Raw genomic sequence first — 56859 nt, forward strand, 5'->3', positions numbered from 1 at the left:
GCAAATTACATTATGAATATAATGGAAAATGTTTTGATATGGATACAAATACGATGCAGCGTATGCATAGCCCGGATCAGTTTCCTTCCTTTATTTCCATAGAGAAGTAATGATGAGCTTATATGCAAGGAGATGTATCATTTCGGGGAGGACTTAAGGAAGCTTATCGCCGTTGAAAGCATTTATAATGATACACAGGTATGAAGAAAAAGATGTGCTTATGGAGGTGATCACCAATGAAGATGAAGGAAAGCGATATAGAAACGATCATGTTTGCCCCATGCGGTATGAACTGCAAGGTTTGTTATAAGCATTGCTATCATAAAAAACCATGTGATGGCTGCCTGAAAAGTGATAGGGGTAAACCTGAACACTGCCGTAGGTGTAAAATCAAGGACTGTGTTAAAGCCAGAGACTTATCCTATTGCTACGCCTGTTCGGATTATCCCTGTAAGCTCATAAAAAATCTTGAGAAAAGCTATAAAAAAAGATATCAGGCTAGTCTCATGGAAAACAGTGAGATTGTAAAAAAACAGGGAGTAGAGGTATTTATGGAGCAGCAGAAAAAGAAATATACCTGTTCTACCTGCGGCGGCGTAATTTCCATTCATGATAAAGAGTGCAGTGAATGTCAGGAAAAGGCATTCACTACGGAAAAAGGGTAGGTATAGAAGCTGATGGTGGGAATATGATGTTTCATGAAATCTGCATATATAAGCAAAGGTGAATAAGCAGGAGGAAATCGAAGCGCTGATGAAGAAAGTGGCTGAATTTTATTTGAAGCGGGAGGGTGTCCTTGCTGTACACTACATAAAACCTACACCCTGGCAAAAGAATTTCAATGCGGTCAAGGAAGGGGACTTGCCGATCCGTCTTAAAAGGAATGTGGGAAAGGAACCTATGTCCTGTGTTGGGAATTGGTGAATGAAGATGCGCATGCAAGTGTATCGAGGCTTGGACTGGAGAAATTTTATAAACGCTGGAATCGCTGTTTCATCACAATGCCTAAGATTATTTTGGGTGAGAATATTGTCTGACAGTTCTGCTTCCGTTGATCAATGAATGCTTGCGCCCTGTTTCTAAGCTTCGCAATGCTTGACAAGGGGTGTGTGCTATATAAAAAAGAGCCCGAAGCTTAACGGGTTCTTTTTGATGTTTAACAGCATCAGTATAGATCAATGGTTGCCTTACGCATGGCTGCACGCTCCAGGATACGAAACATCTGGTAGGTAGCGCCTGCATAGAACACCATACAAAGCACCTCCTGCAGCATCAGAAAAGTGATCAGCGTATTTTATGTTCCATGGATAAGCAGCTGCATTGCCTGCAGCCCATGTGGCAATGGCAGAACAGAGGCAAGCCATTGTAGGGGGAGTGTCACCACATAGAAAAAACAGCAGGGTGATAAATAAATTATATACAAAATTGATATCCGGCAGGATAATGCCAAAGGAGCCAAGCAAAAATCCGATGCTGATACAGGATGCACAACAGAGAATGATGCATACTATCATACCGCCCGTAAGGATGGAAAACGGCAGATCAAAGATTAGAAAACCGGTCACAATGATAATGCCGAAGGAAATCAGAGTAATCCAGCAATAGGAAAAAATGCGAGCATTCGCATTTTCTTATGGAATAGGTCTGCGCATACACACCCATTATGAATTGGAATTGCTTGCGGCTATTTATGAATCCAATGCAATATATTCTACTATATTGCAGGAATCAATGATCAACTGTATCAGGATTCATGATATGAGGATCAATGGAATTATGGGGCTCATGCATGGTATGCAGCCTTTGGGTGGCAGGACCCTTGATGATTTCTCCGGTATAGGAAAACCGTGATCCGTGACACGGGCAGTCCCAGGTCTTTTCATCTGCATTGAAGCGCAGTGTACAGCCAAGATGCGGGCAGAGGATATCAACGATATACAGCTCATCATTCTCATCACGATACACACCATAGCGGTGATCGTCCAGCTCCATAATGACTCCTTCTCCGATATGCGGATACGCCGTGGTGCTTTTTTGCAGCTTGCTTTTCAGAAAGGCGCCGACAACATTCAGATTCTCTTTGACAAACTGCAGCGAAAATATGCTGGAAAGACGCTGTGGAGAGAACATCATGCGATAGGGGGAGCCGCGATGCAGTGCGTAGGAGCATAACAGCTTGCCTGCGATACAGCTTGTGGTGTTGCCCCATTTGTTATAGCCGCTCGCAAACAATACGCGATCCTCATGCTTATCCAGCTTACCGATCAGAGGCAGCTGATCAAAAGTCATATAATCCTGTGAGCTCCATGCAGAGGTGATTTCCTGCACGATGAAATCCTCACGTAATGTATTTTCAAATTCCTGCAGATTCATAGCCTTATCCTGTCCGCTTTTATAGGTGTTGCCGGCATACAGCAGTGTATCCTCGCATGTGTTGTAGGACTGTACACGATCGTCTATGGACAGCATCATATCCTTTGGCAGTGGATTCTTTACACGGGCACTGATTATGCTTTCCTGATCACAATACATACGCGTAAAATAAAAGTGTCCCTGATCGATAAACGGAAACTGCGTTGCGAAGATTACGATATCCGCATGTACGCACGTACCATTGACTATCAGACGATAGCCCTGCTCCTCCTCCTGCATGTCTGTGACAGGAGAATGCTCATAAATATCAATGCCTCCCTCTCTGGCAATTTCGGCGAGCGCACAGCCGTAGGCATAGGGATCAAAGCGTGCCTGATACTGCATGCGCAGTCCTGCCTCCATGGGGAACGGTGCATCATTTTTTTCGATATAGGTACACGGGATATGCAGATCCAGATAGGCCTGGTATTCCTCCTGCAGTTTGGCTACCTGTACGGCATCACGGGTAAACAGCATGGAATCGCATCGTTCAAAGCTGCATGCTATATGGTGCTCCTGAATAATTGCTTCTATGGAATTCAACGCTTCCTCATTTGCTTCATAATACTGCCGGGCAAGGATACGGTCATAATGCTCAATCAGATTTGCATACAGCAGGCCGTGCTGCATGGTCAGCTTTCCGGTATTTCTTCCGCTGGCACCAAAGCATAGAGAATCAGCTTCGAGAAGAATGGCATCCTCCTCTGCCTGTGCGAGATAATAGGCTGTTGTTATACCGGTAAGACCGCCGCCGATAATGGCGATATGGACATCCGTCTCCTTTTGTAAAGTCGGATAGTTCGTCGTTTTTATGTTTCGTTTCATCCAGAATGATTCTGTCATGTTCTTCACCTCTTCTACAGACTACCCAGAAACCGGCATTTCTTTCTCATAAAATAGAAAGACCTGCAGAAAACTTTGTCGAACGTTGGGTCTATCACTCCACAAGCATCATATACTTGAAGGAGGAGGAACAACATGATTACCATTCAAAATATAAAAGTAAATGTTACACGCGCAGGGAATAACGAGTCTGCCGTGGTACTGTTGCACGGATGGGGACAGAATCAATACATGATGAAGTTTCTGCAGGACCATCTCTGCGACACCTTTACGGTTATCAATCTGGATCTGCCGGGGTTTGGAGAGAGTGAGGAGCCGCCGCGTGTCTGGAGTGTAGACGATTACGTGGATTTTCTGCAGGAGCTTCTGGACCATCTGCAGATTACTCATGTGAGCTTTATCGCTCATTCCTTCGGAGCACGCATTGCACTGCGCTATGCATACCGCTTTCCGGTGGAGAAAATGGTTCTGACCGGTGCTGCCGGCATTCAGGCAAAGCGCGGGCTGGGCTATCATATCCGCGTGAAAACATATAAGCTGCTGAAAAAACTGCATGCTGCCCCTGCCATGGGAAGCAGTGATTATCAGAGTGCTTCAGCAATCATGAAGGGGGTTCTCGTTGCCAGTGTTGAGGATGATCTTTCGGGAATACTGAAGGATATATCCACGGAGACGCTGTTGGTCTGGGGAGAAAAGGATACGGCTACACCGCTGTGGATGGGTCGTGTCATGGAGGAGGAACTGCCAAATGCCGCCCTGGTTGTTCTGCCGAAGGAGGATCATTTTGCCTACTTCCACCTCAGTATGCAGTTCTGCCGCATCGTGGATGCCTTTTTAAGACCATGATGCTGTTCTGTTTTCTGGCGGCGTATCTTTTTTTTCTTTATGTTCCTTTGAAGCAGTCTATGCATATGTTCCAGCAGAACCGTTACAACAAAGGGCGGTATCGGACATGGCTGGTGTCCTATATCCGCTTATCCTGGAAGCTGATTGTGAAAATACTGCTGACGCTGATGCTGAGCTACAGCCTTCTTTTGCTGCAGCCGACTTCCATGCAGGAGGTTCTGCTGCTGATGCTGGTTGCTATCTTTGCCTACATCAGCTGTAAAATGGAGGAGGAGCGCGTCTATCGCAAGCCGCTGGTGAAAACAGCGCGAATTCACCGCCTTGCGATCCTGCTGTATACGCTATACGGCATTTTGCTGTGCCTGCTGCATTGTTTCCTGTCTGCCGCAGCGCTCATTCTTGTGACACCGTTTCTTTTTCTGTCCGCATGGCTCATGGTGCTGCCTGCCGCATGGATTTCAGAGCCGCTGGAAATGGCGATTCGCAATCATTATGCAGCGGATGCCGCAAAGCTGTTAAGAAGCAACAGCGCGCTGTCCATCGTCGGCATCACCGGAAGCTATGGGAAAACGAGTGTGAAAACCATTCTGAATGAGCTCTTGTCAGATGTTTACTATACCCTGATGACGCCCGGCTCCTATAATAATCAGATGGGAATCACTCTCACCATACGCAATAAGCTGGAACGGCTGCATGAGGTGTTTTTATGTGAAATGGGAGCGGATCATGTGAAGGAAATTCATGATCTGATGCAGTTTGTAAAGCCGCAGTATGGTGTTGTGACCTCTGTCGGCGCACAGCATCTGGCAACGTTTGGCTCCATGGAAAATATACTCCATGAGAAAATGCAGATGATAGAATGTCTTCCTGCCGACGGTATCGGCTTCGTGAATCGGGACAATGCCTATATTCGTACCTACAGTATTCAAAACACCTGCCGAATCGTATGGTTCGGGATGAGCGAGGATGCGGATTATCGCTGCTGTGATATCCGTTACAGTGAGGAAGGCACGTCGTTTACGGTGATACAGGAGGGACAGTCTCACCGGTTTCACACAAAGCTTTTAGGAAAACACAATGTCGTGAACATCACCTGTGCCATCGCAGTTGCGCACACACTTGGTGTTTCCTGGGAAATAATGGCGTTAGCTGTCGAAAAGCTGCCCTATGTCGAGCATCGGCTGCAGGTACGGAAAAGCTTTTGCACCCTGCTGGATGACGCCTATAATTCCAATCCGGAAGGAGCGCGCTGTGCACTGGAGGTTTTAAAGCAGATGAAGCATCAGCGGTTTATCATCACACCCGGTTTTCTGGAGCTGGGAGAACAGCAGGAGGAAGAACAGTATAAGCTGGGTGAGGAGATTGCGGATAGTGTGGATACGGCGGTATTGGTAGGTGCTGTCCAGACGAAAAGCATCGCCGCAGGATTGGCGGACAGCGGATTTCCAAAAGAAAGGGTCCATGTTTGCGACAGCTTTCAGGAGGCACTGGCAATCGTACAAAAGCAGGCACAGCTGCAGGACTGCGTGCTGCTGGAAAACGATTTGCCGGATGCATTCAACCACTAGCAGCCCTACTCACATGAACACGTTTTAGGCATTCGCATACACTGATAATGTGTAAGGAAAGGAAGAATGCTATGAAACTTAAAATTGCCGTGGCATTTGGCGGCAGAAGTGTAGAACATGAAATCAGTGTCCTGTCGGCTCAGCAGGTAATGGCTGCTCTGGATGAGGAGCGCTATGAAATACTGCCGTTGTATATTGCCAAGGATGGCAGAATGTTTTGTGAGGAGGAATTACGGGAGCTGGAAACCTTTCAGCATATTGAAGAATTCATAGCGGATCATACCAGTGTAGCTCTGATTCGAAGAGATGCGCATACCTATTTGATTCCATCGCGTCGTAAATTATTTGCCAGGGATAAGGAGGTTGATCTGGTGTTCCCGGTTCTGCATGGAACCAACGGGGAAGACGGCACCTTTCAGGGATATCTGAAAACGATCGGAATACCCTATGTCGGCTGCAGTGTTCTGGCTGGGGCAATCGGGCAGGATAAGGTGATTATGAAGCAGGTATTGCAGGATAGCGGACTTTCGGTTGTACCGTGGTTTTTCTGGACATTGCATCAGCCGATGGAGCAGTCCTTTTTCAAAAAAGCACAGCGTCTTGGTTATCCGCTCATCATTAAGCCTGCGAATCTGGGCAGCAGTATCGGCATCGCCGTTGCCCACAATGATGTGGAGCTGCATAAAAGCATGATCGAGGCCTTTCAGTATGATCACAAGGTTGTGATTGAAAAGGTGATCGAACCGCTGCGGGAGATCAACGCCTCGGTATTGGGGGATGAGGACGGCTGTCGCTGCAGTACGCTGGAAGAAGTTGTCAAGCAGGATGAAATTCTGTCCTATGACAACAAGTACAGCGGCCAGGGAAAATCCAAGGGAATGCTCAGTACCAGCCGCAAGCTGCCGGCAGAGCTTAGTGATGAGCAGGCTGAGGAGGTTCGTACGATGGCGATGGATGCCTTCCGTGCGCTGAATGCGGCAGGGGTCGTGCGGATTGATTTTCTGATGCATGCAGACAGCTCAGCTCTGTATGTGAATGAAATCAATACGATTCCAGGCTCCCTGTCCTTCTATTTGTGGGAAAAGGAAGGTCTTTCCTTTCCTGCCCTGCTGGATGAGCTGATCTCGCTAGCACTTCAGCGGGTACGCAGGGAACAGAAGATGATTTTCAGCTATGACACAAATATTCTGCGGGATTATAAGGGCAGAGGAAAACTGATGAAGTAGAAAAATGCGGACAGTGCTTCGCATCTTTTCTTTTGCAGGAAGACAGAACGATGGAAGAAGGAGGAACGGTAAAGGACGCTGATGTATACTTTGAAGCATAAACAGAAAGAAATTTCGCTGCGGGATAAACATAGGCAGTCACAAGATGTTGCATCCGCTTTTCATACAGGAACGATTCAGCGGGGAAAGGATTTTTTTCATAACAGCATGAACTTCACCGTTGTATTTACTGCAGAATACATACGGTACGGTTCACTGGGGATAGCGTTCAATCAGACAGCGCAAGGACTGCACTTGCAGGTGTGGAAAATCGGCTTTTTGTTTCATGAGAATCATGCGTAAGAAGAATTTGATATTTCATAATCAGTCCGGTATAAAAAGAAGATGACGAGCATAAAGCATTGTCATCTTCGTATCATTCATTCATTTTCAGCTTTTCCGTTGCATATTCGTTCTTTACAGAGAAACAAGAAACACCTCATATGCAATCAAGGACTCCCTGCTTTCTTATTTGAATTTTGAAAGGATGTATGAATTTCAGCTTTCCGGCATAAGGGGGAGCGTACAGCTGCTTGGCATAAACACTGTAAACAGGGCTTCCTACGGTTTCTATCGTGCTATATCAAAGCATGAGCGGCTATGTGATGTCATTTGCGATGACCTTGCCACGATCACTGCTTTTGCGATAGGCATTCGGTGTCATCCCGCATGCTTTTTTAAAGACCTGTGAGAAATAAGACTGAGAGGAAAAGCCGCAGGAGTCGGAAATCTGTGCTATGGAATAATTTGTGGTTTCCAGCAGCTCCTTTGCCTGCTGTACACGCAGTCGGATGAGATAATTGATGGGGGAGACGCCCTTGTACTGCTTAAAGGCATGTACCAGATAAAATTTATTCATGTAGGTTTTTTCACTTAACAGCTCTAGCGTGATATCCTCCTGATAATGATTGTTGATATACTGCTCCACAAAATGACATTCCTTGGTTATTTTCTGAGACGGCGCTACAATCAGGTTCGCCTTTGTCCTGCGTACCATGTTAATGATCAGCACCTCCAGCAGATTCTGACATACCGCCTCGTAATCATCATCCTGCTGCGCCATTTCCTGCACCAGTGTTTTCAGATAAAACAGAATCTCATGCTTGAATTCATAATAGTTGTGGACACTGTAGTCCTCATATTCCATATGGTTGGTAAAGCTGGTAAACTGCAGACCTTCAATACCGAGAACGATATATTCCAAAGGGGATTCATCCCTGCTCATTTCCGTATGCGGGACATTGGGATTGACAATGATCAAATCATCCGCCTTTACATCGAAAACATCATCATTTACAAGAAAGCTTCCCTTGCCGCTGGATACATAAAATAATTCCGTACAGTGATGGGCATGCGGCGTGCTGTGCCAGTCACCCTCATAACGACTTGTTGAAATATAGAGAAGGTGGAAGCTCATCTTATCCAGCTTGCGATTCTTCAACTGATATCTTTGTATACTCATCATATCACATCCTTATATCTGCTTTTATTATAATAGACACCGCTGTCGTTGACAAGAATTATATTTATTGGCAAAAAGTGAAAGTAGCCAATATCTCTAAAAAATGAAATACAATGCTTGTGTTTATCGAATAAATAAGAAATACCGGATTCGCTTTTTTAGATATCTTGCCTGTTTTTTTGCAGATCGACGTGTCCGGACGGTTTGACAAGCGCTTCATAAGCCCATAAAATGAAGATAAAGATGATCAGGAGGAGTTTGACATGAATACGAAAAAGGGGCGCGTAACTGTGCCGAGTGATGTTGATGTAATTGAGGAAACCTTAAACATCATAGAACGATGGGGGGCGGATGCGATCCGGGACTGTGACGGCACCAGCATGCCCGAGCAGCTGCGTGAGCTGGATGTGAAGCAGTATGCGACCTATTATACGACGAGAAAGGATAATGCATGGGCAAGTGCAAATCCGCAGGAGATACAGCAGATGTATCTGATGAGCGATATGGTGACGGCAAGTGCACAGACCCTGACCATACCGTTGATGAAGCATTATTATAAGGAACAGCTGAAGGTCAATACACTGGATGATATAAAGCGGTGGTGGGAGGTGATCGACCGTACGAGCGGTGATGTGGTTGCAGAGGACAAGTGGGAATATGACGCGGAAAAGGAAGCGGTTGTCGTGTTGGAATGTGTGCCGTTTCATGCGTATACAGTAAGCTTTCTGGCATTTGTGATCTGGGATCCGGTGCATATGTACAATGCCCTGACCAATGAATGGAAGCATGAGGAGCATCAGATGACCTATGATGTACGGCAGCCAAAGACCCAGGCATATGTTCTGGATAAGCTGCGCCGCTGGATTGCTGAGCATCCAAAGGTCGATGTTATTCGCTTCACGACATTCTTTCATCAGTTTACGCTCATGTTCGATGAGCAGGCGCGTGAGAAATTTGTAGACTGGTTCGGTTACAGTGCCAGTGTGTCCCCCTATATTCTTGAACAGTTCGAGCAGGAGGTCGGATACCGGTTTCGTCCTGAGTATATCATCAATCAGGGATATCATAATTCCACCTTCTGTGTTCCTACGAAGGAATATCGTGATTTCATGGATTTCCAGATGCGTGAGGTTGCGAAGCTGGTGAAGAAATTTGTGGATATTACACATGAAGCCGGCAAGGAAGCGATGATGTTTCTGGGAGACCACTGGATTGGGACAGAGCCGTTTGGTCCTTACTTTCAGGAGCTTGGACTGGATGCCGTAGTGGGCTCTGTCGGGGATGGACGTACCTTGCGTCTGATTTCCGATATCAGAGGAGTGAAGTATACCGAGGGACGGTTTCTGCCGTATTTCTTCCCCGATGTATTTCATGAGGGCGGTGACCCCGTTCAGGAGGCGAAGGTAAACTGGGTGAGCGCAAGGCGTGCAATCCTTCGCTCACCACTGGACCGTATCGGATATGGCGGGTATCTGAAGCTAGCATTGAAATTTCCGGATTTTGTTGATTATATTGAAGAGGTATGCAATGAATTTCGTGAGCTGTACGAGCATGTACACTCTGCACAGCCGATGTGCATGCCGTTTAAGGTAACGATTCTAAACAGCTGGGGAGCACTTCGTGGCTGGGGAGCGGAAATGGTCGCTCATGCGCTGTGGTATAAGCAGATTTATTCCTATTCCGGCGTTCTGGAGGCTTTGAGCGGCATGCCGTTTGATGTGCAGTTTATCAGCTTTGACGATATACTGGAAAATCCGAAGGTACTGGATGATGCCGGTGTGATTATCAATGCAGGGGATGCCTATACAGCCTTCAGCGGCGGAGATTACTGGAAGGATGCACGCATTGTGAGCGCCCTTCGCAAATTTGTATACGAGGGGGGCGGCTTTATCGGCGTTGGAGAACCGAGCGCAGCACAAAAGGAGGGGCATTTCTTCCAGCTGTATGATGTGCTGGGCGTGGATAAGGAGGTTGGCTTTTCCCTGTCACAGGATAAATATAACTGGGAGGAACAGCCGCATTTCCTGAAGGAGGAGCTACCTGAAGCTTTACAGCTTGGAGAAGAAATACGCAATATCTATGCATTGCCGGATACGACGGTTTTGATCAATGAACATCAGAATATCCGTTTTGCGGCCAATACGTATGGGAAAGGGAAAAGTGTCTATCTGAGCGGTCTGCCATTCAGCTTTGAAAATGCACGTCTGCTGTATCGCTGCCTGTTCTATGCGGCAGGAAAAGAAACCGAAATGAAAAAATGGTACAGCGAAAACTGCAATGTGGAGGTCAATGTTTATCCGAATACAAACAGCTACTGTGTGGTGAACAATACGTATGAGGTGCAGGATACGCGGATTTATACGGACCATGATGTCTTTGATATCCGTTTACAGGCAAATGAAATTCGCTGGTTTTCCATCAGCGGGGAAGAATAAGAATTGTGCGGCATGAATGCCGCATTTTTCCATGCGGTAAATGGACGTAGGAGTGTACAGCGTATGAGATAGAATTTTCATGGTTTCAGTCCTTTCAGGCAGTATTATGAACTCATATCGTGGTTTTCGATACTGTAAAACAGCATTAAGAAATCAGCATATCCAAGTCTTTCAGGTTTGAGATTGAAAACACAGGGATTGGACAATCAGTAAGTAATTGCTTCATGTTCTTTTATACTGTCCTGCAGGGGATTCACAAGAGAAATGTGGTAGCCGATTTCAAGATATAAACGGCCTGCACAATTCTTACATAGAACAAATGTTACACTGCTTTTCCATATTAAAAAATAATTTTTGCTTTTCTGCAACCATTTTCTTTCTTCAGAGGTATTAAGGGTGAACAGAGAAAAAGAGGCAGTTCAAATAGAACTGACGGAGTGTTTTGCGGTATTTGCCGGAATGGACTCATTCTCTGATGATATCGCATTGCGTATTCGGGTACGAAAACGATGGAGATAAACGAAGCTGCTGTATTCGAAAGAAAAGCAATGGGTTCAGGACAGTATGAGGGAGGGTTTCATATGCTGAAGCTGTCAAAATGGAAGAAATGAAAAGGAGAGCTGTATGAAAATCAGAAATTACGGATTGGTGCTGCTGGCATGCGGCATGCTGTTTGCCGGCGGTTGTTCAAAAGAGAAAGCGAAGAAAAAAGCAGAAGACTTGAAGCTTGAAAATCTCACGATCGTACTGCATGATGAGAATATCACCATTTACCAGCCGCTGGGGGATCTTCTGGATACCTGGGAGCTGGATCAGGCGCCGGAGCATATCGAAGCGCTGGGACATGATATGGTATTTTTAACATATAAGGATAATGACCGGGAATCGATGATTCTCCGTGTCTTCAATCCGAAGGATGAAGAAATCAGTGTGAACGATGCGCTGATTCAGCATGTAGTCTTTTCAGACAGAAATACAGAAAATGTGAAGGAATACAAGCTTCCTCACAATTTTAAAATCGGAAGTACTACTGAGCAGGATGTAATCAAAGCACTGGGAACGCCTTATGAGTATAGGATTTCCAACGATGACAGCAATATGGATTATGTCACAGGTACCTCGTATGAAACCTCTGAGCTGGCAGAGTTTTCATTTGAAAAAGGAAAACTGAGCAAGGTTGCATTGTCAGGAAGTGAAAAACGCAAGGAAAAGAAAGAGAATATCAGCTTTGATACGGCTAAGGCAGTTGGGTATTCTGTATATGATATCCCCCTTGCGAAGGGAAGTGCTGCGGATGAATTTGCGAAGGGAAGCATACAGTTCGATGGTGTGAGCATAAACAAAACGACACCTGCGAAGGCACTTATAGAAAAAGGGTGGAAATCCAAATATCTGGATGAATATAATAAAAAAGAGACTACCATCAGTGCAGAAAAAAGTGATATGCGTATTGATTTGCGAGTGGATGGAACGATTTCTTCCACAGATCAGCTGACCGAAAAGCATGTGATTCAGGAAATATTTGCAGCGGATGAGTCTCTGGAAGCTTTGACATTCGCATCTGGTGTTAACGGTACATCAACACTTCAGGATGTGTATCAGATACTGGGAAAACCGATGAGTGTGTGGTATAGCAAAAACGGTGTTCGCGTTCGGTATAGGACAGAAAGCAATACTGCCGTTTCCATGTCCTTTAAGACCTCCGGAGCAATGGAATACTGCAGTGTGAAATTTGATTCCGAATGGGAATAGACGGTGCGACAGATAAAGGATTGAGCCGGGTGCTCTTTTCTTTTGCATTGTTTGTTGAGAAGTAACCTTTGACCTCGCATAAGTAGAAGCTTATCCTTTATGCTTGATACGTGTTGTCCGGAAAAATATGCAACGGTTTTTTCATACGGCGAAAGCCTGTGAAGGAAACAATTCGTATTCTGTTTTTTTGAATACTTTCTATGTGTCCGACAAGTATGCTCAACAGTACCAATTCATTTGTTTAAACATTTAATAAGTGCTTCAGATATGAAAAAGGAACATCTGAATGACCGTGTGGAGAACTCTGTCCGCTGGACTGTCATACGCTCAAAAAAAGGATTCTCGGCTGAGAATCCTCCTTTGTTAAGCCTCCATGGAATCAATGATGCTGTCAACCAGATTATCCATTTCAGATTTATTATTATCATTCAGGGCACTGATCATGGATACTTCAGAATTCAGAATACTCATCTGCTTCATCTGATTATCCAGGAAGTCCTTCATGAGGGAACCGGATTTCGGTGCCCAGGACCCGTTTTCAATGATTCCCACCGTACGCTTCTGCATATTGAGTGCCTTCATATGCATGAGGAAATCATGCATAACAGGATAGATTCCCAGGTTATAGGTTACCGAAGCCAGTACGATATGGCTGTATTTAAACGTATCACTGATCAGGTAGGATACATGGGTATTGGAAACATCATGCACCACAACATTTTTGACACCCTTTTCCACCAGCTTGGCAGCCAGTACCTGCGCGGCGGATTCCGTATTTCCATACATGGAGGCATAGGCAATCAGGACACCGGTTTCCTCCGGCTCATAACGGCTCCATTTGTCATATTTATCCAGCAGATAACCGAAATCATTTCTCCATACCGGTCCATGCAGCGGACAGATGACCTTGATATCAATGGTTCCCGCCTTTTTCAGCAGTGCCTGTACGTGCGGTCCGTATTTTCCTACGATATTGGTATAGTAACGGCGGGCATCATCCAGCCAGTCGCGGTCAAAATCAACCTCATCGTTAAACAGCTTGCCATCCAGTGCGCCAAAGCTTCCAAAGGCATCAGCGGAAAACAGAACGCCGTTTGTTACATCAAAGCTGACCATTGCTTCCGGCCAGTGCACCATCGGAGCCTCTACAAAGGTGATGGTGTGCTTACCGAAGCATCTGGTATCGCCTTCCTTGACCTCCTCTGTGCGCCCGTCAACGTTAAAGCCGAACTGATGCATCAGCAGGAAGCTTTTTTCGGTTGATATGATTTTCACCTTTGGATAGCGAAGAAGAATTTCCTCAATGCTGGCACCGTGATCAGGCTCCATATGATTGATTACCAGATAATCCAGGTCACGCCCGTTCAGAACATGCTCTACATTTTCCAGAAACTGACGGCAGGCATCCCAGTCCACCGTATCAAACAATACCGTTTTCTTATCCAGCAGCAAATAGGAATTATAGGATACGCCATTCGGAATCGGGTGAATATTTTCAAACAGGGCAAGACGGTGATCATTTCCTCCCACCCAGTACAGATCGTCAACTACTTTTCTTACACAGTACATACTACATCCTCCTTCTCTTTATTTAATCCAATGTCTCGATGAACTGATCCTTTGCTTCTCCGCATTCCGGACAGATCCATTCCTCAGGCAGCTTTTCAAACGGCGTACCCGGAGCAATATCATTTTCCGGATCTCCCAGCATCTGATCATATTCATAGCCGCAGCCATTGCAGACATGACGCATATAGGAAGGAGCTTCCTTTTTGATAAACGGACGTTTCATTTTCTTCATTGGCGGAGCCGGTTTCTTTTCTCCGGTATCCAGAGCCTTGCTTAACAGCGGCAGTATTTCCATAACATCACCGACAATCCCGTAGTCGGCATTTTTAAAGATCGGAGCATTGGCATTCGTATTGATGGCAACGATGGTGGTGGCATCCTTGATTCCCTTCAAATGCTGTCCCGCACCGGAGATACCGCATGCGATATACAGATTGCCGGTAAATTTCTGACCGGACATACCGACATAGCGGTTGATCGGTACATATTTCAGAGTTTCTGCGACTGGACGGGAGCTTCCGATTGCGGCCCCTGCACTTCTTGCCAGATCCTCAATCAGCTTCATGTTCTTCTTTTCTCCGATACCCTTGCCGGCTGATACCACACGCTCCGCATTCATAATCGGGGTATCCATCGGGATACCGACCGTGAAATCATAGCCATCCTTCTGTAAGGCTTCCACCAGGGCATTGACACGTTCCTGTGCATCGCCTTCCTTGAATATCTGTTTCTTACGTTCTCCTGTGATTGCACCTTTTTTCTTACGGACACCGCCGTCCTTTGGCGCTTTTCCTATGATATGAGAGGCAATAACGACCCTCTGAATTTCATTGGTTCCTTCATAGATGGTTGTGATTTTTGCATCACGATACGCACGTTCCACTTCCATACCCTTCAGATAACCGCTTCCGCCGAAGATCTGTAAGGCATCGTTGCAGATTTCCAGCGCAACATCACTTGCATACTGCTTCGCCATTGCGGATTCCATGCCATATGGTTCGTGGTGTTCCTTCAGCTCCGCAGAGGAGTAAATCAGCATTCTTGCACAACGCAGCTTGGTTGCCATATCGGCAAGCTTGAAGCTGATGACCTGCTGCTGTGCAATCGGTTTGCCGAACTGCACACGCTCCTTTGCGTATTCCAGCGCATTCTCATACGCACCCTGTGCGATTCCCAGTGCCTGTGCGGCGATACCGATACGACCGCCATCCAGTGTGGCCATTGCAATCTTAAAGCCCTGACCAAGCTTACCAAGCAGGTTTTCCTTAGGTACCTTTACATCATTGAAAATCAGCTCTGCTGTTGAGGATGAACGGATGCCCATCTTGTCGTAATGATCACCGAAGGTAAAGCCGTCCCAGCCCTTCTCTACGATAAATGCGGAGATTCCTCTGGTTCCCATTTCCGGATTTGTGGATGCAAAGACGACATACGTATCTGCCTTATCAGCATTTGTAATAAAGATCTTGCCACCGTTCAGAATGTAGTAATCACCCTCCAGAACAGCCGTTGTTTCGGTACCTGCCGCATCACTTCCGGCATTTACCTCCGTTAATCCAAATGCGCCGATTTTTTCACCGCTTGCCAGCGGTACCAGATATTTCTGCTTCTGTTCCTCGGTACCAAACGCAAAAATAGGGTAGCTTCCCAGTGAGACATGTGCGGACAGAATAACACCTGTACCACCGTCTACACGGGATAATTCTTCTACAGCAATGGCATAGCTGATTACATCCAGACCGGCCCCTCCATATTCCTTTGGATAGGGAATACCCATCAGACCCATCTTTCCAAACTTCGCAATCGCCTCACTCGGGAACTCATTTTCCTTATCGAGCATAAAGGCAATCGGTTTGATTTCGGTTTCCGCAAATTCCCGAACTGTCTTGCGGATTTCCTCCTGCTGCTGTGTCGTTGTAAATAGCATAGTTTACGTCCTCCTCACTTATCTCTATGATATTCCTTCTGCTTTCATGATTTTTCTTAATATGAGAATCATTTTAAGAATGTAAATCACTTTACACTCTGATAATATCATAGCGCTTACAATAAGTCTAAAGATATGCTCACAGAATTTTCCTTTTTTGGATTCGTTTTAAGAAGTACCTGAAAAACGGCGCCAGCGCTTTTGGAATTTCCTGAATTAGGTCCCACAGGTGTAAGATAAGCAGATGCTGGTGCGCAGATGATTTGTAACGTTCTGCGTAAGAGAATACGGCTTCATTTTCAAACAGGTATACCGGCTGTACACTCATTCAGCCTTTGAATTTCCTTCACCTATACGATTTATGGTTTCGCATATACATACAGGTATGAAAGAATGTGTGTTTGTCCCTTCCTACCTCTTTCTGCAAATTACAAATCGATAAGATTCTCTTTTAACATGCGGACTTTTACTTCTCAGCCTGCGGACTTATGGTCTGCCGTATGCTATACTGTACTTAGCGGAAAACAATTGGAAGGAGGAGCTGTATGTCGGAAAAGAAAAAGGCGGAGGAAGGGTTTCTGTATAATGCGAATTACAACGCAGCACTGCTGGATGAGCGTGCCTGGTGTAAGGATCAGTGTCATCTGTGCAATCAGCTGCGTCCAAGCGATACGGAAAAGCGCTATCAGATTTATCACAGCTTATTCAAGCAGATGGGAAAGCATGTATCCATAGAACCACCATTCTGGTGTGATTATGGCTATCATATCAGCATCGGAAATGAATTTTTTATGAACCATAACGGTGTCATACTCGACGGAGCAGAGGTAACCTTTGGTGATTATGTCTATATCGCACCAAACTGCGGCTTTTATACGGCAGGGCATCCGTTGGATGTGGAACAGCGTAAGCAGGGGCTGGAGTATGCCTTTCCCATTCATGTGAAAAGCAATGTATGGATCGGAGCAGGCGTTCAGGTGCTGGCGGGCGTTACCATTGGGGAAGGCTCGGTGATTGGGGCAGGCAGTGTTGTGAACAGAGACATTCCTGATCATGTTCTTGCGGCAGGTGTTCCCTGCAGGGTGATTCGCCGCATTACAGAGGAGGATCGAAAGAAGTACCGTATTCAAATGGAGGAAAGTTGATGGGAAGCAGGTGAAACCCGTAAACAGCGCACCTGTATAGGCAGTAAAGGTCTTTTTGGATACGCCGTAAGCGATCGCCTAGTCGTCTGTGAGGCTGTATTTGCAGTCTGATGGCGATAGGGAATACGGAAGAAAACGGATATGCATATGACTGATAAGCTATGCGAAAGCTGTCCCTGCGAAAAAGAAATGTCGAGGAGAGTCTCCCTTTTTAAAGAAGTTATTTGCATGTCCTCACTTGCGGCGGTATGGCTATGATATAATAAGGATAAGCAGGAGGTATGAAACCATGTTTTATGAACAAGTAGAAGAATCCGTGCAATATATTCGTAAGCACGTGAAAACAGAGCCACTTATTGGCATCATTTTAGGAAGCGGACTGGGCTCGCTGGTGGAGATGATGGAGGATAAAGAAGTGCTCTCCTATCAGGATATTCCACATTTTCCGCAATCCAGAGTGGCAGGTCATGCGGGAAATCTGGTCTTTGGCAGAATTGGAAATCAGCGTCTGATCGTTATGCAGGGGAGGTTTCATTATTATGAAGGCTTTTCGATGAAGGAGGTCACCTATCCGATTTATGTGATGAAGCTGCTCGGTGTTCGGGATTTGATCGTGACCAATGCCTGTGGCGGTATCAATCCGGAATTTACACCGGGGGATTTGATGATTATTGATGATTTTATCAATTCGCTGGATGTAAATCCTTTGATTGGAGATAATGATGAGCGCTTCGGACCACGCTTTCCGGATATGTCAGAGCCTTATTCCATCCAGCTGCGTGAAAAGGCAGAACAGGTGGCGGATCAGTTGGCAATTCCTTACCGCCATGGTGTATACACCCTTTTTCAGGGACCGTATTATGAAACAGCGGCGGAAATCCGTATGTATGCCAGAGCAGGCAGTGATGCCATTGGAATGTCCACTGTGCCGGAGACTATAGCGGCAAATTATCTCGGTATCCGTGTGCTGGGAATTGCATGTATCACCAACATGGCAACCGGTATTGCGAAGGAAAAGCATTCACATGAAGAGGTTGTGAAAATGGCAAATAAGAGCAGTGCCCGGCTTTGTACATGGATGGAAGCACTGTTAAAGGAGTGGTAAGAAGGAGGGGGATGCTTCATGGAACAGAATTCGCTGTTTCAAAATGATGTACAGAAGGATCCTCTTGCCGCCCGACTGCGTCCGGCTTCGCTGCAGGATTACGTAGGGCAGAAGCATCTGCTTGGAAAAGGGAAGATACTGTATAACCTGATAGAAAAGGATATGGTTTCCTCCATGATCTTCTGGGGACCGCCGGGTGTTGGAAAAACGACGCTTGCCAGAATCATCGCCAGGCAGACACAGGCACATTTTATCAATTTCAGTGCCGTCACAAGCGGAATCCGTGAAATTAAGGCCGTGATGAAGGAAGCGGAGGACGCGCGTCTGTATGGCAGAAAGACGATTGTGTTTGTTGATGAAATACATCGTTTCAATAAAGCCCAGCAGGATGCCTTTCTGCCGTATGTGGAAAAGGGCAGTATTATTTTGATTGGCGCAACAACGGAAAATCCGTCATTTGAAGTCAATGCCGCGCTTCTTTCCCGCTGCAAGGTGTTTGTGCTGAAGGCACTGGAGGTTTCGGATCTGGTGGAGCTGCTAAAGCATGCTCTGCAGGATGAACGCGGCTTTGGCTCACAGCATGTTCTCATCACAGAGGAGCAGCTGCATATGCTTGCCGTGTTTGCCAACGGAGATGCCAGAACAGCGCTGAATACGCTGGAGATGGTGGTTTTAAACGGAGAAAGCTCAGAAGCGGGAATCGTCATCACAAAAGAGGTGCTGGAGCAATGTACCTCCCAGAAGTCGCTGCTGTATGAAAGACAGGGAGAGGAGCACTATAATCTGATCAGTGCCCTGCATAAATCCATGCGCAACTCCGACGTGGATGCAGCTATTTACTGGCTTGCGAGAATGCTGGAGGCGGGGGAGGACCCGTTGTACGTGGCAAGGCGTCTGGTTCGTTTTGCGAGTGAGGATATCGGGATGGCGGACAGCCGTGCCTTGGAAATCTGCGTTGCGGTTTATCAGGCATGCCATTTTCTCGGTATGCCGGAGTGTAATGTACATTTGACACATGCGGTTACCTATCTTTCTCTTTCTCCGAAATCCAATGCCCTGTATATGGCATACGGCGCAGCGAAGGAGGATGCTGTGCATATGCTGAGTGAACCGGTTCCCCTGCAAATACGAAATGCACCGACATCCCTCATGAAGGACCTGCATTATGGAGAAGGCTATCAGTATGCTCATGATACGCAGGAAAAGCTGACAAACATGGAATGTATGCCGGAATCCCTGAAGGGAAGGGAATACTATCACCCAACGATACAGGGAAGTGAAGCAAGGGTAAGCAAGCGATTGCAGGATATCAAGGAATGGAAACGGAAGCATCAAAATAAATAGAGAGCCGGTGTTTTAAGAAGACCTTCCTGCAAGTGATGAAACGCTGGGATATTGGCAGAACACGGATAGGCGCAGATTTCAGGTTGCAGGCATTTGACAGCGCTGTGCATGATCAATGCCTCTTTCCGTAAGGAAGAAAGGCCGCATAAGAAAGCCATGAAAGCATCCGGGCGGCTGTACGCAGACAGTCTGTATGATACAGATGCTCATGGAGCTGCGTTTGCGTATTTCCTGAATTAGGCAGCTTAAGAAAAAAGGTAATCCAGCCTTGATACAACAGGTTCAGATTGCCTTTTTTATGTTTTCATCAGCGGTAAAGGTGCCATGCATACCGCCGTTTTCTGTTTCTTATTTTACAGTTTTTATGACATACTTATCGAATAGCTCACGATTTCGCTCATCGGCACCGTCCATATTGCTGGAGGCGAACACCGGAGCCTCCATGCCATGCTCCTTCAGCAGCTCGACAAATCTTCCCATCACACACTGTGCAAGGAAGCATCCGGTCAGGGTACTGACAGGTCCCATACTGGTTGCTTCATCGATTGGTGTTGTCGCATCCCCATACGGAGCATGATTGTCCAGAATCACATCCGCTAGCTCAAACAGACGCAGCCCGCTTTCATGACGGGAAGCGATGGTTTTGCTATGCGATAAGGAGGTGATCACGATAATACGGGCACCCTTTTCCCTGGCTCTCATCGTGTATTCGATCACCAGTGGATTTCTTCCGGAATTACTGGTGACAAGCAGAACATCTCCCGCTTCTATCGTGTAAATTGCATCCAGTACATCCGCATAGGAAGCTGTCCGCTCCAGTGTGGTACTCTTTGTCGGGTGGGTTGCCAGCGTCATTTCGATTTCGTTGATCGGATAAACCTTTGCATACCCTCCGGCTCTGGCATAGATATCCTGCCCGATCATATGCGAGTGCCCGCTGCCGAAGGTGTAAATGGTATGATGTTCCTTCTCCGCTTCAAACAATAGTCGTGCTGCCTGTTCCAGCGGCTCCCGCTCCTGTTTCATTACCGCGAAACGCTGTTCCACTTCTTTGAAATACGTATCAATAAATGCCATAATCAATCCTCACTTTCTTCTGATTTCAGTATACCATGATTATATGTAAAATCTATAATTGGATATAAAGTTATAACATTTTATACAAAATATGTAATTTAAACGCTATTTCCGCACAAAACACTTTTAATTATTCTATTCTGCTAAAATAGGAAAATTTTTCCATTATAATAATTACAAAAACTGGAGTGGACGGAATGAAAAAAGTAACGGAAATCAATTTAAGAGTGGGAGATGCTATACGAAAAGGGCTTCAACGAAAGGGAATGACGCAAAAGGAGCTTGCTGCACTGGTTGGTTCCACGCAGCGCTCGATTTCTTCATATATCAATGGGAATGCACAGCCCCCGCTTGATATTCTGTCTTTGATTTGCCGCATACTGGAAATCAATATGAATCAGATTCTGCAAATACCGGATTTCAATTTTCCCGGACGTATGCTGCATGATCCGATGGAGCTGGAATTCATGAAGATTTTTGATCAGGTGCCGGAGGAACGGCGGATGACCTTTACAAAGCTGATGAAAAGTATACTCAGCTTTCATCTGGAATAGGAAGTAAAAATGCAACTGTTACATAACATGGAAAATAAGACGATTCTTTTGGTAAATGACAAATACAGAAAGATGGAAAATTTTTATTTTTATGATAAAATGCCGTATTTATCGGTGTTTTTTTATATTTTGCGCAGAATTCGTATGGAAGAAAACTTTTTCATTTTATATACTATAGAAGTAAAAGGGAGAGAGAGGAGGAATATGGAAGAAAAACATACCTGTGTACTGAATCATGATGAGTATGAGCTGCTGAACTTTTATCGACAGCTCAGTGAAGAGCGCAAGCAGAAATTTTTTGATCTTGTGCAGACACTGGATATGCTGTTGAACCAGCAGGAGGATACGACTGCGGTCGCAGAGTAAATCACAGGTGTTGAAGTCATGGTTCTGAGAGCGCAATCCTTTTCATAAGAGAATGAGAAGGATGTGCGTTTGTTATACCGTGCACTGCTATCCTTACGGCGCAGGATACCGCACGGTGCATCAGCTGTAAAACAAATCCTGCAGGATCCATCCTGGTGTTGCAGCAGCTGAGCATGCATACTGTTTTGAAACCGGATGAGGACCGCAGGGTCCTTTTCTGTTTCTAGGCACTGACTGGTACTGGATGAAAAAGCTGTCCGCCAGAACTGACCGTGGTGTGGGGATCATTCCATTTCTGATGCTGAAGCGTTCCACGTAGGGTCCTATGTGATTTGTCGATGTTGATACAGCTGTTTCTTACATAATTATTTCATGAAAATATTTCAGAAAATGATTGACTTTTTCATCCCTGGATTGTACTATAGTAATATATGAAATGCGCTGACGGGAAATAGTATGGATATGGACATGACAGAGAGTCTTCGGCTGGTGGAAGAAGATATGCGAAGTATGCGGAACACATCCCCGAGCAGCAGAGGTGAACTCAGTAGCTTCTGCCGGAATCCTGCATCCGTTACCGTGCTAGAGTATGCTGGTACTCGAAGAGATTGATATCGTGAGGTATCAATAAAATAAGGTGGAATCACGTAAGGTAACTTTCGTCCTTTGGATGGAAGCTTTTTTTGTATAAGCGTATAAGGGAGGATATGAAGCTATGAAAAGATTTGCTATACCGGAAGGAACCCGGGATCTGATTCTGGGAGAATGTACTGCGAAGAAACGATTGCAGGGTGCAATCGAACAGGTGTTTGACAGTTACGGCTATAAGGAAATCGTAACACCGAGCATTGAATTTTATCAGACCTATCAGACCGGCTTTGAACAGGTTCAGGAGGAAGCGATGTACAAGTTTTTTGACCATAACGGAAGCATCCTGACACTGCGCATGGATATGACGGTACCGATCGCCCGTGTTGCGGCAACCAAGTTCAAGGATCAAAAGCCGCCGCTTCGTTTTCGTTATTGTGCCAATGTATACAAGGTCAAGGAGTCCTTTGCCGGAAAGCGCAATGAGGTGACAGATTGCGGAATCGAGCTGCTGGGGCTGAACGAAAAGCAGAGTGATCTGGAAATTCTGGTGTGTGCACTGGAGGTTATGGAGTGTATGCAGCAGCAGGCGTATACGCTGGAAATCGGCAATGTGAATTTCTTTCACACAGCAGGAAAGCTTCTGGGACTTTCAGCGGATGTAACAGAGCTTCTGGCGGATTTGATTGATCGCAAGAGTCTGAGCGAATTGAAGGAATATCTGCATACGTTGCCACTGAAGGATGAGGACAGAGAATTCTTCCTGCAGCTGCCGTGGCTGTGTGGAGATGCAGGGATGCTCAAGGAGGCATTGAACTGCTGCTTCGATGACAGACTGCGCAGTATTGTGGAAAGTCTTCAGGAATTGTATGCACAACTAAAGGCGCTCGGCTATGAAAACCGCATTACCTTTGATTTGGGAAAGCTGCCGCATCTGAACTATTACAGTGGCATTCTTTTTGAAGGCTTTGTGCCGGGAATCGGTACCAGTGTGCTGAGTGGCGGACGCTATGATTCTCTGCTGGAGAAATTCGGAGAGCCGCTGCCGGCAATCGGCTTTTCTGTAAAGCTGGATGCCGTGCTGCCGGTTCTGGATTTAAAGCAGAAGGAGGCAACCCTCACGCTGTGCTATCCGTATGCACGAAAGGTGGAGGCACTGCGCAAGGCGAGGGAATTAAGAAAAACCGCACGGGTAGAGCTGCTGTGCGGGGAATATGATGATATTATCGTGAAAGGGGAGAAGGACGCATGAGTATATCCATAGCATTGACGAAGGGGCGTCTGGAAAAGGCCACTGTGAAGCTGCTGGAGGAGCGCGGGTATGGCATTGAATCATTAAAGGATAAGGGAAGGGCGCTGGTGTTTCAGGATTCCAAAAAGGATATTCGCTATTTCCTTGTGAAATCCAATGACTGCATCACCTATGTACAGCACGGCGTTGCGGATATTGGTGTTGTGGGAAAGGATACGCTTTTGGAGGGTGGCAAGGATTATTATGAAATGCTGGATTTAGGCATCGGAAAATGTAAATTCATCGTTGCCGGTCTGCGGGAACACAATCTGTTTGACAAGGTGGGACATGTGAAAATAGGAACCAAGTATCCCAATATCGCAAAACAGTATTTCCTGGAAAAGGGCATGGATGTGGAGTGTATTAAAATAGACGGCTCTGTGGAGCTGGCACCGATTCTGGGCTTGTGTGATGGAATCGTGGATATCATGGAAACGGGGACGACGCTGAAGGAAAACGGTCTGGTTGTCTTTGACACCGTCTGCGATATCAGCGCAAGGGTGATTGTAAATAAAGCGAGCTTTAAGCTGAAAAGAGCGGAGATCCTAGCAATCTTGGAGGATATGAAGAAAGGACTGGAAGCATGCTGAAACGAATGCGAGCATCGGATACAGGGAACCTGCAGACGTATCTGGAAAGCAGAACAGAAGAAATCGACAGTGAAATCATTGTCAGGGTCAGTGCCATCCTGCAGGATGTGAAAACCCGCAGGGATGATGCTGTCAGGGAATATACACAGCAGTTTGACGGAATTTTATTGGACAGTATGCGCGTGGAGCCTTCCGATATAGAAGCGGCTGCTGCCAAGGCGGATCCCTTCTTTGTGGAGAGTATGAAGAAGGCGAAAGCAAATATCGAGTATTATCACAATGCACAGAAGCAAAACGGCTATCTTTTGCAGAAGGAGCTCGGCATCTATCTGGGACAGCGTGTACTTCCACTGGACAGCGTAGGTATTTATGTGCCGGGGGGCAGAGCACAGTATCCTAGCAGTGTGCTGATGAATGCGATTCCTGCCCGTATCGCCGGTGTAAAGCGCATTGTTATGCTTACACCACCGGCGAAGGATGGCAGTCTGCATCCCAATATTGCGGCGGCAGCACAGATTGCCGGTGTGGATGAAATCTATAAGGTCGGCGGTGCTCAGGGGATTGCGGCGTTAGCCTATGGTACCCAAAGCATTGCGCCTGTGGATAAAATTGTCGGACCGGGAAATGTATACGTTGCGGCAGCGAAGAAGCTGGTCTTCGGGAAGGTGGATATTGACATGATTGCCGGACCGAGTGAAATTCTGGTGATTGCGGATGCGGATGCTCCTGCGAAAAGCGTTGCGGCGGATCTGCTGTCACAGGCAGAGCATGATCCGATGGCGAGTGCCATTCTGGTGACAACCAGTGAACAGCTTGTGGATGCTGTGGAGCTGGAGCTGCGCAAGCAGAGTGCTCTTCTGCCGAAACAGGAAATCGTGGAACAGTCGCTGCAGGCCTATGGAACAGCCATTTTATGTGAGAGCATGGAGGAGTGTCTGGATGTATCCAATGCGGTTGCGCCGGAGCATCTGGAGCTGATGGTGAAGCAGCCGATGGACTATCTGGGAAAGGTACGCCATGCGGGCAGTGTGTTCCTTGGCTATCACACCTGTGAAAGTGTCGGAGATTATTTCGGCGGCTGCAATCACGTATTGCCGACAAGCGGGACAGCGCGTTTCTCCAGTGCACTTGGAGTGGACAGCTTTATCAAAAAAAGCAGCTATCTTCACTATAGCGAGGAAGCTTTACAGACCTATGGCGACCATATTATAGAAATGGCGGAGCAGGAAGAACTGCAGGCTCATGCCAATGCTGTGAAAGTGAGGCTGAAATCATGAAAAATATCGAAAGCTATGCGGCGCGGACAAACGGTAGCGTCATGCTGAATGCAAACGAATGCTATAAAAATATCAGTGGGGAAATGGTAAAGGAGCTGCAGGAGGCAATCGCAGAGCTGGAGTTTAACCGCTATCCGGATGAATCCAGCAGGGAGCTGATACAGGCATATGCGAATGTAAAAAAATTAGATGCTGGTAATCTGATCGCCGGCAATGGCAGCGATGAAATGCTGGGGCTCATGATTGGCTATTTCCTGGGAAAAGGTAAGAAATTACTGACCCTGTCTCCGGACTTCTCCATGTATGATTATTATGCATCCATGCATGAGAGTGAGGTTGTGAAATTTCCATGTGAGCAGGACGGTTCCTTCAGCATTGCGGATTTTATAGAATTTGGGCGGGAGCATCATGTGGATATGGTGCTGTTCTCCAATCCGAACAATCCAACCGGGCATTTTGTAAGCAATGCCCAGCTGTGTAAAATTGCGGAGGCGTTCCCCCGTATTCCGGTGATCATAGATGAGGCATATGGGGAGTTCGCAAAGGAAAGCATGCTGACGTATCTGGACACCTACCATAACCTGTATGTGACCAGAACCCTATCCAAGGCGTATGGCTTTGCCGGTGCGCGACTGGGCTTTCTGATCAGCTGTCCATCCAATATTGCGAAATTGAAACCGGTGCTGGTTCCTTATAATATCAGCTCTTTAACACAAAGGGCCGGTGTGATCGTATTGCGGCATGCGGCGGAATATGAGCTGCTGGTGGAGGAAATACAGCTGGAGCGGGATATGCTGTATCACAAGCTGAAGCAGTTAAAAAACGTTACCTTCTATCCGAGTCAGGCGAATTATCTGTATGGAAGAAGCAAATATAAGCAGGAGCTGTTGAAGGCAATGGAAAAGGAAGGCATTGTCATTCGCAACTACGAAGGAAAGGACAGCTTCCGGATTACGGTTGGTTCCCCTGCGGAAAATGCCATTGTATTATCCGTATTACAGGAATTTGACAGAAAGGCGGTTACGGTATGACACCAGAAACGAAGGAAACAGGCTTTGCGCCAAGAACGGCAGGCCTGAGCCGGGATACCAAAGAAACAAGCATCAGCTGCACGATGCATCTGGATGGTACGGGAGTCAGTGAGATTCATACAGGCATCGGCTTCTTCGATCACATGCTGACGCTGTTTTCCTTCCATTCCGGGATTGATCTTACGCTGCATGCAAACGGCGATTTACAGGTGTGTGATCACCACACGGTTGAGGATTGCGGTATCGCGATGGGAGCCTGCCTGAAGGAAGCCCTGCAGGATAAAAGAGGAATCGAACGCTATGGCAGTATGCTGCTGCCGATGGATGAAACACTGGCACAGGTGGTACTGGATATCAGCGGGCGCAGCTTTCTGGTGTATAACTGTGAGCTGAAGCGGGATACGATCGGTTCGTTTTCCTGTGAAATGGTGGAGGAGTTTCTTCGTGCCTTTGCCTTTCAGGCAGGCATCACCCTGCATGTAACTGTAGTGTATGGTACCAATGATCATCACAAGGTGGAGGCGATTTTCAAAGCGCTGGGCCGTGCCTTAAAAACGGCGATTCGTGTGAGCGGCGATACGCTGCCGAGTACAAAGGGGAAGCTGTAATATGATTGCGATACTTGATTATGGAATGGGAAATCTGCACAGTGTGGAAAATGCCTTACAGCATATCGGCTGTACCTGCTGTGTAACGGATAAAAAGGAAGACCTACAGCGTGCGGATCAGCTGATTCTGCCGGGTGTGGGAGCGTTTGCGGACTGCATGAAGCATTTGCAGGAGCGTGATTTGATAACGGCTTTAAAGGAAGAGGTTCAAGGAAAGAAAAAACCGCTGCTCGGTATCTGTCTGGGCATGCAGGCGCTGTTTGAAGACAGCGAGGAAAACGGCTATACCAAGGGACTCGGCTTTTTGAAGGGCAACATCGTGAAAATGAGTGATGCTGCAGAAAGCAGGTTGCGCATTCCGCATATCGGCTGGAATCTGCTGGAACAGTGTCAGGAATCCAGTGTATTTGAGCGGCTGAGTGAGCGTCCGTTCGTCTATTATGTACATTCCTATTATGCACAGAATTATGCAAAGGAGGATTTGCTGGCAGACAGCGGCTATGGCGGGATGCGGATTCCCGGGCTTGTACGCAGGGACAATGTGGTTGGTGCCCAGTTTCATCCTGAAAAAAGCGGAGAAGACGGACTGCAGATTCTGCGGTGGTTTAAGGAGGAGTTTGTATGATCATTTTACCTGCAATTGATATACTGGATCAGCAGCCCGTGCGGCTGTATCAGGGAGATTATGAACAAAAGGAATGTGTTGGTGACAGTATTGGGGATATCGCAAAAGCATTTGAACAGCAGGGGGCCCGGTATGTGCATATGGTTGATCTCAACGGGGCGAAGGAAGGAAAGAAAATCAATCAGGACATCATCGTGAAAACTGCACAGAGTCTGCAGATTCCGGTTGAGGTTGGCGGCGGCATCCGCAGTATGGAGGACGTTCGATTTTATCTGGAGCATGGCATTGCGCGTGTTATTCTGGGAACGGCAGCCATAGAGAATCCGGAGTTTTTGCGGGAAGCACTCGCACAATATAAAGAGAAAATCGCCGTCGGCATTGATTGCAAGAACGGCATGGTTTGCGGTCATGGCTGGCTGCAGGAAAGTGAGCTGCAGTATATCGACTTTGCAATTCAGATGGAGGCCATGGGGGTAAAGACGATCATTGTGACCGATATCTCCAGGGATGGTACCATGACAGGACCGAATACAAAGATGCTGGCGGAGTTAAAGAAAACGGTTTCGATCGATATTATAGCTTCCGGGGGTATTCGTGACATCACGCATATCGAGGCATTGAAACAGCTGGATATTTACGGTGCAATCACAGGAAAGGCGATGTATGCCGAAACATTGTCCCTGTCCCAGGCCATCGCACTGTGCGGAGAAGCCTGATGCATACCAAGCGTATCATCCCGTGCCTGGATGTAAAGGATGGCAGGGTTGTCAAGGGAATCAATTTTGTCGGATTGAAGGAGGTCGGTGATCCGGTCGATCTGGCAAGAGCCTATTATGAGCAGGGGGCGGACGAGCTGGTATTTCTGGATATCACAGCAACGCATGAACAGCGGGATACCATGGTTCAGGTTGTCGAGCGCGTAGCAAGAGAAATCTTCATCCCGTTTACCGTCGGTGGCGGCATCCGCAGTGTGGAGGATATACGTAACATGCTGCTGGCAGGAGCTGACAAGGTTTCGCTGAACTCTGCGGCTGTCCGCAATAAGGAGCTGATCCGCGAGGGGGCAGCGATGTTTGGAAACCAGTGCATTGTGCTTGCCGTGGATGGAAAGCGCCGCGAGGATGGCAGCGGCTGGAATGTATACGTTGCCGGCGGTCGTGAGGATACCGGTCTGGACCTGCTGGAATGGGTACAGGAGGGTGTTCGTCTGGGGGCAGGGGAAATTCTGCTGACCAGTATGGATGCGGATGGAACCAAGCAGGGTTTTGATATCGAGCTGTGCAAGGCGGTGCATGAGCTGGTGGATGTTCCGGTGATCGCCTCGGGCGGCTGTGGGACGCTGGAGCATTTCGCACAGGTGTTTGAAGAGGATGCCAGTGATGCGGCTCTGGCGGCAAGCATGTTTCACTATAAGGAAGTAACGATTCCCGAGGTGAAGGCATATGTAAAAGAGAAAGGAATTGCAGTGCGGCTATGATACAGGTGAATTTTGATAAAGGAAACGGACTTGTTCCGGTTATTGTCCAGGATGTGCATAGCAGAGCTGTCCTCATGCTGGCGTATATGAATGAAGAAAGTCTGCGAATGACGATAGATACCGGGCGTGCAACCTATTACAGCCGCAGCCGTCAGGAATTATGGATCAAAGGAGAAACAAGCGGGCATTACCAGTATGTGAAGGATATCCGCATTGATTGTGATGAGGATACGATTCTCCTTCTGGTGGAGCAGGTGGGAGCAGCCTGCCATACCGGACATACCAGCTGTTTTTACCGGAATATGGAGGGAGAAGAGTTATGAAGGAACTGGATGCATTATATGAAACCATAAAGGATCGCAAGGAAAACAAGGAGGAAGGAAGCTATACCACCTATTTGTTTGAAAAGGGTCTGGAGAAGATTCTGAAGAAGGTCGGGGAGGAGTGTACCGAGGTGGTGATTGCCTCTTTGACACAGACGAAGGAAGATCAGATCAATGAAATAGGAGATCTGCTGTATCATCTTACCGTATTGATGGTGGAGAAGGGAATTTCCATGGAGGATGTCAATGCGGAGCTGGAACGCCGTGCTCAGAAAACGCATAACCTGAAGGCGGAGCGAAAGCCGATCGAACATTTGTAAGCCGAGCAGTCGGCTTTTTTTTCAGTTCCATGAGCTGTTTGAGGCTATGGTATGGTGTGGGGATCAAGATTGCCGCATAGCGGATGCAAAAGAACGGATGCCAAAAATGATGAACGGTATGGAGGCGGTTCTTCTGGTATACTATGTACGAGGTGATTCATATGAGGACAAATCAGGAGATGATGCAAAGCGTACTGTGTTACATTGAGGAGCATTTGGATGGAGAGCTGACGCTGGATACGATTGGTGCTTTTACGGGCTATTCCCCCTATCATGTGCATAAGCTGTTTACTGCAATATGCGGTATGCCGCTGCATGCCTATATACGGCGCAGACAGGTATCCAAAGGGGCATTGCTTCTTGTACAAAGCGATTTACGTATTGCGGAAATCGCCTCCGCCTGCGGTTATCTCTCCCAGCGGGCATTTCATAAGGCGTTTTTGCAGCTGTATCGCACAACACCGGACGCCTTTCGGAAAAAGAAGAATGCCTATGTGCTGCAGGAGCCGCTGCAGCTTCATCAGAAGCCGGATATAAACCATATGCATATGGATATGGAAATACAGCACTGGACAGAGATACAGCTGGAGGGCTATGGTGCAGATACCAGACAGGGCTTTCATGTGATTGGTAAATGTCATCGTAAATGCAACCGGTATCTGAAAGCAAATCCGCAAAAGGATTCGGTAGTGTATGGTATCCATGATTATACAGATGCCGATATGGATGCCGGTCAGCCCTGCTTTCAATATTTTGCAGGTATAGCAGTTGAGCGGGTGCACAGACAGAAGCTGACGCATAGAATCCTGCCGACAGGAGCCTATCTTGTGTTTTCCTTTTGCGCAGATCCAAAGACCTCTATGGAGCCGTTTGCACAGGATATTTATCAGAACTGGCTGCCCAAAAGTGCATACCGGCTTCGTTCGGACTGCTGTATGGATATCGTCAAATACGGAAAAGAAAATGAACAGGGAATCGCCCGTATAGAATACTGTATACCGGTTTTAAAGTAAATGAGGGGAATGAAAACGCTGTCGGACACTAGTTCACAATGCGTTTTTTTATACCTTCAGCTGTAAATAAGCGAGATAACATCGTGTTATGTTGACATAAATATTTATAATTTCATTTTTTGGAAAAGGTATCGTATACTGACATAGCTGCCTTGCATGTCATGCTGGAAGGCGCAGATTCAGAAAATGAGAAAAGGAGAACCGTATGATTTTTATAAAAGAAAAGGGGAAGGGACTGCTGGTATGCTTTGGTATTGCCGCTGCTGCCCTTCTGCTGGGGCAATGGATTCCCATTATCGGAGGGCCGGTATTTGCCATCCTCATTGGAATGCTGCTGGCATTTCGCATTAGAAAAGAGGAAGCCCTGCAGGCTGGCATCACCTTCACCTCCAAGAAAATCCTGCAGTATGCAGTCATTTTACTGGGGTTTGGCTTAAATCTGTCCGTTATTGCTAAAACAGGACAGCAGTCGCTCCCACTCATTCTGGCAACCATCACGACATCCCTCGTCATTGCTTACGGTTTGAAGCATCGACTTCATATGCCGGCAAATATCTCCACTTTGGTGGGAGTCGGCTCATCCATCTGCGGAGGCTCCGCGATTGCAGCGACTGCCCCGGTCATCGCGGCGGATGACGAAGAGGTGGCACAGGCCATTTCTGTGATATTTCTATTTAATATTCTGGCAGCCGTTCTGTTTCCATGGCTGGGAACACTGCTGCATTTTCATGGCAGTGAGGGCTTCGGCGTGTTTGCGGGCACCGCTGTGAACGACACCTCCTCCGTAACAGCAACCGCAGCAACCTGGGACAGCATGTTTCATTTAGGCTCTGCCACACTGGATAAGGCGGTTACTGTCAAGCTGACGCGTACCCTTGCCATTATACCGATTACGCTGTTTCTGGGTGTTCAAAGAATGCGGAAAGAGGAACAGGAGGAGAAAAGGGAGGGGAAAAAGCTTGCATGGAAACAGATATTTCCGGTATTTATTCTTTACTTCCTTATGGCCTCCGTCATAACGACTGTCTCTACGAATGTATTGCATATATCCCCGGGTATCTTCCTGCCCTTAAAGGAGCTGAGCAAGTTCTTTATCATTATGGCGATGGGGGCAGTCGGTCTGCATACCGATATTGTAAAGCTGGTAAAAAACGGTGGTAAGCCTATCTTTATGGGGTTCTGCTGCTGGGTCGGTATCACGCTGATATCCCTGCTCATGCAGAGGCTGCTGGGCATCTGGTGAGGAATTACAATAGCGTAAACAGCTTTTCTCATGTGCCTTTACAGACAGGCTTGTACATTTGAAAAGACATGAAATTCATGTTCTTGCGGATAATTATGGAAAAATATGATATGATAAGGACAGCTATATGAGGAGGCCGTTGTATGAATTTGAAAATTGAAAACTGGAAGCTTTTGATTCTTTCCATTTTTTATATGATATTTTCCATTTTATCCTATACGATTGAAAAGGAGAAATTCCTGAATTTCTTCCAGATTGCAGGGATTGTGATCATTTTGGTAGGCTTGTTTCAGATTCTTGTATATTTCTTTAAAAAGGAATATATGAAGCCGAATGAATTCAGCTTTTCCTTTGGTGTATTATACTGCATAGCAGGACTGATCGTTGCCACCAAGCCATATCTGATTGTAGATAATTATCCTATCGTTATTTCCGCTCTGGTGGTATTGGATGCGACACTGCGTCTGCAGTATTCCATGAATCTGTTTCGCCTGGAGGATGCACAATGGAAGATTCATCTGGCTCTTGCCGTAGTTCCGCTGCTTATGGGAATGGTGCTGATACTGGTATCCTTCGATGAAAAGACACTGCATAATCTGTTCAGCTTTCTGCTGATTCTGGATGCCATTGCGAATTTCTATACAATTTTGTATTACCGCGGTGTTGCCAGACGCTATGGCCGTCACAGTGAACAGATTCTGGATATTTCCAATCAGGAAGCCACTGCACATGAAGTAATTGACGGAAAAGATAATATGGTATGATAAAAAGCGGTGGAAGCATCGCTTTTTTCAATTCGGACAAAGGAAAGCAGAGATTGACGAAAGAGGGCTGCTTCCGCTGTATGATTGCCGAAGCGTATCAGGGTACGGAGGTACCTGCGGATATGCATGTCCTGACGATACCGGAGGTAACCTGGGCAAAATTCACCTGTATTGGACCGCTGTCCAGCACTGCAGGCCGTAAATACAAAGCTTTTCTCAGCATGGCTGCAGGAAAATCAGGAATATGATATCGCGGCGAACATGTACATTGTGTGGTATACACCGGATGAGGATGAGGTTAGCTGAAAATGGAAGTGAGGTATGGATTCCTGTGAAAAGGTTGACTGAGAAGGGATAGGGGATTGATTCTATCTGCATATCGTATGAAAAAAAAGAAGCCTGCAGGGTACATCCTGCAGGTCGTTTTTATGGATGAAAGAAATGTAATGGGAGAAGTAAGGAGTACGAAAAAAACAGCGCTTTACAGGCTCTCCCTGAATTACATAAAGGCAGCGTATTTTTCAATCGGTTATAAACGCAAATAATCCAGTCTGAGCAGGGCTTTTCCATTTGGCAGGGGGTATATCGTGCGTTTCGACAGAGAATACTCAATAGACAGCATACTGCGCGTGAGCTCCACTTTCTGCAGCTGTTCATGGATGGAGTTTCATACGGCAAACGAATGCAGATACGGGGAGTCGGATACAAAGCCTTCATCCGTATCCTGCATATGTGCTTCATATGTCTGTAGTTCGATATCGGTCCATGGATTGTTCATAGGTTATCTCCTCGTTTTGTATATTGTAACGTACATGGTGCGAAAATACAAAAAAACAGAACGTGATGTTCTGTTAGTGAAACATATCCTTTTTCTTGAAGATAAGAGTTGCGATGATACAGCACACAGCTGCAATGACTGTCGGGAACCACCATTCCGGATAAGGCAATCCGCTGACATTCATGCCATAGAAACTGAAAATGATATTCGGGATTGCCATGACGATGGTAATTACCGTCAAAATTTTCATCACGATGTTCAGATTGTTGGAAATGACGGAAGCAAAGGCATCCATTGTTCCGGAAAGGATGTTGGAGTAAATGTTACACATCTCTATCGCCTGATGAATCTCAATCAGTACATCCTCTAGAATATCCTGATCCTCTTCATACAGCTTGATCAGCTTTCCGCGCATGATTTTGTTTAAGGTAACCTCATCGGTTTTCAGTGAGGTGCTGAAATAGACCAGAGACTTTTCCAGACCCAGCATCTGAATCAGCTCCTTGTTTTTCATAGACTGGTGCAGCCTCTGCTCGGTACGGGAGGAAATCCGATCGATTTGGCGTAGATAAATCAGAAAGCGCTGGGAAATACGAAGCAGCAGCAACAATAGAAAACGGGTTTTCATATCGGTATTCATACCCTTGATTCTACCGTTTGCCATATCCTCGATGCTTAGATTCTCATACAGGGAAATCGTAATCACATAGCCCTTCATGATAACAACACCCAGTGGCAGCGTGGTATACAGCAGGGTATTTTCATCCAGATTGTCATCTTCCTCTGCACTCGGGTAATCGACGATCACCAGGGTCTGGTTTTCATCATCGTCATAATCGATATGGGAGCTTTCCTCTTCATCCAGTGAAGATTTGATAAACTCCGGCAGCACGCCGATTTTATTTGTCAGGAAATCAATATCTTCCTGTGTAGGCGCAACAGCGCTGATCCAGCAGCCTGGTTCCGGCTGTTCCAGTTTTTTTGTGACAGTTCCATATGTCTTGTAAAATTCCAACATAAAAAAGACCTCCTTCTTACAGGAGGGATGTAGATACGCCTCCTGTATTATGATTTATACAACTTCGATATGGACTTTCGGGCTCAGGAGACATACAAACACCTTCTTTCTCAACTTAGCTATTATAACATAAAAATAGAATTGTGGGAGTGTGTGCGGGAAGGAAAAATCAGAAATTTGGAAGAAATATGGTACAATAGGGATAAATGAGGAGATGAATGGGATATGAAGGTTCGATTTTATGATTCTGTACAGGATGAAAAGCTGAGGTTTGCCGTGATTGCTGTGTGGTGCAGGAGTGGATGGCTGTTTGTACGCCACAGGGAACGTGATACATGGGAGCTGCCCGGGGGACATCGGGAAGCGGGCGAAAGCATTGATGCCTGTGCCCAAAGAGAGCTGCTTGAGGAAACGGGAATCGCAGATGCCCGTATGAAGCGTATCTGTGTGTATTCGGTTGAAGGCAAAACACGGGTGAATGAAACAGGTGAGGAAAGCTTCGGCATGCTGTATCAGGCAGAGGCTTCCTCCTTCAAAGAGCTGCCGCAGAGTGAAATTGCGGAGGTAAGGTGCATGACTGCGCTCCCAGAGGCCCTGACATATCCGGCAATTCAGCCACTCCTTTTTCATATGGCTATAAAAAGCTGTCTTCGATATGAGATTTTTGACGGCTGTAATCCCGACGACTCGCGTGCAGTATTAAAGCAGCTTCCGGAATGGTTTGGACTTCCGGATGCTTTGGAGGATTATGTACAGAAAAGCAGGGAGATGAAAACCGTCGGCTGCTATTTCAAGAATTACATGGTTGGCTTTCTGTCACTGAAAAAGACCAGTCCAAAGGCGATGGAGGTTTATGTTATGGGCATTCTTCCGCAGCTGCATCGTATGGGAATCGGTACGAGGCTGATGCGGATGGCAGAACAGGAGGCAGAAAAAGCGGCAATGCAGTATCTGCAGGTGAAAACATTATCTCCTAAGGTACAGGATCCCGATTATTTGAAAACCTATGCCTTTTATGAAAGAATGGGGTTCTGTCCGCTGGAGGTGCTGCCATTGTGGGATGAATGGAATCCGTGTCAGCTCATGGTGAAGTACATTGCGATGAAGCAGCAGCCTGCTTTGTGTAAGCCTTGAACTGCTACAGTAATTTGATTGGTAGTTATACAGACACGCATTAAGGTAGTATATAAAAAGAGTAGCGTATCATCCCTTCGTATGCATATCTATGTAATAAAAAAATAGACGAAACAAGAAATCGCCTATTTTTTGCAGCTTTGCGCAGGTACAAGCTTTTTTAATCCGTAATATGTTAATAATAAATCGATGCCTTCACTTCCTCTGCCTTTTTCCTTCCCTCCAGCTTTTCAATGATGGCGAAGGCGAAATCAATCACAGCGGCTGCACTTCTTCCGGTGATGATTGTTCCATCAATTACCGCATACTGATCCACATACGTTCCGCCGAAATCCTCATTCATACTTGTAAAGCAGGTGTACTTTCTACCCTTGAGATAGCCCTGTCTTCCTAGAATGGTCGGTGCTGCGCAGATTGCACTCACCAGCTTTCCCTGATTCATAAAATCCTTTAAAATGGAAAGCACACGTTCATCGGCTTCCAGCTTCTGATAATGCGGACCGCCCGGCAGAAACAGCATATCATAGTCTGCCGTATTCACATCCTTAACATCTGCCAGATTGCTGATGGTAATATCAAAGCGTCCGGTTGCTGCTGTATGATCAATCGCATAGACATCAATCCTGATACCTGCTCTTCGAAGCAGTGCAATCGTACCGACAGCCTCCAGCTCTTCAAATCCATCCGTTAATATACACATAACATTCATAATGCAAGACCTCCTTAACGACACCATTATATCACCTTTTTCCCGCTCACTTCCCTGTATTTCATTCTTTTTATAGAGGTATAAGAATATAGTATAACAGGAGTGTGAGGTTATGGATAAACTGATGCTGATGAATGATCAACTCAATGCGGTTGTATGGGGGAAGTACATGATCTTTTTTTTATTGTTTACGGGCTTCTGGCTCATGCTGCGTACCAGATTCCTTCCCTTTACCCATGCACGGCTGATTCTGCGTAAAACATTGGGCTCACTGGGAAAAGGTGATAAGGGGGATGGGGTTACTCCCTTTCAGGCTGTAGCGACCGCACTGGCTGGAACACTGGGAGTCGGCAGTGTGGTGGGCGTTACCACGGCTTTGACGATGGGAGGGCCGGGTGCACTGCTGTGGATGTGCGTCAGTGCCATCTTCGGCATGATGACCAAATATGCAGAGGTTGTGCTTGCCATCCATTATCGTACGAGGGAACGGGATGGCACCTTTATCGGCGGACCGATGACAACACTGGAGAACGGCTGCCATATGGGCTTTCTCGGTATTTTGTTTGCCGTGCTTTGTATTTTTGCATCCTTTGGTATCGGGAATGTCACACCGGCAAATACGATTGCACATACGATCACATCTTATATTTCCATACCTTCCTGGAGCATAGGTCTCATCATGGCGCTTTTTATTGCCTGGATCATATTCGGAAAGGGAAATCTTATCATGCGGTTTAATGAAATTACGATTCCTGTGATTTCCGTGCTTTATATTGCCGCGTGTCTGTATCTGATTGTATTGCATGCCGATGCGCTGCCGCAGGCACTGCGACTTGTATGGTATGATGCTATGCGTCCCATGGCCGGGGTTGGCGGTATCGGCGGCTTTGCCATCAGCCGGGCCATGCATTTCGGTATTTCCAGAGGCGTATTTTCCAATGAAGCGGGGATGGGAAGCTCACCGATCTCCCATGCCTGCGTTTCTCATGCCAATGCAATCGAGCAGGGGTTCTGGGGAATCTTTGAGGTGTTCTTCGATACGATTGTCGTCTGTACGATTACCGGTCTGATGATTTTGACCAGTGGACTGCTCGACAGCGGGATGGAGGGGGTGGCATTAACGGTTGCCTGCTTTACCTCCGGCTTCGGTCACCTCGGCGGTATCATATTCTCCTTTTCCATTGTTGCCTTTGCGATTCCCTCCATTCTCGGCTGGTATTATTATGCGCGGGAGTGTTTACGATATCTGTTTAAGGGAAAACTGATGCTGTATATCTATCAGGGGGTTTTTCTGGTACTGCTGGTTTTCGGAGCACAGCTGCAGCTGACATTCGTATGGGATGTTGCGGATACGCTGAACGGACTCATGGCGATACCCAACCTGATTTCTCTGGTAATTTTATGCCGAGTTGTGGTAAAATTAACGAAAGAGTATTTGGAAGAACATGGGAGTGATTAGATGAAGGTTGTAATTGCCTGTGATTCTTACAAGGGCTGTATGACTTCAAGAGAGGTTGCCGAACGTATTGAACTGGGGATTCGACAGGTGGATGATGCTGTTATCACAACATCCTATGTCATTGGTGACGGCGGGGAAGGGACAGTGGAGGCATTTCATGAAACCTGTCACGGAAGGAAACAGCCGGTAAGTACCACGGATGCTTATGGAAAGAAAATCATAAGTGAGTACACGATCATTGAGAATGGTGAAACAGCAGTGATCGAGGTAGCAAATATCATAGGATTAAATATGCATGAGCGGGATAAGCGGGCACCGTTTTTCGGCAGCAGCTACGGTGTAGGTACCGTTATGCTGGATGCGGCTGCACAGGGCTGCAGGAAAATTATCATCGGCCTGGGCGGAAGTGCAACCAATGACGGCGGAATGGGTCTTCTGCAGGCACTGGGGTGCCGGTTTTATGACAGCTCCCATAAATATCTTTCCCCGCAGGCGATGAATCTGGACAAGGTCCGCTATATCGATTTCAATCGGCTGAACAAGCTGGAGGGTATTGAACTGATTGCAGCCTGTGATGTGAAGAATCATCTGCTGGGAGAAAACGGGGCAACCTATGTATTCGGAAAACAGAAGGGTTTTTTCCCGAATCAGATTCGTAAAATCGATCTGGGAATGGAAAATTTCCGCAATCAGGTGCGGCGGTATCTGCATGTGGATATTGATTCCTTTGACGGCGGAGGAGCGGCAGGGGGCATCGGTGCTGTTTTGATCGGTATCCTGCATGCGAACATGATTTCCGGCATTGAGCTGCTGCTGTCCTTCAGTGACATGGAGGAGCAGGTGAAGGATTGTGATCTTGTGATTACAGGAGAAGGGCAAAGTGACCGTCAGACGATGTTTGGAAAGGTTCCGGTGGGAATCCTGAAGGTTGCCAACCGCCATCATAAGCCATGTATCTGTATCAGCGGTGCCTTGGGAATCGGATATCAGGAGCTTTATGATCTTGGATTTATCGGAATATACAGTATAGCGGATCGGGCTATGACGTTTCAGCAGGCTTTGGATAATGCTCCGGATAAGCTGACAGCCACCACCTATGGGGTAATGAAAACGGTTATGTATTACATGAATCGCATCAACGGGAACAGAGGATGATCTGTTCTTTTTTTTACGGTCATATGGTTCTGCGGTTTTGTAAATCAATGGAGCGCTTCTTTCGTTTTTGAACCGGTATATGATATAGCATAAGCGAACAGGCTGTGAATTTGGCGGTTGTGCGTCTGTAATGCATTGTGTCCGTTCGGCTTGCAGTCTTATGATTTTAAAAAGATTTTATTTTTCTATTTACAAAATGCGGATTCTCACATATAATACATATGAACAGATGTTCATATGTTAAAAGAAATGAGGAAATCAAATGGTAAAGGAAGCTATGGAATGTGAAGTAACAGAGGTGCATACAGATACCGTTGCAAGATTAAAGGATACTCTGCTGAGTCAGGAACAGTTTCAGAATCTGGGTACCCTGTTTAAGATGTTTTCGGATCCGACAAGACTGAAAATACTGAGTGCGCTGTTTCAGGAAGAACTATGTGTATGTGATTTGTCGGAGCTGCTGGAAATGACACACTCCGCAGTTTCCCATCAGCTGAGCGTTCTTCGGCAGAATCGCCTGATAAAGTACCGCAGAAGCGGGAAAAATATTTACTATTCTCTGGATGATGAACATATTCAGCTCATATTTGATGCAGGTTTATCCCATATTATGGAGGGATGATATGCTGTCGAAAAGGTTTTGCTTCAGGAAGGCACAGCCTATGACCTCTGGAATTCTGTATCCTTGCAGGATAGTGTCGCAGTTTCGCAGGCCAACCGGCTTTGGCGGACGCTGTGCAACGCGAGTAATGAATATTATGAATCGCGCACAGTATCACCGGGTCTTAAAGGAGCTGCCGCTGCAGGGACGTATTCTGGATATCGGCTTTGGAAACGGGAACATGCTGAAGCGAGTGTTGAAAAAGGGCTGCTGCAGTGTTTATGGGACGGAAATCAGTGAAAGCTGTATGACTGCGGTGGAATGGAAGCTGCTGCCAAGCCTGCAGCAGGGATATCTGAAGCTTGCTATGGGCAGTGCAGAATCCTTGCCATTTGCAGATGCCTGTATGGATACGGTATACAGCATTAACACGATTTATTTCTGGGAATCACTGGACAAGGGGCTGTGTGAGATAGCACGTATACTCAAGCCGCAGGGTACGCTGCTTTTGGCCTTCTATGATAAGCGTTTTATGTCACGTCTTCCCTTACGTGAATACGGCTTTCAGCTATACGATCCAAAGGATGTGAAAGCGGCACTGAAGCATAACGGATATACGTCTATTGAGGTTCATGAAGTGAAAAAGGAAAAATCCTATTGTATTCGTGCAAAACGCGGAAATGTTTAGGAACGTAGAACATAAAGCTTTTGTACAATTTTATACAGAAGAGGCAATAACACAAGTAATTATAAGGTAAGGAGGCAGCATATGGAACGCATATATATACTGGATGAGCTTGATTGCGCCAACTGTGCAATGAAGATTGAAAGGCATGTAGGAAAAATCAAGGGTGTGAAGGAATGCTCGGTGGATTTTGTTAGTAAAAGGATGTTTGTAGATATGGAGCATGAGGGGATTGAAGCTGTGCTCGAAGAAACGGTGCAGGCGATTGAACCGGATGTAATCCTGCGGCGTAAGGATGATAAAAAGGCAGCTTCTGCCGGAAAGCAGGGGGCAAGCGGGAAAGCTGGACATTCCAAGGCAGAGGAACACTATTCTGCACAGGAAGACTGCGGCTGCAAAAAAGCGCATCATCACGACCATGCAGATTGTGCCTGTGCACACACGGATGGACATGATCACCACGATGCCTGCAATGGGTCGCATGCACATGAAAACGACGGACACCATCATCATGAAGGCTGTGGCTGCGGGCATGACCATGCTCATGAAGCACATGAGGATCGTGAAATTCAGGGAGCACTCAAGCTGTATGTGAAAAATCTCGATTGTGCAAACTGTGCAAATAAAATCGAAGCATATGTCCGCAAGATGGACAATATAAAGGATGCCAGTATGAACTTTTCACAGGGAGTTCTGTTTGTTGAGCTGCAGGATGCAAGCCGCAGCGAGGACACCATCAAAGCGATTATGGCGGTTATACCTACCCTGGAGGACGGTGTGACTGTTGAGCGGGAGAAATCTACAGAAGAGGAAAAGCCTTCCCGAATGTTTTCCTTTCAGGAAAACGCACGGCTGTATCTGGGAATTCTGCTGTTTGCGGCAGCTGTTGTATTGGAAGCACAGTCCTGGTCTGTCTGGCTGTTTCTGGCTGCCTATGTGATGGCAGGAGGTAAGGTGGTCTATATTGCACTGCGCAATATACTGAAGGGGGAGGTTTTTGATGAAAACTTCCTGATGAGTGTTGCGACGATCGGAGCACTGGCTATCGGCTCCTATGAGGAAGCAGTTGCTGTTATGATTTTTTACGAAATCGGGGAGATGTTTCAGTCCTATGCAGTGAATCGTTCCAGAAAATCGATTTCCTCCCTGATGAATATCCGTGCAGACTATGCCAATCTGTGGAAGGATGGAAAAGAGGTCAGAGTTTCACCGGAGGCGGTTGGCCTTCATGATCTGATTGTGATCAAGCCGGGTGAGCGGGTACCGCTGGATGGTGTGATCGTTGAAGGAACGAGCTCTCTTGATACCTCGGCTCTGACAGGAGAATCCCTTCCAAGAGATGTCGGTGTGCAGGATGAGGTACTTGCAGGCGTCGTCAATCTAAGCGGTGTGCTGAAGGTGGAGGTCAGCAAGGCGTATGGGGAATCTACCGTATCGCGTATTCTGGAGCTGGTGGAGAATGCGAGCAGTAAAAAAGCACCGATGGAAAAATTCATCACACGCTTTGCAAAGGTGTATACGCCAACGGTTGTCTTTCTGGCAATCGCACTGGTTGTGCTGCCGATGCTGTTTATACCGGATGCCGTCTTCACTGACTGGCTGTATCGGGCACTGACCTTCCTTGTTGTGTCCTGTCCGTGTGCACTGGTTATCAGTGTTCCTCTGGGCATGTTTGCCGGGATTGGAGCAGCAAGCAAATCCGGTATACTGATTAAGGGCGGCAATTATCTGGAGGCATTGAAGGATATCGATACGGTTGTGTTTGATAAAACCGGTACTCTGACAAAGGGCGTATTTACAGTGACACAGATACATGCCATACAGCGCAGTGAGGATGAACTGCTGGAAATGGCAGCCTATGCGGAAAATTATTCCACTCACCCGATTGCACTTTCCATTCGCAAGGCATATGCAAAGACGATCGATGCGGAAAGACTGAGCCGGTATGAAGAGGTTGCCGGAAACGGGATTCATGTACAGCTGGATCAGCATGAGCTGCTGGTGGGAAATTACAAGCTGATGCAGGCAAATGGTATCACCTATGAAGAACATGATGCATTGGGAACAATCGTGCATATCGCCGTTGACGGCACATATGAGGGCTATATTGTTATTGATGATGAAATCAAGGAAACTAGTAAGGAAGCCATTGCTTCTTTGAAAAGCAGCGGTGTTAAGAAATGTGTTATGCTGAGCGGTGACCGCTATAAGGTGGGAGAGCATGTTGCGTCCGTTCTTGGATTGGATGAGGTTCACATGCAGCTGCTTCCTGCGGATAAGGTGGAAAAGGTCGAAGAACTGCTGCAGCAGGAGAGTGAGCATGGCAAGCTGGCCTTTGTCGGCGATGGCATCAACGATGCGCCGGTACTTGCAAGAGCTGATATCGGTGTTGCGATGGGAGGCATTGGAAGTGATGCCGCAATTGAAGCGGCGGATGTCGTCTTGATGAAGGATGATCCTTCTGCATTGAGCACTGCAATCCGCATCGCAGGAAAAACCATGCAGATTTTATGGCAGAACATTGTATTCTCTCTGGGAATCAAGGTTGTAATCCTGATCTTAACAGCCTTTGGCATGGCAAATATGTGGATGGGCGTGTTTGCGGATGTCGGTGTGACACTGATCGCCATTCTGAATTCCATGCGCGCTTTAAAGATACGGTAGTCTAACTGTTTGTATTGCATAGAAAGAGAAGCTTTTGGAAACAGAAGCCTCTTTTCTTTTGCTTTGTTTCACAGCTGCTTTTTTCTGATAGGAAGGAAAGCGATTATCCATACATATGACAGTGAAAGAGGAAGACTCAGCGTTTCAATGTGTCTGATTGCTGTTGAATAATGTAAGGGAAATGGGTATAATAGGGAATATTCCGAAAGGATGAGGTGATATCATGAAAAAATTTATACTGTCTGTTTTCTGTTGTATGCTTCTGCTTACCGGCTGCAGTAATAAGGTGCAGGAAAAGGGGAAGGTGCAACAGATTGGAATCGAGGATGCGTTTTCCAAAATGGATAAAAAAGAAACGTTTCTGCTTATGATTACAAGAGATAAATGCTATTATTGCCAGCTGATACACAAGATGCTTGACGATACGATCGAGGATCATCCGACGACCATCTATAATGTAAAAATGGATGATTCCACGACCGAGAATCTGTACGCGGATAATGACCTGTTGAAAACCAGACTGGAAAAGCCCGGGACAACACCGCATGTTTATTATATTAAGGATGGGGTGGTCAAGGATGACATCACCGGCTTTGATGAAGAAAATCCGCTGGAGTTCTGGGAATGGGTAAAGAAGCATAATATCGAGAATCTGAAATAGAAACAGAAGGATGGAAAAACGTTTATTTCATGCTTTAGAATATCGTTGCATCCTGGGACAGAAGGGAATCAATTTCATCGCTTAAAAACAATGAGGTTGATTCTTTTTTGTCTCGGTCATTACGACTTTGCCTATTTTCAGGTAGGAATCAGACAGGGGGTATTCTCTTATGTTATGTGTCCTGCACAGATTTTATGACAGGAGAATGACATAAAATGAAAAAACTTATGAAAATCTTTTAAAAGGATTGATAATTTTTTTCATAACCGCTATAATAGTAAAGTGAGTAAGAAAGCTTTTCATGGAAGTTGAAGAAAGTGATGTGTTGATATGAAAACGTGGCAGGAGGTTTATGCAAACGCAAAAACTCTGTGCGCAAAATGCAGATGCTGTCCGGTATGCAATGGATTGGCATGTCGAGGCGAAACACCCGGTCCCGGAGGAAAGGGCAGCGGGAGTGCATTTGTAAGAAATGCTGAAATGCTGAAAAAGGTATTCATTACCATGGATACAATCAGTGACAATACGGAAATCGATACGACTTCCGAATTTTTTGGCCATAAGGTATCATTTCCGGTGTATGCGGCACCAATCAGCGGTATCCTGCAGAATTATGGTGCAGAGCTGGATGATATGAGCTATACCAGAGCGCTGGTGGATGGCTGCCGCCGTGCGGGTACGCTGGCATTAACCGGAGACGGTATGCATGATGAAATGTTCAAAGGTCCGATGTCTGTGGTCGCACAGCATGAAGGCTTCGGTGTGCCGACGATTAAGCCGTGGAGCAGGGAACATATGGCTTGGCGGATCGAACTGGCGAAAGAAGGACATGCGCTGGCAATTGCCAGTGATATTGATGCCAGCGGTCTGACAAATCTGAGAACAAGCATTACACCAGTCGGATTTAAAAATGTTGAGGAGCTAAAGGAAATTACGCGAATCTGTGGAGATGTTCCTTTTATTCTGAAGGGGATACTCAGCGTGAAGGGAGCCCGCAAGGCACTGGAGGCAGGAGCATCCGGTATTATTGTAAGCAACCATGGCGGCCGTGTTCTGGATGACTGTCTGTCCGGTATCGAAGTGCTGGAGGACATCGTAAAGGTGGTAGACGGACGTATGAAGGTATTTGTGGACGGCGCGTTCCGTACAGGAAATGACGTTTTCAAAGCACTTGCACTGGGAGCTGACGGCGTATTGATCGGCCGACCGGTATCCCAGGCGGTTATTGGAGATGGCAGCGACGGCCTTGTGACCTATTTGGAAAAAATCAGACTGGAGTTAAAAGAAGCGATGGCAATGGCTGGTTGTAAGACGATTCAGGATATAACCAGAGATTGCGTCAGCGTAACATTCTAAAGGAGGAGATCATTATGAATTCTTTTGAGAACAATGCATTTTTCTGGCAGAAGCTGGATACTTTGTTTTTATCAAGCAAGCTCGTAATCGACAGGCCTAGAAATACCTGTCATTACAAATACAGCAACCTGGTATATCCGGTGGATTACGGGTATCTGAATGATACCACAGGCTCTGATCAGGCACCGATTGATGTGTTCAGAGGCAGTGAGAAAAGCAATCTTGTACAATCCGTTGTAATCAGCGCAGATATATTGAAAAAAGACTGCGAGGTCAAGCTGCTGGTTGGCTGTACGGAGGAAGACGAAAATGATATTCTGGAATTTCTGAATCAGACAGAATTTCAGAAGGCTGTATTGATTCGTCGCGGAAATGAAGTTCCGGAATGGGCTCAGAACGATTAGGCTGAAGTAATTCAGCTTTTTTTCATATTTATGGACAGAAACAAAGCTGTTTCGTGATACAAGGCATATGTAGAACGGGAAGGTGCTATCCCCTGTATGTGGAAAGAGCTTCCTGCCGTTTCCCGGTATTTAATGCAGGAGCTGTTGTTTTTTTGATTCTTACCATGCATGAATCCTTCTTTTTTTCCATACAGTAGAAAAGGAGGTCTTTTGCATGAAAAAACTATTGATTATAGGATTGCTGCTATGCCTGATGAGCGGGTGCCAAAAGAATACGGGTACCTTTGCACAGGGGGATAAAAATCTTTCCATCGTATTTGCGGATATCAACGAACAGATTGCGGACGGAGCCTTTTCAATTCCATTGTTAAAGGACACTGCGCTGAGTGAGCGGGAGGTGGAAGCACTCTATCAGCTGGATATGACGAAAATAGAAAGCTGTATGGTGAAAACCGCTGCTGTGCAGGCACAGCTTGGGGAAATTGCATTGTTTCAGGTGAAGAAGGAACATGAGGGGGATGTGAAGAAGGCGATCAAAAGCCGCAAGGAAACATTGAAAAAGCAGTGGGGCGCTTATGTTCCGGAGGCGGCAGACCTGCTGTATCAGGCAAAAGAAGGCAGAATCGGTCAGTATTATTACTTTGTTCTTGGTTCAGACAGTGAAAAGGTGGTAAACTATATGCAGAAGATGGATGCATAACGCATGCATTTATGGTATAGTAGAGCAGTTAATGAAGCAAGGCAGGTGAAGGTATGAAGTGGATCATGGATCTGTATCGGGAATTTACATCGTTTGAAGGAAGTCTCTTTAAATACTCCCTTTCTTTTTCTCTGCTGCTGGCACTTGCCCCCAGTCTGCTGCTGATTGCGATGCTGTTTCGCTTTGCATATCTGCCGATGGATATCATTATGAAGTTTCTGATCAGCTTTATGCCGGATATGAGTATGGACGGACTGGATCAGGTATTTCAGTTCTTCGCAAATCAGAATTACAACATCACCTCCTTTATTGTGACAATGTGCGTGTCCTTTTATCTGGCAAGCAGGAGCATTTTCTCCTTTCTGCTGATCAGTGCCTCCCATGAGAGTGTAGAGGTTCCCAAGTGGTCGATTCGCATTAAGTCCGTGGTGCTGTTTGTGTCCCTTGTTCTGTTGCTGGTCTTATCCATATTCATAGCAACAAGGCTGAATGAGTTTCTGCCGATTGTGTCCGCAGTTATCATGCTGCTGTTGTTCACCATGATGTATCGGGCATTGAGCTTTCGGAAGCGGAACTGGTCATTCGGTGTCATCGGAGCGATGTTTTCAACCATCTGCATCCTGGGGCTGGCTGCCTTATTTGTAACAATTGTCAGTCATTTTACATCCTATAAGGATGTTTACGGCCCTCTTGCATCTCTGGTCACCCTGCTGCTGGCCATCTATCTGATATCCTGCATCATTTATCTGGGATTTTGTCTGAATCTGATTTGTGAGGAGGATTATGGCAGAGAGGAAGCACTGCCGTTAAAAAATGAGAAGTTTTTTATTCTGTGCAGTGAGCTGACGAAGAGAATACGCAGCCGTTTTTAAAGAAGGAAGAGGAAGAATTATATGAAAGTAACTATAAAGAAAACAGGGATCAACGGGGAAGGAATCGGGTATATCGACCGCATGCCGGTATTTGTACCGCAGGCACTGATCGGTGAGGAAGTGGAAATCCGCATTGTGGATAAACAGAAGCGCTATGCGACAGCGGAGCTGCTGCGGGTGGTTAAGAGCAGTAAGAACCGCATCCGTCCGAAATGTTTTATTCAGAATACCTGCGGTGCCTGTCCACTGATGATTGCCCGTTATCCGGCACAGCTGGAATACAAGCAGGATCTGTTGAAGCAGTCTCTGATAAAATATGCGCAAATCGATCCTAGAAAGGTTGCCCGTGTAAAGGCGAGTGAGGATGTATTCGGTTACCGGAATCAATTTAAGCTGCCCTGTGCCATGGAGGAAGGACGTCTGGTCAGCGGCTTGTTTATGCCGAATTCCAATTATTTTATCGATGTAAAAAAATGCTGGATACATGAGGACGGTCTGGAACGGGTCCGTATGGATATCATGCATGTGTTGAATACACACGACTGTGTGTCCTATAATCCGCATGATAAAAAAGGTATCCGCAATCTGGTGGTTCGCGGCTTTGACAATCGCTACCAGTGTACAATTGTTACGGGCAATGAAGAGCTTGATGAACGCCTGATTTCTGATCTGATGCGGATAAAGGGGCTTACGAGTCTGTGGCAGAGTATACATACAATTAAAAAGACACCGGAGGTGTTCGGTAATAAAATGATGCATCTGGCAGGTGAAACCAGTCTTGCGATGGAGCTGGACGGCTTAAAGCTTCGAATTTCACCGCGGTCATTCTTTCAGCTGAACAGCAAACAGGCAGTGCAGCTGTATCGGACGATTGCATCCATGGTGAAGGAGAACAATGAGCTGATCGTGGAGGCCTACAGTGGTATCGGTGCAATTTCCTTATATCTGAAGGATAAGGCAAAGGAAATCATCGGAATCGAAAGCATAAAGGATGCGGTCGTGAATGCCAATCAAAATGCAGCGCTGAATGGCTGCGAGCATGTTTCCTTTCTGTGTGACGATGCGGCAAACAAGCTGACCTATCTGTCAAAGAAACGCAGTATTGATGTACTGGTTGTGGATCCGCCAAGAAGCGGTCTGGATGACGCCATGCTGGAATGCATTCTGCGAAGTAAAATAAAAAATATCATTTATGTTTCCTGTAATCCGGCAACGCTTGGAAAGAATCTGGCTGTGCTGTGCTCACGTTATAATGTAGACAGGATTCAGCCAATTGATATCTTTCCTCATACTCCACACGTTGAGACGGTTGTCTTGCTTTCCAAGGGTGAGGTCGACTCGAAAAAGATTCGGGTTGAGTTCTCTTTGGAAGATATGGATATGTCCGAATTTCAGGATGGGGCAACCTACACCCAGATCAAAGACTATGTGCTGGAGCATAGCGGGTTAAAGGTATCCAATCTTTATATCTCACAGATTAAGAGGAAATGTGGGATTGAAGTTGGCAAGAATTACAATTTGCCGAAGTCCGAGGATTCCAGACAGCCACAGTGCCCACCGGAAAAAGAGAAAGCGATCCGAGAAGCATTCAAATATTTTGGGATGATCTAACATCCTGCAAAATGGAGGTTTCTTATGGATAGATTGATTTCTTGTGAGTTTAACATGGATACCGCTTGTGTGGAATTGAAATTTTTTGATGGCAGCAAGATTGCCATTGATACGTTTGCGGTGGAAAACGAGGTTGCCGACAATATGTATCAGCGGTCAGAACTGGATTATCTGATCTACAATGATCCGGTTGGATATGCAGACTTGATCTTGAACGGTGATCCCGAAATTTATCTAAAAACTGTAACTGAATGTAAACCCTTAGATTAAAACTCAGCCCTCTGCCTTTTCCTTGGCAGAGGGCCGTTTTTTGCTTAACAGTTATTGAGCATCCCTTAATTGCTCTACAACACTGCATTTCGCTGCGTTGTCATACATCATGCAAGGAATCAGCCACCCCAGCAGAAGAAATACCGGAATTGTCAGCAGGACAGGCAGAATGGTGAATCGATACTCAAAGAACCAGAACATACTGCCCAGCATTTTTCCTGCAAGAGGTCCCACCGCCAGCGACAGAATAAAGGCCGCCGATACGGAGGACATTGCGTAAAACAACCCCTCGTAGATCAGCATGGTTTTGAGCTGCCGGTTCGTCATTCCTACAGCCTGAAGCACAGCAAATTCACGGCGGCGGGAAAGAATACCGGTCATCATGGCGTTGAAGAAATTTAAGAGTCCCACCAGCCCAATGATAGCACAGAGGATACCACCGATCAGAAGGAACATCTGCCGGAACTGAGCAAATTCAGAGCGAGCCGTGGCCTTGCTTTCATACATCAAGGGCGAAAACTCACCGGCAGTGAGCTTCGATAGATATTGCTCTGCTTCGGCCTCGTCAACTTCGTCCGCTGTGTCGAACAGGTAGAGCATCGGAATGGCTGCACCACCGCTGTCCCTCTGTGCGGTGTCCACAGACAAAACTACGTCATATCCAAAACCACTATAACGATAACTCATGGAATTCGGAAGTTCTACCAAGGCGCAGACCGTGTACTCTACATCTCTGGCTCCATACAGTTTTTCCTGAAGGTACTCCTCCGGTGTATCTTCGGTGCAGAGTTCTCCGGTGCGGCTGTCGATATATTTCACATCATCCGCATAGGTAGCGGTGATCGTGTCCCCCACCTTGGGGTAGTATTCAAGATTGCGCAGATTACCGTAGTCATCTAAGGAAACCGCAATGGCAATGGCGTTATTGTCCGGCTCCAACATGGGAGAAATATCTCCGTCGAACACTTGCAGCTTGTCAAACAGACTGTTATCCAGAGCCTCGATTCTGGTATCTCCCATCACCATATTGCCCCGGTGCTCCAGACGGCTCATATGGCTGTCCAACTGCTCGGCGCTTTCGTACTTTGCATAGTCCTGCCGCAGAGCATTCTCCGTCATCCACAGGTAGGCGGGTTTTCGCACAGCATATCCCGTGCCGGAAAGACTGGCCTTTGTGTTTGCTGCGATCTCTTCGATTTGTTCCGGCGTGATGAATTCATCTGCCGGGTTGTAACGGAAATAGTCGGGCGTGCTGACGATAAAATCGGCGCAGGTCATGGAGGATACATACTTCTCCATGCTGAAGCCGCCCACAAAGGCACACAGCGCATTGAACAGTGTCACCGACAGTGCCAGAGACACCACCACCAGCACCGTCTTTTTCTTGTTTCGTCCCAGATTGGCAAAGGCCATCTGATGGAGCTTCGCTCCCCGGATGCTGCGCCGTTTTTTCTTGGTCTGCATCACATCCGTATATTTGGTAGCCTCCACCGGAGAGACCTTGGCTGCCATTTTTCCGGGCTTGGAACAGGACAAAAGCACCGTCAACAAGGCAAACAGCATGGACCCAAGGAAGATCACAGGCGAAGTGCTGATGGTGGTGATGCCTGTATCCAACTGGATGGAGTGCAAGACAACAGGCACCAAAACAGCGCCGATGCCGTAGCCCAGCAGCAGCCCCGCCGGAATGCCGATCAGACAAAGCAGAAGTGCCTGCTGGCGAATGATGCGTTTGAGCTGCCGGGGCGTTGTGCCAATGGTTTTCAGAAGTCCGTAAAACCGGATATCCCCTGCAACAGAGATCTGAAAAATGTTATAGATGATAAGATACCCCGTGAAAATCACCAGCAGCAAAAAAGCTGCTATGGCGATCACAAGTTCCGGATCAAGCTTCGACTCCAGCTGGGATGAGGTATATCCCCAGTTGACGCCGATCCGGACGCTGTTGGGATCGGTAAAGCTGTCCCATGTGTAACCAAGATCGGTATCCACCTGCTCCATCTGCCCTCGAATGTTTGTGCCGGAGGCCAGCATGACATTCAAATCTGTGCGGAAAGGCTGTAAACCTGTTTTCACTGCCTGCGCTTCGATGTCATCTGCGTAATCACGGCTGATGTTGATGTAATGAACAGGCATTAGTTCATCATAGTCCCAATAGCCCACCAGCGTAAAGGTATCTGTTACAGTAAAGGCGGTTTGATCCTTGTCCGTGATGGAATAGGAAACCGTGACCTCTGCGCCCAGTTCCGGCGTCACGCCAAGCAGCTGCAACGCTGCCGTATCCATGGTCACCTCTTTGCCGCTTTCGGGCATCCGTCCGGTAGTAGGGGTGGCATAGCTCCATTTGGTGCAGTTGGCATCCATGTAGCTGATCTCTGCCGGTATTTTGGCAAAGACCCCCTCCGCAGTGATACCGATTACCTTCCGTGCCCCCGTAGCCTTCACCTTTGGGTGGGCAGCGATGCGTTCCGCCTGCTCGGGGGAAACATCCTTAAAGGTGCCGTGTGCATAGCCGCCTACCTGCCGAAACTGGTAGGTTTCATAGCTGGCGTTCAACGACAAGACGATGGTGAACATGGACGTAAATAGCAGCGTTGTCAGCGCAATGGCAAAAATAGCGATCAGATTGCGGCGACGGTTCGCATAAAGAGATTTTAAGCTGAGTTTTCGAATACATTTTCGATTTTTGACATTCATCGTAGCCACCTCCCGTTAGTTCTGGGAGACGATCCGACCATCTTCGATACGGATAATGCGGTCTGCCATCTGCGCAATTTCTTCGTTGTGAGTGATCATTACGATTGTCTGGGCGAACTTTTGACTGGTGACTTTCAAAAGGCTCAATACATCCTGGCTGGTTTTGGAATCCAGATTGCCGGTGGGTTCATCTGCCAGAATGATAGCGGGTGCTGCCGCCAGCGCACGGGCAATGGCTACCCGCTGCTGTTGACCGCCTGAGAGCTGATTGGGCAGCGCATCCAGACGATCATCCAGCCCAAGTGTCTGTACAATCTGCTGTACGAAATCCTTATTGACCTTGCCACCGTCCAGCTCAATGGGTAGAACAATATTTTCATACACATTCAGCACCGGAACAAGATTATATGCTTGGAACACAAAGCCGATTTTCCTGCGGCGGAAGATGGTCAGCGCTTCCTCCTTCAGGGAGAAAATATCCTGTCCGTCCACCATGACCGTGCCGCTTGTAGGGCGATCCAGCCCGCCCAGCATGTGCAGCAGCGTGGATTTGCCGGAGCCGGATGTGCCGACAATTGCAACAAATTCGCCCTTCTTTACACTTAAATCAACTCCATCCAACGCATGAACTGCGTTATTGCCGGAGCCATAAATCTTTTTCAGGTTTTTTGCCTGTAAAACTTCCATAAATGAGTACCTCCATGAAAAAATCTGTATGTATGAAAGGAAATGATCCTTTGATACATACAGATTATCGCATAGGAATCTTTCCACATTCTTTCCGGCGGAAAATGAAATCTAACAGTTTTGATAGAATTGTTGTTATTTCGGCAGAAATATGGAAAACGTACTTCCTTTTCCCGGAACGGAAGCAACCTTGATATAACCGCCCTCGCCGGATATGATCTGTCGGGCAAGGTATAAGCCGATGCCGACCCCTTCTTGTTTCTGCACACTATTTGAGCGGTAAAAGCGAGCAAATATCTTCGCTTGCTCAGTTTCCGGGATGCCTGAACCGGTATCCGATATATCGATCCTTGCAAACATTTCGTAACTTACGGCAGAAATCCGGATGGTGCCATGCTCTGTATATTTGATGGCGTTGTCTACGATATTAGCCAGCGCTTCCGCTGTCCATTTGAAGTCGAATACAGCAAAAGCATCTGTATCCTGCATTTGCAAAGACAATCCTTTTTCAGAAGCCTTGGCGGCATATTGTTCTACTACGCTTTCAAGCAGCGGCTGCAGCGCTGCTTGCTGAGGGGAGAGTGAAATGATCCCGTTTTCCAGTCTGGAAAGCTTTACGAGAGAATCGATCAGAAATCGCAGCTTTTCCGATTGTTTGTACAGCGCCTCCACATTTGCCTTCGCCGATGCAGGCAGAGTTCCCTCCATCAGAAGCTCGCTGTATAACAGCAGGTTTGCAATCGGCGTTTTTGTCTGGTGGGAGATGTCCGCAATCAAGGTTTTGATTTTGTCTTTTTCCTGCGCTACATTTCGAGAAGATGCTTCTGCTGCGGAAAGATAGTGTGCAAACTTTGTTTCCAAAGCAGACAGCCGGCTTTCATCAAAATTGGTTTCAGAAAAGGAGCCGGTCATGGCAGCGTCCAGCATTCTTTCGATTTCTTCCATCGTTTTTCTGGTCTTTCTCCGCTCCCATAACACAACAGCTGCCGCCGCCAGAAAACACAGCAGTATGATCACAATGCCGGTTTTATTCATCTTTTGTCACCCAGCTATAACCGATTCCATAGACGGTTTTAATATATTTCTGTGCGCCAAGCTTATCCCTCAGTCGCTTGATCGTAACAGACAAAGCATTTTCATCCACATATTCTGCGCCATCTGTCCAGATCCGGTCGACAAGGTCTCCACGGGTCATGGTGCGACCACGATTTTCAACAAGCAGACGCAGTAATTTTTGCTCTGTTTTGCTCAATTCCACTTTTGAATCTCCCACATAAAAGGTCATAGCCTCAAAGTCAAAGTGAAATAGATCCATATGGAACGGCGCGTTTTTATGGTTTGACGCTTGCTTTCGCAGTTGGGTATTCACCCTTGCCCGCAAAACCGAAAGAGAAAAGGGCTTGGTAATATAATCATCAGCGCCTCTCTCCAGTCCGTCTACGATGTCCAGATCGGTGTCGTTGGCAGTCAGCAGAATAACAGGAATATAGGGTGTGTTTTCCTTGACCTCCCGGAGCAGCTCAAGCCCACTTCCATCCGGCAGATTGATATCCAGCAGGATCAGGGATACACTCCCGCAAAGCAGCTGTTCATTCGCCGTTTTTAGGTCTTGGCAGGAAATGATCTGCCGAGCATCTGCTTTCAGCGCTTTGCATAAGCCTTGATTCAAACCGATATCATCTTCAACAATCAGTAATTGCTCCATATATCTCACTCCCTCGTTATTCAAAGGCCACCATTATTTCCTTGGGCAATTTTTCGCTCTCACAGTTCAGAAGATAGGCGATTGCTCTGCTTGCAAATTTGTTTGTTTTCACTGTATCCCAATCGGCAAGCAAAATGACCTCTGCCTTGCCGTTCTCAAAATCTAATGATATTTCGCCCCATTCGCCGTCGCAGTCTGCCTGATATTCGTAGATTGCGGCGGCGATTTTCTTTTTTCGCTTGATCTTGGATTTCTGTTTTAGCCGGACTGCATGGATTGCGCCCTCGGCAACCAACAATTCCGTCAACTTGTCCACTGCTTTTCGGTAGGCTCGTTCTGCACCGCTGGCTGTACTGCCCTCAAACATAACCGCCAGTTCTTCAAAGGTGGGGCGGTCTTTCCATGAGCTGACACGCCCACAGGTCATGCAAATTGCTAACCGTTTTTCAAGCAAGGTCTGTTCCCGGTAATTCAGTTTCTCAAATGCCCGCTGCACCTTTTCTGCCTGTATGCCGTTCCAGAGGATATCGGTATAGTTCCAGCTATCGTCAAGGGCTACATCCTCGCCTGTTTCCTCGCCGTTCTCGTCTGTCACATAGAATGGCTGCTGATTGCGGATTCCACGGACAACTTTCAGATATTCTTCCGCAAGGGCAAGATCGCAGTTGTATTTCTTGGAAAATTCGTTGACCGCATCCTTGGTATTGTGGTACAGCCAAGCCATTGACCGCACCATTTTGTAATTGGTCAGAGAGGACACCGACCATTTTTCTTCGCCCATGCGAAAACGGAGCATAGCATCCCGGATGAACGGGAAAATGTATGTAGCATACTCTGCACCCTTGGCAAGGTCATAGTCCATCAGCTTTTGGAGCATTTGCTCCCGGCAGGAGAGCTTTATATCTATAAATCGGTCTGTGTCATACAGATCGCCGCCATCCACACCGAGAAAGTCTTTGATGCGCTTGTTAAGCTGCGGCTCGTAGTGGTGTAGGAAGAATGAGAAATATATCAAATTCTTTTCCTGCAAGGCAGACAGGATATATTCGTTCAGATTGCCCACCGCTGGAGGCTCCGGTTCCAGTTGGAAGATGCGCTCTGCCGCATAAGGAATGATGCCGTCACCGTGCGGATTGACAGCGTGTTTTGGTATGTATCCGGTCATGTCCCATGAAAAATCACTCAGCATAGCGCACCTCCTTTCGGTTCTTTCTCTATCAATATCGACAGTAATTATGCATCGAACTTTTTGTTAGTAGTATTATTTTCGTCGTCCATCATATCACTTAGCACGGCAAAAGCTTGGCTCAGCGGCACAGCCTTAGAAGTCCAGTTTTTCAAACTAAACAAGTTGGAAGATTCATCAAACACATCAAATTCGTCTGTCCCATCAGTGATTTTCTTCAAGTACAACATTTCTATCAAATACAAAGCTCCCAAGATATTTAGTACATTCTCCTGCTTTGCTTGCTTCAACTGCTCATAGCGGTTGTGCTTGACATCTGTAAATGCTCCCCACCATTGCAACGACTGTGCGGGCTGGGTAATATCCCAATTCATAAACGGTTGTATTTCGATATCGTATTCCTGTACACTGATTTTTTGATTTTTTATATCCGGTGTGTTGGTCAAAATATACTGTGCATAGTCTGCAACCGTTTTTCGATCCGTTGTATTGAAACCGCAAAACTCTTTGAATACAGTATCCAACTCTGCCCCTATGGCTTGAATTAAGAGGGCATATCCGTTAGAAAATGCATCAAAATTGTCCTCATGTAGTTCTACAAACTCTATTGATTCAACAAAACGCTTTTCGAGCATTAAGTAGTATTTCCAATGATTCTGACTAAGTTCTTTTCTATTCATGTTTGTCCCTTTCTTTGTATATTTTTGCACTTGCTTCCTTTTTCAAAGCCGCCTGGTCCATTTCTTTTTCATAAGCTCCCTTGGCATAGGCTACATTGCTCAATGCCCGGAGCATCTTATCTTTTGCCAGCTTTTTCATAACCTCTGCAAGATCAGCGTCCAGAGTACCACGCTTCACATAGCGGTTTATGGTGTTCAGTCGTTTCTCATAAATCTGTTTCACCGGATGATCGTCCGCAAGCTCCCGTTGTTCTCTGCCTTTCAGGTTGCCGATCTGCCGACAGGTGCGGTGCAGCTTGTCCCCCGGTGCATAGCCGCCACAGTATTTGGTGTGCCGTGCGTTGGTGGTCAGAAACCACTTGCCGCAGATTTTGCATTTCTTTGGTGCATGACCAACACACAGGCCCTCAAAGAGATCAGACCGGAACATCCCTACAAAGGATACATAGTGCATCCGCTTGACCAGCTTCGCAACTTTTTCGCCGGGACGGATGACGGATACATACTGAACGGAATTGTTCAGGGTAGACATCCAGGCATTGCCTTCCGTGATGGAAAACTCCGGCGGGAAATAGCTGCCGAACATTTTTGCAAAACCCTCTGCGGTGCGGTCTGCTTCGTTGCCGTCTGTTTTTTCTGCAAAATCAAGCATGGCCGTTTGGTATTCCCCAAGGGAGTATGCCAGATGCCCGAAAACTGCGGTATAGCGTTGGAGCATCATCGCATCGGTAAAGTTCTGGATTTCTTCAAATTGCAAAGAATTGGTTGCGGCTTTTATGGCAAACTCCACATATTTCAGCGCATTGTCCACAGTAAAGACTTTTTCAATCCGTTCTCTGTGCTTTGAGATATTCATATAGGAGAACGGCGGTGTTTGACTGAGAATATCGAGCATCGTCAGAGCAGCTTCCTTTGCAATAGGACAGAGTGCAGAAGCATCCTGTCCGGCGTTTAATATTCCAAGCAGCAGATTGATTTTCTCGCATTGCTCGTTTATTTTTGCAATG

General features: G+C 46.6%; 57 protein-coding genes, 2 pseudogenes and 1 other annotated feature (2 of these 60 running past the window's edge). Of the genes and pseudogenes, 44 read left to right on the forward strand and 15 right to left on the reverse strand.

From position 1 onward, the window contains the following. The 4 genes from KSZ58_RS08705 to KSZ58_RS22670 form a co-directional block, all read left to right on the forward strand. Window positions 1–110, forward strand: the final stretch of a protein-coding gene (locus KSZ58_RS08705) for a hypothetical protein (RefSeq protein ID WP_009269573.1). 496 nt of this gene lie to the left of the window's left edge; 110 of the gene's 606 nt are visible here — the last part of the coding sequence; its start codon lies off the left edge, out of view; the stop codon is at window positions 108–110. Window positions 111–236: 126 nt separating this feature from the next. After that, complete coding sequence (locus KSZ58_RS08710) at window positions 237–665, forward strand: DUF3795 domain-containing protein (RefSeq protein ID WP_009269572.1); 429 nt, start codon at window positions 237–239, stop codon at window positions 663–665. An 88-nt stretch (window positions 666–753) separates the two neighbouring features. Next, a complete protein-coding gene (locus KSZ58_RS22665) occupies window positions 754–924 on the forward strand; it encodes a hypothetical protein (protein WP_233104921.1) in 171 nt (56 codons plus the stop codon). A 411-nt stretch (window positions 925–1335) separates the two neighbouring features. After that, window positions 1336–1605, forward strand: a complete 270-nt coding sequence (locus KSZ58_RS22670) for a hypothetical protein (RefSeq protein WP_175627931.1) — start codon at window positions 1336–1338, stop codon at window positions 1603–1605. Between the two features lie 123 nt (window positions 1606–1728). Here KSZ58_RS22670 and KSZ58_RS08725 read toward each other — a convergent pair whose 3' ends face one another. Next, window positions 1729–3255: an FAD-dependent oxidoreductase gene (locus KSZ58_RS08725; protein ID WP_175627932.1), complete on the reverse strand. Its 1527-nt coding sequence runs from the start codon at window positions 3253–3255 to the stop codon at window positions 1729–1731. Window positions 3256–3390: 135 nt separating this feature from the next. Between KSZ58_RS08725 and KSZ58_RS08730 the strand changes: the two genes are divergently transcribed. The 4 genes from KSZ58_RS08730 (at window position 3391) to KSZ58_RS08745 (ending at window position 7237) form a co-directional block, all read left to right on the forward strand. Further along, complete coding sequence (locus tag KSZ58_RS08730; RefSeq protein WP_109770488.1) at window positions 3391–4101, forward strand: alpha/beta fold hydrolase; 711 nt, start codon at window positions 3391–3393, stop codon at window positions 4099–4101. A 65-nt stretch (window positions 4102–4166) separates the two neighbouring features. Then, the gene (murF, locus tag KSZ58_RS08735) at window positions 4167–5669 is read left to right on the forward strand and encodes a UDP-N-acetylmuramoyl-tripeptide--D-alanyl-D-alanine ligase (RefSeq protein ID WP_233104390.1); all 1503 of its coding nucleotides are present in this window, start codon (window positions 4167–4169) and stop codon (window positions 5667–5669) included. A 71-nt stretch (window positions 5670–5740) separates the two neighbouring features. Continuing rightward, window positions 5741–6895, forward strand: a complete 1155-nt coding sequence (locus KSZ58_RS08740; protein ID WP_002608136.1) for a D-alanine--D-alanine ligase family protein — start codon at window positions 5741–5743, stop codon at window positions 6893–6895. A gap of 81 nt (window positions 6896–6976) precedes the next feature. Next, complete coding sequence (locus tag KSZ58_RS08745; RefSeq protein WP_217752665.1) at window positions 6977–7237, forward strand: hypothetical protein; 261 nt, start codon at window positions 6977–6979, stop codon at window positions 7235–7237. A 295-nt stretch (window positions 7238–7532) separates the two neighbouring features. On the opposite strand, the gene KSZ58_RS08750 is transcribed toward KSZ58_RS08745, so the two are convergent. Then, on the reverse strand, window positions 7533–8399 hold the full coding sequence (locus KSZ58_RS08750; RefSeq protein WP_002608138.1) for an AraC family transcriptional regulator: 867 nt from the start codon (window positions 8397–8399) through the stop codon (window positions 7533–7535). A 260-nt stretch (window positions 8400–8659) separates the two neighbouring features. Between KSZ58_RS08750 and gnpA the strand changes: the two genes are divergently transcribed. From gnpA to KSZ58_RS08760, 3 genes are all read left to right on the forward strand, one after another. Further along, entirely contained in the window at window positions 8660–10831 is a 2172-nt protein-coding gene (gene gnpA, locus KSZ58_RS08755) for a 1,3-beta-galactosyl-N-acetylhexosamine phosphorylase (RefSeq protein WP_175627933.1), read from the forward strand. 396 nt (window positions 10832–11227) lie between these two features. Beyond that, window positions 11228–11350, forward strand: coding sequence for a hypothetical protein (locus tag KSZ58_RS23175; protein ID WP_257271209.1), 123 nt, complete (start codon window positions 11228–11230; stop codon window positions 11348–11350). A 105-nt stretch (window positions 11351–11455) separates the two neighbouring features. Further along, window positions 11456–12583, forward strand: coding sequence for a hypothetical protein (locus tag KSZ58_RS08760; protein WP_175627934.1), 1128 nt, complete (start codon window positions 11456–11458; stop codon window positions 12581–12583). Between the two features lie 363 nt (window positions 12584–12946). Here KSZ58_RS08760 and KSZ58_RS08765 read toward each other — a convergent pair whose 3' ends face one another. The 3 genes and pseudogenes from KSZ58_RS08765 to KSZ58_RS23180 all read right to left on the reverse strand — a co-directional run. Further along, a complete protein-coding gene (locus tag KSZ58_RS08765) occupies window positions 12947–14152 on the reverse strand; it encodes an FprA family A-type flavoprotein (RefSeq protein ID WP_002608141.1) in 1206 nt (401 codons plus the stop codon). Between the two features lie 22 nt (window positions 14153–14174). Further along, on the reverse strand, window positions 14175–14786 hold the full coding sequence (locus KSZ58_RS23475) for an FAD-binding protein (RefSeq protein WP_227761328.1): 612 nt from the start codon (window positions 14784–14786) through the stop codon (window positions 14175–14177). Between the two features lie 171 nt (window positions 14787–14957). Further along, window positions 14958–16079, reverse strand: a pseudogene (locus KSZ58_RS23180) (acyl-CoA dehydrogenase); the annotation flags it as partial. A 545-nt stretch (window positions 16080–16624) separates the two neighbouring features. On the opposite strand from KSZ58_RS23180, the gene KSZ58_RS08775 reads away from it, so the two are divergent. The 4 genes from KSZ58_RS08775 (at window position 16625) to KSZ58_RS23185 (ending at window position 19913) form a co-directional block, all read left to right on the forward strand. After that, window positions 16625–17224 carry a sugar O-acetyltransferase gene (locus KSZ58_RS08775; RefSeq protein WP_008819253.1) on the forward strand — a complete coding sequence of 200 codons (600 nt, stop codon included), beginning with the start codon at window positions 16625–16627 and terminating at the stop codon, window positions 17222–17224. A 289-nt stretch (window positions 17225–17513) separates the two neighbouring features. Beyond that, window positions 17514–18329, forward strand: coding sequence for a purine-nucleoside phosphorylase (locus KSZ58_RS08780; protein ID WP_008819252.1), 816 nt, complete (start codon window positions 17514–17516; stop codon window positions 18327–18329). 18 nt (window positions 18330–18347) lie between these two features. Then, window positions 18348–19673, forward strand: a complete 1326-nt coding sequence (locus KSZ58_RS08785; RefSeq protein ID WP_142419691.1) for a replication-associated recombination protein A — start codon at window positions 18348–18350, stop codon at window positions 19671–19673. A gap of 108 nt (window positions 19674–19781) precedes the next feature. After that, window positions 19782–19913, forward strand: coding sequence for a hypothetical protein (locus KSZ58_RS23185; protein ID WP_272490526.1), 132 nt, complete (start codon window positions 19782–19784; stop codon window positions 19911–19913). A 108-nt stretch (window positions 19914–20021) separates the two neighbouring features. Here the strand turns inward: KSZ58_RS23185 and KSZ58_RS08790 are convergent, their stop codons facing one another. Then, window positions 20022–20750 (reverse strand): SIS domain-containing protein, encoded by a 729-nt coding sequence (locus KSZ58_RS08790; protein WP_008819250.1) that lies wholly within the window; start codon window positions 20748–20750, stop codon window positions 20022–20024. A gap of 197 nt (window positions 20751–20947) precedes the next feature. On the opposite strand from KSZ58_RS08790, the gene KSZ58_RS08795 reads away from it, so the two are divergent. From KSZ58_RS08795 to KSZ58_RS08870, 16 genes are all read left to right on the forward strand, one after another. Next, on the forward strand, window positions 20948–21304 hold the full coding sequence (locus KSZ58_RS08795) for a helix-turn-helix transcriptional regulator (protein WP_002608147.1): 357 nt from the start codon (window positions 20948–20950) through the stop codon (window positions 21302–21304). A 204-nt stretch (window positions 21305–21508) separates the two neighbouring features. Next, the gene (locus tag KSZ58_RS22685) at window positions 21509–21670 is read left to right on the forward strand and encodes a hypothetical protein (protein ID WP_002608148.1); all 162 of its coding nucleotides are present in this window, start codon (window positions 21509–21511) and stop codon (window positions 21668–21670) included. Between the two features lie 432 nt (window positions 21671–22102). After that, window positions 22103–22340 (forward strand) — a binding site (T-box leader). A 45-nt stretch (window positions 22341–22385) separates the two neighbouring features. After that, window positions 22386–23510 (forward strand): ATP phosphoribosyltransferase regulatory subunit, encoded by a 1125-nt coding sequence (gene hisZ / locus KSZ58_RS08805; RefSeq protein ID WP_009269561.1) that lies wholly within the window; start codon window positions 22386–22388, stop codon window positions 23508–23510. Continuing rightward, window positions 23507–24139, forward strand: a complete 633-nt coding sequence (gene hisG, locus KSZ58_RS08810; protein ID WP_002608150.1) for an ATP phosphoribosyltransferase — start codon at window positions 23507–23509, stop codon at window positions 24137–24139. Before hisZ ends, hisG begins: the two co-directional genes overlap by 4 nt. Continuing rightward, complete coding sequence (gene hisD, locus KSZ58_RS08815; protein WP_008819248.1) at window positions 24133–25416, forward strand: histidinol dehydrogenase; 1284 nt, start codon at window positions 24133–24135, stop codon at window positions 25414–25416. Before hisG ends, hisD begins: the two co-directional genes overlap by 7 nt. Beyond that, window positions 25413–26447, forward strand: coding sequence for a histidinol-phosphate transaminase (gene hisC, locus KSZ58_RS08820; protein WP_009269560.1), 1035 nt, complete (start codon window positions 25413–25415; stop codon window positions 26445–26447). Before hisD ends, hisC begins: the two co-directional genes overlap by 4 nt. After that, window positions 26444–27055, forward strand: coding sequence for an imidazoleglycerol-phosphate dehydratase HisB (gene hisB / locus KSZ58_RS08825; protein WP_009269559.1), 612 nt, complete (start codon window positions 26444–26446; stop codon window positions 27053–27055). Before hisC ends, hisB begins: the two co-directional genes overlap by 4 nt. Before the next feature lies 1 nt (window position 27056). Next, window positions 27057–27680, forward strand: a complete 624-nt coding sequence (hisH, locus tag KSZ58_RS08830) for an imidazole glycerol phosphate synthase subunit HisH (protein WP_009269558.1) — start codon at window positions 27057–27059, stop codon at window positions 27678–27680. Beyond that, complete coding sequence (gene hisA, locus KSZ58_RS08835; RefSeq protein ID WP_008819244.1) at window positions 27677–28396, forward strand: 1-(5-phosphoribosyl)-5-[(5-phosphoribosylamino)methylideneamino]imidazole-4-carboxamide isomerase; 720 nt, start codon at window positions 27677–27679, stop codon at window positions 28394–28396. The genes hisH and hisA overlap by 4 nt, the downstream gene beginning before the upstream one ends. Next, window positions 28396–29157: an imidazole glycerol phosphate synthase subunit HisF gene (gene hisF, locus KSZ58_RS08840; RefSeq protein WP_008819243.1), complete on the forward strand. Its 762-nt coding sequence runs from the start codon at window positions 28396–28398 to the stop codon at window positions 29155–29157. Before hisA ends, hisF begins: the two co-directional genes overlap by 1 nt. Further along, window positions 29154–29480, forward strand: a complete 327-nt coding sequence (hisI, locus tag KSZ58_RS08845; RefSeq protein ID WP_009269556.1) for a phosphoribosyl-AMP cyclohydrolase — start codon at window positions 29154–29156, stop codon at window positions 29478–29480. The genes hisF and hisI overlap by 4 nt, the downstream gene beginning before the upstream one ends. Further along, window positions 29477–29800, forward strand: a complete 324-nt coding sequence (gene hisE / locus KSZ58_RS08850) for a phosphoribosyl-ATP diphosphatase (protein ID WP_008819241.1) — start codon at window positions 29477–29479, stop codon at window positions 29798–29800. The genes hisI and hisE overlap by 4 nt, the downstream gene beginning before the upstream one ends. A gap of 161 nt (window positions 29801–29961) precedes the next feature. Beyond that, window positions 29962–30813, forward strand: coding sequence for a helix-turn-helix domain-containing protein (locus KSZ58_RS08855; protein WP_009269555.1), 852 nt, complete (start codon window positions 29962–29964; stop codon window positions 30811–30813). A gap of 205 nt (window positions 30814–31018) precedes the next feature. Continuing rightward, window positions 31019–32056 carry a YeiH family protein gene (locus KSZ58_RS08860; RefSeq protein ID WP_009269554.1) on the forward strand — a complete coding sequence of 346 codons (1038 nt, stop codon included), beginning with the start codon at window positions 31019–31021 and terminating at the stop codon, window positions 32054–32056. A 143-nt stretch (window positions 32057–32199) separates the two neighbouring features. Continuing rightward, the gene (locus KSZ58_RS08865; protein ID WP_009269553.1) at window positions 32200–32820 is read left to right on the forward strand and encodes a DUF308 domain-containing protein; all 621 of its coding nucleotides are present in this window, start codon (window positions 32200–32202) and stop codon (window positions 32818–32820) included. Next, a complete protein-coding gene (locus tag KSZ58_RS08870) occupies window positions 32817–33068 on the forward strand; it encodes a GyrI-like domain-containing protein (RefSeq protein ID WP_009269552.1) in 252 nt (83 codons plus the stop codon). Before KSZ58_RS08865 ends, KSZ58_RS08870 begins: the two co-directional genes overlap by 4 nt. A gap of 603 nt (window positions 33069–33671) precedes the next feature. Here KSZ58_RS08870 and KSZ58_RS08875 read toward each other — a convergent pair. Next, on the reverse strand, window positions 33672–34616 hold the full coding sequence (locus KSZ58_RS08875; RefSeq protein WP_002608163.1) for a magnesium transporter CorA family protein: 945 nt from the start codon (window positions 34614–34616) through the stop codon (window positions 33672–33674). A 225-nt stretch (window positions 34617–34841) separates the two neighbouring features. On the opposite strand from KSZ58_RS08875, the gene KSZ58_RS08880 reads away from it, so the two are divergent. Next, window positions 34842–35750: a GNAT family N-acetyltransferase gene (locus KSZ58_RS08880; RefSeq protein ID WP_008819237.1), complete on the forward strand. Its 909-nt coding sequence runs from the start codon at window positions 34842–34844 to the stop codon at window positions 35748–35750. A gap of 175 nt (window positions 35751–35925) precedes the next feature. Here KSZ58_RS08880 and KSZ58_RS08885 read toward each other — a convergent pair whose 3' ends face one another. Continuing rightward, window positions 35926–36459 (reverse strand): DJ-1 family glyoxalase III, encoded by a 534-nt coding sequence (locus KSZ58_RS08885; RefSeq protein ID WP_008819236.1) that lies wholly within the window; start codon window positions 36457–36459, stop codon window positions 35926–35928. Window positions 36460–36571: 112 nt separating this feature from the next. On the opposite strand from KSZ58_RS08885, the gene KSZ58_RS08890 reads away from it, so the two are divergent. The 12 genes and pseudogenes from KSZ58_RS08890 to KSZ58_RS08945 all read left to right on the forward strand — a co-directional run bounded on the left by KSZ58_RS08890 (window position 36572) and on the right by KSZ58_RS08945 (window position 48897). Continuing rightward, window positions 36572–37918, forward strand: coding sequence for a sodium:alanine symporter family protein (locus tag KSZ58_RS08890; RefSeq protein WP_008819235.1), 1347 nt, complete (start codon window positions 36572–36574; stop codon window positions 37916–37918). Continuing rightward, window positions 37919–39073, forward strand: a complete 1155-nt coding sequence (locus KSZ58_RS08895; protein ID WP_008819234.1) for a glycerate kinase — start codon at window positions 37919–37921, stop codon at window positions 39071–39073. A gap of 262 nt (window positions 39074–39335) precedes the next feature. Further along, window positions 39336–39695 (forward strand): metalloregulator ArsR/SmtB family transcription factor, encoded by a 360-nt coding sequence (locus tag KSZ58_RS08900; RefSeq protein WP_008819233.1) that lies wholly within the window; start codon window positions 39336–39338, stop codon window positions 39693–39695. A gap of 40 nt (window positions 39696–39735) precedes the next feature. Next, window positions 39736–40362, forward strand: coding sequence for a class I SAM-dependent methyltransferase (locus KSZ58_RS08905; RefSeq protein WP_009587990.1), 627 nt, complete (start codon window positions 39736–39738; stop codon window positions 40360–40362). Window positions 40363–40443: 81 nt separating this feature from the next. Then, window positions 40444–43023 (forward strand): heavy metal translocating P-type ATPase, encoded by a 2580-nt coding sequence (locus KSZ58_RS08910; RefSeq protein WP_009269549.1) that lies wholly within the window; start codon window positions 40444–40446, stop codon window positions 43021–43023. A gap of 223 nt (window positions 43024–43246) precedes the next feature. Next, the gene (locus tag KSZ58_RS08915; RefSeq protein ID WP_008819230.1) at window positions 43247–43684 is read left to right on the forward strand and encodes a bacteriocin; all 438 of its coding nucleotides are present in this window, start codon (window positions 43247–43249) and stop codon (window positions 43682–43684) included. Window positions 43685–44014: 330 nt separating this feature from the next. Next, the gene (locus tag KSZ58_RS08920; protein ID WP_217752666.1) at window positions 44015–45040 is read left to right on the forward strand and encodes an alpha-hydroxy-acid oxidizing protein; all 1026 of its coding nucleotides are present in this window, start codon (window positions 44015–44017) and stop codon (window positions 45038–45040) included. A gap of 14 nt (window positions 45041–45054) precedes the next feature. Then, on the forward strand, window positions 45055–45444 hold the full coding sequence (locus KSZ58_RS08925) for an inorganic diphosphatase (protein WP_002608173.1): 390 nt from the start codon (window positions 45055–45057) through the stop codon (window positions 45442–45444). A 214-nt stretch (window positions 45445–45658) separates the two neighbouring features. Then, the gene (locus tag KSZ58_RS08930) at window positions 45659–46144 is read left to right on the forward strand and encodes a DUF4358 domain-containing protein (RefSeq protein WP_065530862.1); all 486 of its coding nucleotides are present in this window, start codon (window positions 45659–45661) and stop codon (window positions 46142–46144) included. 53 nt (window positions 46145–46197) lie between these two features. Next, complete coding sequence (locus KSZ58_RS08935; protein ID WP_217752668.1) at window positions 46198–47016, forward strand: YihY/virulence factor BrkB family protein; 819 nt, start codon at window positions 46198–46200, stop codon at window positions 47014–47016. Between the two features lie 21 nt (window positions 47017–47037). After that, a pseudogene (gene rlmD / locus KSZ58_RS08940) lies at window positions 47038–48342 on the forward strand (23S rRNA (uracil(1939)-C(5))-methyltransferase RlmD); the annotation flags it as partial. A gap of 309 nt (window positions 48343–48651) precedes the next feature. Further along, the gene (locus tag KSZ58_RS08945) at window positions 48652–48897 is read left to right on the forward strand and encodes a DUF6061 family protein (protein WP_217752672.1); all 246 of its coding nucleotides are present in this window, start codon (window positions 48652–48654) and stop codon (window positions 48895–48897) included. Window positions 48898–48948: 51 nt separating this feature from the next. Here KSZ58_RS08945 and KSZ58_RS08950 read toward each other — a convergent pair whose 3' ends face one another. The 7 genes from KSZ58_RS08950 to KSZ58_RS08980 all read right to left on the reverse strand — a co-directional run. Then, on the reverse strand, window positions 48949–51594 hold the full coding sequence (locus KSZ58_RS08950; protein WP_217752674.1) for an ABC transporter permease: 2646 nt from the start codon (window positions 51592–51594) through the stop codon (window positions 48949–48951). A gap of 15 nt (window positions 51595–51609) precedes the next feature. After that, on the reverse strand, window positions 51610–52281 hold the full coding sequence (locus KSZ58_RS08955) for an ABC transporter ATP-binding protein (protein ID WP_006858253.1): 672 nt from the start codon (window positions 52279–52281) through the stop codon (window positions 51610–51612). Window positions 52282–52416: 135 nt separating this feature from the next. Further along, window positions 52417–53316: a sensor histidine kinase KdpD gene (locus KSZ58_RS08960; protein ID WP_217752676.1), complete on the reverse strand. Its 900-nt coding sequence runs from the start codon at window positions 53314–53316 to the stop codon at window positions 52417–52419. Further along, complete coding sequence (locus KSZ58_RS08965) at window positions 53309–53986, reverse strand: response regulator transcription factor (protein WP_217752682.1); 678 nt, start codon at window positions 53984–53986, stop codon at window positions 53309–53311. Before KSZ58_RS08965 ends, KSZ58_RS08960 begins: the two co-directional genes overlap by 8 nt. Before the next feature lie 16 nt (window positions 53987–54002). Beyond that, entirely contained in the window at window positions 54003–55175 is a 1173-nt protein-coding gene (locus KSZ58_RS08970) for a hypothetical protein (protein ID WP_021683573.1), read from the reverse strand. Window positions 55176–55219: 44 nt separating this feature from the next. Next, window positions 55220–55852: a hypothetical protein gene (locus KSZ58_RS08975; RefSeq protein WP_021683574.1), complete on the reverse strand. Its 633-nt coding sequence runs from the start codon at window positions 55850–55852 to the stop codon at window positions 55220–55222. Then, on the reverse strand, window positions 55845–56859 hold the 3' portion of the coding sequence (locus KSZ58_RS08980; RefSeq protein ID WP_040648331.1) for a DUF6076 domain-containing protein. It continues 113 nt past the right edge of the window; only the last 1015 of its 1128 coding nucleotides appear in the window; its start codon lies beyond the right edge, outside the window; it ends in the stop codon at window positions 55845–55847. Before KSZ58_RS08980 ends, KSZ58_RS08975 begins: the two co-directional genes overlap by 8 nt.

Source organism: Erysipelatoclostridium sp. DFI.2.3, assembly GCF_019132535.1.
Classification (GTDB): Bacteria; Bacillota_I; Bacilli_A; order Erysipelotrichales; family Erysipelotrichaceae; genus Clostridium_AQ; species Clostridium_AQ innocuum.

What these genes read in the sequence shown, in the direction of transcription:
- hisF (WP_008819243.1), top strand. Translation starts at nt 28,396, where the DNA reads ATGCATACCAAGCGTATCATCCCGTGCCTGGATGTAAAGGATGGCAGG.
- KSZ58_RS08725 (WP_175627932.1), bottom strand. Translation starts at nt 3,255, where the DNA reads ATGACAGAATCATTCTGGATGAAACGAAACATAAAAACGACGAACTAT.
- KSZ58_RS08895 (WP_008819234.1), top strand. Translation starts at nt 37,919, where the DNA reads ATGAAGGTTGTAATTGCCTGTGATTCTTACAAGGGCTGTATGACTTCA.
- KSZ58_RS08730 (WP_109770488.1), top strand. Translation starts at nt 3,391, where the DNA reads ATGATTACCATTCAAAATATAAAAGTAAATGTTACACGCGCAGGGAAT.
- KSZ58_RS08855 (WP_009269555.1), top strand. Translation starts at nt 29,962, where the DNA reads ATGAGGACAAATCAGGAGATGATGCAAAGCGTACTGTGTTACATTGAG.
- KSZ58_RS08870 (WP_009269552.1), top strand. Translation starts at nt 32,817, where the DNA reads ATGATAAAAAGCGGTGGAAGCATCGCTTTTTTCAATTCGGACAAAGGA.
- hisC (WP_009269560.1), top strand. Translation starts at nt 25,413, where the DNA reads ATGAAAAATATCGAAAGCTATGCGGCGCGGACAAACGGTAGCGTCATG.
- hisG (WP_002608150.1), top strand. Translation starts at nt 23,507, where the DNA reads ATGAGTATATCCATAGCATTGACGAAGGGGCGTCTGGAAAAGGCCACT.
- KSZ58_RS08860 (WP_009269554.1), top strand. Translation starts at nt 31,019, where the DNA reads ATGATTTTTATAAAAGAAAAGGGGAAGGGACTGCTGGTATGCTTTGGT.
- KSZ58_RS08790 (WP_008819250.1), bottom strand. Translation starts at nt 20,750, where the DNA reads ATGGCATTTATTGATACGTATTTCAAAGAAGTGGAACAGCGTTTCGCG.
- hisH (WP_009269558.1), top strand. Translation starts at nt 27,057, where the DNA reads ATGATTGCGATACTTGATTATGGAATGGGAAATCTGCACAGTGTGGAA.
- KSZ58_RS08890 (WP_008819235.1), top strand. Translation starts at nt 36,572, where the DNA reads ATGGATAAACTGATGCTGATGAATGATCAACTCAATGCGGTTGTATGG.
- KSZ58_RS08910 (WP_009269549.1), top strand. Translation starts at nt 40,444, where the DNA reads ATGGAACGCATATATATACTGGATGAGCTTGATTGCGCCAACTGTGCA.
- KSZ58_RS08750 (WP_002608138.1), bottom strand. Translation starts at nt 8,399, where the DNA reads ATGATGAGTATACAAAGATATCAGTTGAAGAATCGCAAGCTGGATAAG.
- KSZ58_RS23185 (WP_272490526.1), top strand. Translation starts at nt 19,782, where the DNA reads ATGATCAATGCCTCTTTCCGTAAGGAAGAAAGGCCGCATAAGAAAGCC.
- KSZ58_RS08795 (WP_002608147.1), top strand. Translation starts at nt 20,948, where the DNA reads ATGAAAAAAGTAACGGAAATCAATTTAAGAGTGGGAGATGCTATACGA.
- KSZ58_RS23475 (WP_227761328.1), bottom strand. Translation starts at nt 14,786, where the DNA reads ATGGATACCCCGATTATGAATGCGGAGCGTGTGGTATCAGCCGGCAAG.
- hisI (WP_009269556.1), top strand. Translation starts at nt 29,154, where the DNA reads ATGATACAGGTGAATTTTGATAAAGGAAACGGACTTGTTCCGGTTATT.
- KSZ58_RS08915 (WP_008819230.1), top strand. Translation starts at nt 43,247, where the DNA reads ATGAAAAAATTTATACTGTCTGTTTTCTGTTGTATGCTTCTGCTTACC.
- hisD (WP_008819248.1), top strand. Translation starts at nt 24,133, where the DNA reads ATGCTGAAACGAATGCGAGCATCGGATACAGGGAACCTGCAGACGTAT.
- KSZ58_RS08710 (WP_009269572.1), top strand. Translation starts at nt 237, where the DNA reads ATGAAGATGAAGGAAAGCGATATAGAAACGATCATGTTTGCCCCATGC.
- KSZ58_RS08905 (WP_009587990.1), top strand. Translation starts at nt 39,736, where the DNA reads ATGACCTCTGGAATTCTGTATCCTTGCAGGATAGTGTCGCAGTTTCGC.
- KSZ58_RS08935 (WP_217752668.1), top strand. Translation starts at nt 46,198, where the DNA reads ATGAAGTGGATCATGGATCTGTATCGGGAATTTACATCGTTTGAAGGA.
- KSZ58_RS08960 (WP_217752676.1), bottom strand. Translation starts at nt 53,316, where the DNA reads ATGAATAAAACCGGCATTGTGATCATACTGCTGTGTTTTCTGGCGGCG.
- KSZ58_RS08925 (WP_002608173.1), top strand. Translation starts at nt 45,055, where the DNA reads ATGAATTCTTTTGAGAACAATGCATTTTTCTGGCAGAAGCTGGATACT.
- KSZ58_RS08945 (WP_217752672.1), top strand. Translation starts at nt 48,652, where the DNA reads ATGGATAGATTGATTTCTTGTGAGTTTAACATGGATACCGCTTGTGTG.
- KSZ58_RS08950 (WP_217752674.1), bottom strand. Translation starts at nt 51,594, where the DNA reads ATGAATGTCAAAAATCGAAAATGTATTCGAAAACTCAGCTTAAAATCT.
- KSZ58_RS08760 (WP_175627934.1), top strand. Translation starts at nt 11,456, where the DNA reads ATGAAAATCAGAAATTACGGATTGGTGCTGCTGGCATGCGGCATGCTG.
- KSZ58_RS08885 (WP_008819236.1), bottom strand. Translation starts at nt 36,459, where the DNA reads ATGAATGTTATGTGTATATTAACGGATGGATTTGAAGAGCTGGAGGCT.
- hisA (WP_008819244.1), top strand. Translation starts at nt 27,677, where the DNA reads ATGATCATTTTACCTGCAATTGATATACTGGATCAGCAGCCCGTGCGG.
- hisZ (WP_009269561.1), top strand. Translation starts at nt 22,386, where the DNA reads ATGAAAAGATTTGCTATACCGGAAGGAACCCGGGATCTGATTCTGGGA.
- KSZ58_RS08920 (WP_217752666.1), top strand. Translation starts at nt 44,015, where the DNA reads ATGAAAACGTGGCAGGAGGTTTATGCAAACGCAAAAACTCTGTGCGCA.
- KSZ58_RS08875 (WP_002608163.1), bottom strand. Translation starts at nt 34,616, where the DNA reads ATGTTGGAATTTTACAAGACATATGGAACTGTCACAAAAAAACTGGAA.
- KSZ58_RS08955 (WP_006858253.1), bottom strand. Translation starts at nt 52,281, where the DNA reads ATGGAAGTTTTACAGGCAAAAAACCTGAAAAAGATTTATGGCTCCGGC.
- KSZ58_RS08930 (WP_065530862.1), top strand. Translation starts at nt 45,659, where the DNA reads ATGAAAAAACTATTGATTATAGGATTGCTGCTATGCCTGATGAGCGGG.
- KSZ58_RS08785 (WP_142419691.1), top strand. Translation starts at nt 18,348, where the DNA reads ATGGAACAGAATTCGCTGTTTCAAAATGATGTACAGAAGGATCCTCTT.
- KSZ58_RS08745 (WP_217752665.1), top strand. Translation starts at nt 6,977, where the DNA reads ATGTATACTTTGAAGCATAAACAGAAAGAAATTTCGCTGCGGGATAAA.
- KSZ58_RS08865 (WP_009269553.1), top strand. Translation starts at nt 32,200, where the DNA reads ATGAATTTGAAAATTGAAAACTGGAAGCTTTTGATTCTTTCCATTTTT.
- KSZ58_RS08765 (WP_002608141.1), bottom strand. Translation starts at nt 14,152, where the DNA reads ATGTACTGTGTAAGAAAAGTAGTTGACGATCTGTACTGGGTGGGAGGA.
- KSZ58_RS22665 (WP_233104921.1), top strand. Translation starts at nt 754, where the DNA reads ATGAAGAAAGTGGCTGAATTTTATTTGAAGCGGGAGGGTGTCCTTGCT.
- hisB (WP_009269559.1), top strand. Translation starts at nt 26,444, where the DNA reads ATGACACCAGAAACGAAGGAAACAGGCTTTGCGCCAAGAACGGCAGGC.
- KSZ58_RS08975 (WP_021683574.1), bottom strand. Translation starts at nt 55,852, where the DNA reads ATGAATAGAAAAGAACTTAGTCAGAATCATTGGAAATACTACTTAATG.
- KSZ58_RS08970 (WP_021683573.1), bottom strand. Translation starts at nt 55,175, where the DNA reads ATGCTGAGTGATTTTTCATGGGACATGACCGGATACATACCAAAACAC.
- KSZ58_RS08775 (WP_008819253.1), top strand. Translation starts at nt 16,625, where the DNA reads ATGTCGGAAAAGAAAAAGGCGGAGGAAGGGTTTCTGTATAATGCGAAT.
- KSZ58_RS08900 (WP_008819233.1), top strand. Translation starts at nt 39,336, where the DNA reads ATGGTAAAGGAAGCTATGGAATGTGAAGTAACAGAGGTGCATACAGAT.
- gnpA (WP_175627933.1), top strand. Translation starts at nt 8,660, where the DNA reads ATGAATACGAAAAAGGGGCGCGTAACTGTGCCGAGTGATGTTGATGTA.
- KSZ58_RS08965 (WP_217752682.1), bottom strand. Translation starts at nt 53,986, where the DNA reads ATGGAGCAATTACTGATTGTTGAAGATGATATCGGTTTGAATCAAGGC.
- hisE (WP_008819241.1), top strand. Translation starts at nt 29,477, where the DNA reads ATGAAGGAACTGGATGCATTATATGAAACCATAAAGGATCGCAAGGAA.
- KSZ58_RS22685 (WP_002608148.1), top strand. Translation starts at nt 21,509, where the DNA reads ATGGAAGAAAAACATACCTGTGTACTGAATCATGATGAGTATGAGCTG.
- KSZ58_RS08880 (WP_008819237.1), top strand. Translation starts at nt 34,842, where the DNA reads ATGAAGGTTCGATTTTATGATTCTGTACAGGATGAAAAGCTGAGGTTT.
- KSZ58_RS08780 (WP_008819252.1), top strand. Translation starts at nt 17,514, where the DNA reads ATGTTTTATGAACAAGTAGAAGAATCCGTGCAATATATTCGTAAGCAC.
- murF (WP_233104390.1), top strand. Translation starts at nt 4,167, where the DNA reads ATGTTCCAGCAGAACCGTTACAACAAAGGGCGGTATCGGACATGGCTG.
- KSZ58_RS08740 (WP_002608136.1), top strand. Translation starts at nt 5,741, where the DNA reads ATGAAACTTAAAATTGCCGTGGCATTTGGCGGCAGAAGTGTAGAACAT.